The sequence below is a fragment of the Dyadobacter bucti genome, from assembly GCF_005869225.1.
GTDB lineage: Bacteria > Bacteroidota > Bacteroidia > Cytophagales > Spirosomataceae > Dyadobacter > Dyadobacter bucti.
In genome coordinates, this window is sequence record NZ_SWFP01000012.1 from 115,343 (window position 1) to 168,205 (window position 52,863).

At 46.1% G+C, this 52,863-nt stretch carries 60 protein-coding genes (1 of these 60 running past the window's edge); 35 read left to right on the forward strand and 25 right to left on the reverse strand.

The window, feature by feature from the left end:
• A protein-coding gene (locus tag FBF61_RS29980; RefSeq protein WP_138484518.1) for a YsnF/AvaK domain-containing protein crosses the window boundary here: on the forward strand, positions 1-455 show its 3' portion. The gene continues 427 nt to the left of window position 1, outside the view; the window shows 455 of its 882 coding nt (coding positions 428-882); its start codon lies beyond the left edge, outside the window; it ends in the stop codon at positions 453-455.
• A 66-nt stretch (positions 456-521) separates the two neighbouring features.
• Here the strand turns inward: FBF61_RS29980 and FBF61_RS29985 are convergent, their stop codons facing one another.
• Complete coding sequence (locus FBF61_RS29985) at positions 522-992, reverse strand: DUF892 family protein (protein WP_138484520.1); 471 nt, start codon at positions 990-992, stop codon at positions 522-524.
• Positions 993-1,441: 449 nt separating this feature from the next.
• On the opposite strand from FBF61_RS29985, the gene FBF61_RS34775 reads away from it, so the two are divergent.
• From FBF61_RS34775 to FBF61_RS30025, 9 genes are all read left to right on the forward strand, one after another.
• Positions 1,442-1,615 (forward strand): hypothetical protein, encoded by a 174-nt coding sequence (locus FBF61_RS34775; protein WP_166444641.1) that lies wholly within the window; start codon positions 1,442-1,444, stop codon positions 1,613-1,615.
• A gap of 81 nt (positions 1,616-1,696) precedes the next feature.
• Positions 1,697-2,308 carry an OmpA family protein gene (locus FBF61_RS29990; protein WP_138484522.1) on the forward strand — a complete coding sequence of 204 codons (612 nt, stop codon included), beginning with the start codon at positions 1,697-1,699 and terminating at the stop codon, positions 2,306-2,308.
• Between the two features lie 36 nt (positions 2,309-2,344).
• Positions 2,345-3,265 (forward strand): DUF2382 domain-containing protein, encoded by a 921-nt coding sequence (locus tag FBF61_RS29995; RefSeq protein ID WP_138484523.1) that lies wholly within the window; start codon positions 2,345-2,347, stop codon positions 3,263-3,265.
• A gap of 156 nt (positions 3,266-3,421) precedes the next feature.
• The gene (locus FBF61_RS30000; protein WP_138484524.1) at positions 3,422-3,661 is read left to right on the forward strand and encodes a response regulator; all 240 of its coding nucleotides are present in this window, start codon (positions 3,422-3,424) and stop codon (positions 3,659-3,661) included.
• A gap of 20 nt (positions 3,662-3,681) precedes the next feature.
• Positions 3,682-3,816: a response regulator gene (locus FBF61_RS35320; RefSeq protein WP_138484526.1), complete on the forward strand. Its 135-nt coding sequence runs from the start codon at positions 3,682-3,684 to the stop codon at positions 3,814-3,816.
• Between the two features lie 487 nt (positions 3,817-4,303).
• Entirely contained in the window at positions 4,304-4,909 is a 606-nt protein-coding gene (locus FBF61_RS30010; RefSeq protein WP_138484527.1) for a TetR/AcrR family transcriptional regulator, read from the forward strand.
• Between the two features lie 345 nt (positions 4,910-5,254).
• Positions 5,255-5,407, forward strand: a complete 153-nt coding sequence (locus FBF61_RS30015; protein WP_138484529.1) for a recombinase family protein — start codon at positions 5,255-5,257, stop codon at positions 5,405-5,407.
• A 295-nt stretch (positions 5,408-5,702) separates the two neighbouring features.
• Positions 5,703-5,963 (forward strand): YgaP family membrane protein, encoded by a 261-nt coding sequence (locus tag FBF61_RS30020; protein ID WP_166444650.1) that lies wholly within the window; start codon positions 5,703-5,705, stop codon positions 5,961-5,963.
• 236 nt (positions 5,964-6,199) lie between these two features.
• The gene (locus tag FBF61_RS30025; RefSeq protein WP_138484531.1) at positions 6,200-6,565 is read left to right on the forward strand and encodes a DUF6876 family protein; all 366 of its coding nucleotides are present in this window, start codon (positions 6,200-6,202) and stop codon (positions 6,563-6,565) included.
• Positions 6,566-6,666: 101 nt separating this feature from the next.
• Here the strand turns inward: FBF61_RS30025 and FBF61_RS30030 are convergent, their stop codons facing one another.
• Positions 6,667-7,149: a low affinity iron permease family protein gene (locus tag FBF61_RS30030; RefSeq protein ID WP_138484533.1), complete on the reverse strand. Its 483-nt coding sequence runs from the start codon at positions 7,147-7,149 to the stop codon at positions 6,667-6,669.
• Between the two features lie 132 nt (positions 7,150-7,281).
• On the opposite strand from FBF61_RS30030, the gene xth reads away from it, so the two are divergent.
• Together xth and FBF61_RS30040 are read left to right on the forward strand one after the other, a co-directional pair.
• Positions 7,282-8,058 (forward strand): exodeoxyribonuclease III, encoded by a 777-nt coding sequence (gene xth / locus FBF61_RS30035; RefSeq protein WP_138484534.1) that lies wholly within the window; start codon positions 7,282-7,284, stop codon positions 8,056-8,058.
• A 29-nt stretch (positions 8,059-8,087) separates the two neighbouring features.
• Positions 8,088-8,267, forward strand: a complete 180-nt coding sequence (locus FBF61_RS30040) for a DUF2188 domain-containing protein (protein WP_138484536.1) — start codon at positions 8,088-8,090, stop codon at positions 8,265-8,267.
• Between the two features lie 27 nt (positions 8,268-8,294).
• Here the strand turns inward: FBF61_RS30040 and FBF61_RS30045 are convergent, their stop codons facing one another.
• Positions 8,295-8,663, reverse strand: a complete 369-nt coding sequence (locus FBF61_RS30045) for a response regulator (RefSeq protein ID WP_166444651.1) — start codon at positions 8,661-8,663, stop codon at positions 8,295-8,297.
• A 166-nt stretch (positions 8,664-8,829) separates the two neighbouring features.
• Here FBF61_RS30045 and FBF61_RS30050 point away from each other — a divergent pair, with 166 nt between their 5' ends.
• From FBF61_RS30050 to FBF61_RS30060, 3 genes are read left to right on the forward strand one after another with little or no spacing between them, the layout of a single operon-like run.
• Complete coding sequence (locus FBF61_RS30050) at positions 8,830-9,192, forward strand: YtxH domain-containing protein (protein WP_138484539.1); 363 nt, start codon at positions 8,830-8,832, stop codon at positions 9,190-9,192.
• A 4-nt stretch (positions 9,193-9,196) separates the two neighbouring features.
• A complete protein-coding gene (locus tag FBF61_RS30055) occupies positions 9,197-9,622 on the forward strand; it encodes a YsnF/AvaK domain-containing protein (RefSeq protein WP_138484540.1) in 426 nt (141 codons plus the stop codon).
• Between the two features lie 43 nt (positions 9,623-9,665).
• Positions 9,666-10,544, forward strand: coding sequence for a YsnF/AvaK domain-containing protein (locus FBF61_RS30060; protein ID WP_138484542.1), 879 nt, complete (start codon positions 9,666-9,668; stop codon positions 10,542-10,544).
• A gap of 427 nt (positions 10,545-10,971) precedes the next feature.
• Here FBF61_RS30060 and FBF61_RS30065 read toward each other — a convergent pair whose 3' ends face one another.
• Complete coding sequence (locus FBF61_RS30065; protein ID WP_138484543.1) at positions 10,972-11,274, reverse strand: hypothetical protein; 303 nt, start codon at positions 11,272-11,274, stop codon at positions 10,972-10,974.
• 131 nt (positions 11,275-11,405) lie between these two features.
• Between FBF61_RS30065 and FBF61_RS30070 the strand changes: the two genes are divergently transcribed.
• Positions 11,406-11,945, forward strand: a complete 540-nt coding sequence (locus tag FBF61_RS30070) for a YciE/YciF ferroxidase family protein (protein ID WP_166444652.1) — start codon at positions 11,406-11,408, stop codon at positions 11,943-11,945.
• 165 nt (positions 11,946-12,110) lie between these two features.
• Here the strand turns inward: FBF61_RS30070 and FBF61_RS30075 are convergent, their stop codons facing one another.
• The 3 genes from FBF61_RS30075 to FBF61_RS30085 all read right to left on the reverse strand — a co-directional run bounded on the left by FBF61_RS30075 (position 12,111) and on the right by FBF61_RS30085 (position 14,808).
• Positions 12,111-12,374, reverse strand: a complete 264-nt coding sequence (locus FBF61_RS30075; protein WP_138484546.1) for a GlsB/YeaQ/YmgE family stress response membrane protein — start codon at positions 12,372-12,374, stop codon at positions 12,111-12,113.
• 380 nt (positions 12,375-12,754) lie between these two features.
• Positions 12,755-13,909, reverse strand: a complete 1,155-nt coding sequence (locus FBF61_RS30080) for a DUF748 domain-containing protein (RefSeq protein ID WP_138484548.1) — start codon at positions 13,907-13,909, stop codon at positions 12,755-12,757.
• A gap of 179 nt (positions 13,910-14,088) precedes the next feature.
• Positions 14,089-14,808, reverse strand: coding sequence for a DUF3891 family protein (locus FBF61_RS30085; protein ID WP_138484550.1), 720 nt, complete (start codon positions 14,806-14,808; stop codon positions 14,089-14,091).
• A 429-nt stretch (positions 14,809-15,237) separates the two neighbouring features.
• Here FBF61_RS30085 and FBF61_RS30090 point away from each other — a divergent pair, with 429 nt between their 5' ends.
• The 6 genes from FBF61_RS30090 (at position 15,238) to FBF61_RS30115 (ending at position 22,407) form a co-directional block, all read left to right on the forward strand.
• Positions 15,238-15,492: a response regulator transcription factor gene (locus FBF61_RS30090; protein WP_138484552.1), complete on the forward strand. Its 255-nt coding sequence runs from the start codon at positions 15,238-15,240 to the stop codon at positions 15,490-15,492.
• A gap of 658 nt (positions 15,493-16,150) precedes the next feature.
• Complete coding sequence (locus tag FBF61_RS30095; protein ID WP_138484554.1) at positions 16,151-16,540, forward strand: response regulator; 390 nt, start codon at positions 16,151-16,153, stop codon at positions 16,538-16,540.
• Positions 16,541-17,169: 629 nt separating this feature from the next.
• Positions 17,170-17,709, forward strand: a complete 540-nt coding sequence (locus FBF61_RS30100) for a YciE/YciF ferroxidase family protein (RefSeq protein ID WP_138484556.1) — start codon at positions 17,170-17,172, stop codon at positions 17,707-17,709.
• Between the two features lie 178 nt (positions 17,710-17,887).
• Complete coding sequence (locus FBF61_RS30105) at positions 17,888-19,393, forward strand: sensor histidine kinase (RefSeq protein WP_138484558.1); 1,506 nt, start codon at positions 17,888-17,890, stop codon at positions 19,391-19,393.
• Positions 19,287-22,010: an ATP-binding protein gene (locus tag FBF61_RS30110; RefSeq protein WP_138484561.1), complete on the forward strand. Its 2,724-nt coding sequence runs from the start codon at positions 19,287-19,289 to the stop codon at positions 22,008-22,010. Before FBF61_RS30105 ends, FBF61_RS30110 begins: the two co-directional genes overlap by 107 nt.
• Positions 21,991-22,407, forward strand: a complete 417-nt coding sequence (locus FBF61_RS30115; protein WP_138484563.1) for a response regulator — start codon at positions 21,991-21,993, stop codon at positions 22,405-22,407. The genes FBF61_RS30110 and FBF61_RS30115 overlap by 20 nt, the downstream gene beginning before the upstream one ends.
• 16 nt (positions 22,408-22,423) lie before the next feature.
• Here the strand turns inward: FBF61_RS30115 and FBF61_RS30120 are convergent, their stop codons facing one another.
• From FBF61_RS30120 to FBF61_RS30135, 4 genes are all read right to left on the reverse strand, one after another.
• Positions 22,424-23,002, reverse strand: a complete 579-nt coding sequence (locus FBF61_RS30120) for a GlgX family protein (RefSeq protein ID WP_138484565.1) — start codon at positions 23,000-23,002, stop codon at positions 22,424-22,426.
• Positions 23,003-23,093: 91 nt separating this feature from the next.
• Positions 23,094-23,264 carry a hypothetical protein gene (locus FBF61_RS30125; RefSeq protein ID WP_229215283.1) on the reverse strand — a complete coding sequence of 57 codons (171 nt, stop codon included), beginning with the start codon at positions 23,262-23,264 and terminating at the stop codon, positions 23,094-23,096.
• Positions 23,261-23,980 carry a YetF domain-containing protein gene (locus FBF61_RS30130; protein WP_138484567.1) on the reverse strand — a complete coding sequence of 240 codons (720 nt, stop codon included), beginning with the start codon at positions 23,978-23,980 and terminating at the stop codon, positions 23,261-23,263. The genes FBF61_RS30125 and FBF61_RS30130 overlap by 4 nt, the downstream gene beginning before the upstream one ends.
• Positions 23,981-24,138: 158 nt before the next feature.
• A complete protein-coding gene (locus tag FBF61_RS30135) occupies positions 24,139-24,615 on the reverse strand; it encodes a low affinity iron permease family protein (protein ID WP_138484569.1) in 477 nt (158 codons plus the stop codon).
• A gap of 170 nt (positions 24,616-24,785) precedes the next feature.
• Between FBF61_RS30135 and FBF61_RS30140 the strand changes: the two genes are divergently transcribed.
• Positions 24,786-25,430 (forward strand): DsbA family protein, encoded by a 645-nt coding sequence (locus FBF61_RS30140; RefSeq protein WP_138484571.1) that lies wholly within the window; start codon positions 24,786-24,788, stop codon positions 25,428-25,430.
• Here FBF61_RS30140 and FBF61_RS30145 read toward each other — a convergent pair.
• Together FBF61_RS30145 and FBF61_RS30150 are read right to left on the reverse strand one after the other, a co-directional pair.
• The gene (locus tag FBF61_RS30145) at positions 25,392-25,784 is read right to left on the reverse strand and encodes a response regulator (protein ID WP_138484573.1); all 393 of its coding nucleotides are present in this window, start codon (positions 25,782-25,784) and stop codon (positions 25,392-25,394) included. The two genes, FBF61_RS30140 and FBF61_RS30145, sit on opposite strands and share 39 nt — an antisense overlap.
• Positions 25,785-25,884: 100 nt before the next feature.
• Positions 25,885-26,079 carry a hypothetical protein gene (locus FBF61_RS30150; RefSeq protein WP_138484575.1) on the reverse strand — a complete coding sequence of 65 codons (195 nt, stop codon included), beginning with the start codon at positions 26,077-26,079 and terminating at the stop codon, positions 25,885-25,887.
• 272 nt (positions 26,080-26,351) lie between these two features.
• Here FBF61_RS30150 and FBF61_RS30155 point away from each other — a divergent pair, with 272 nt between their 5' ends.
• On the forward strand, positions 26,352-26,609 hold the full coding sequence (locus FBF61_RS30155) for a YgaP-like transmembrane domain (protein WP_138484577.1): 258 nt from the start codon (positions 26,352-26,354) through the stop codon (positions 26,607-26,609).
• Between the two features lie 44 nt (positions 26,610-26,653).
• On the opposite strand, the gene FBF61_RS30160 is transcribed toward FBF61_RS30155, so the two are convergent.
• Positions 26,654-27,052: a response regulator gene (locus FBF61_RS30160; protein ID WP_138484579.1), complete on the reverse strand. Its 399-nt coding sequence runs from the start codon at positions 27,050-27,052 to the stop codon at positions 26,654-26,656.
• Positions 27,053-27,314: 262 nt separating this feature from the next.
• Between FBF61_RS30160 and FBF61_RS30165 the strand changes: the two genes are divergently transcribed.
• The 8 genes from FBF61_RS30165 (at position 27,315) to FBF61_RS35325 (ending at position 36,830) form a co-directional block, all read left to right on the forward strand.
• Positions 27,315-29,222, forward strand: coding sequence for a PAS domain S-box protein (locus FBF61_RS30165; protein ID WP_138484581.1), 1,908 nt, complete (start codon positions 27,315-27,317; stop codon positions 29,220-29,222).
• On the forward strand, positions 29,215-29,619 hold the full coding sequence (locus FBF61_RS30170) for a response regulator (RefSeq protein WP_138484583.1): 405 nt from the start codon (positions 29,215-29,217) through the stop codon (positions 29,617-29,619). Before FBF61_RS30165 ends, FBF61_RS30170 begins: the two co-directional genes overlap by 8 nt.
• Before the next feature lie 638 nt (positions 29,620-30,257).
• Positions 30,258-30,437 carry a hypothetical protein gene (locus FBF61_RS30175; protein WP_138484585.1) on the forward strand — a complete coding sequence of 60 codons (180 nt, stop codon included), beginning with the start codon at positions 30,258-30,260 and terminating at the stop codon, positions 30,435-30,437.
• Positions 30,438-30,689: 252 nt separating this feature from the next.
• Positions 30,690-30,992 carry a hypothetical protein gene (locus tag FBF61_RS35165; protein WP_229215284.1) on the forward strand — a complete coding sequence of 101 codons (303 nt, stop codon included), beginning with the start codon at positions 30,690-30,692 and terminating at the stop codon, positions 30,990-30,992.
• A gap of 27 nt (positions 30,993-31,019) precedes the next feature.
• A complete protein-coding gene (locus FBF61_RS35170) occupies positions 31,020-31,337 on the forward strand; it encodes a hypothetical protein (RefSeq protein WP_229215285.1) in 318 nt (105 codons plus the stop codon).
• A 322-nt stretch (positions 31,338-31,659) separates the two neighbouring features.
• Positions 31,660-35,391: a PAS domain S-box protein gene (locus FBF61_RS30185; RefSeq protein WP_138484587.1), complete on the forward strand. Its 3,732-nt coding sequence runs from the start codon at positions 31,660-31,662 to the stop codon at positions 35,389-35,391.
• Between the two features lie 19 nt (positions 35,392-35,410).
• Positions 35,411-36,586 carry a hybrid sensor histidine kinase/response regulator gene (locus FBF61_RS30190; protein WP_138484589.1) on the forward strand — a complete coding sequence of 392 codons (1,176 nt, stop codon included), beginning with the start codon at positions 35,411-35,413 and terminating at the stop codon, positions 36,584-36,586.
• Between the two features lie 112 nt (positions 36,587-36,698).
• The gene (locus FBF61_RS35325; protein ID WP_262712842.1) at positions 36,699-36,830 is read left to right on the forward strand and encodes a hypothetical protein; all 132 of its coding nucleotides are present in this window, start codon (positions 36,699-36,701) and stop codon (positions 36,828-36,830) included.
• Between the two features lie 184 nt (positions 36,831-37,014).
• On the opposite strand, the gene FBF61_RS30195 is transcribed toward FBF61_RS35325, so the two are convergent.
• Both FBF61_RS30195 and FBF61_RS30200 read right to left on the reverse strand, forming a co-directional pair.
• Positions 37,015-38,073, reverse strand: a complete 1,059-nt coding sequence (locus FBF61_RS30195) for a hypothetical protein (RefSeq protein WP_138484591.1) — start codon at positions 38,071-38,073, stop codon at positions 37,015-37,017.
• A 57-nt stretch (positions 38,074-38,130) separates the two neighbouring features.
• On the reverse strand, positions 38,131-39,573 hold the full coding sequence (locus FBF61_RS30200; protein WP_138484593.1) for a hypothetical protein: 1,443 nt from the start codon (positions 39,571-39,573) through the stop codon (positions 38,131-38,133).
• Between the two features lie 298 nt (positions 39,574-39,871).
• On the opposite strand from FBF61_RS30200, the gene FBF61_RS30205 reads away from it, so the two are divergent.
• Positions 39,872-40,414, forward strand: coding sequence for a hypothetical protein (locus FBF61_RS30205; protein WP_138484595.1), 543 nt, complete (start codon positions 39,872-39,874; stop codon positions 40,412-40,414).
• A gap of 27 nt (positions 40,415-40,441) precedes the next feature.
• Here FBF61_RS30205 and FBF61_RS30210 read toward each other — a convergent pair whose 3' ends face one another.
• From FBF61_RS30210 to FBF61_RS30245, 8 genes are all read right to left on the reverse strand, one after another.
• Entirely contained in the window at positions 40,442-41,995 is a 1,554-nt protein-coding gene (locus FBF61_RS30210) for a Fic family protein (RefSeq protein ID WP_138484597.1), read from the reverse strand.
• Between the two features lie 161 nt (positions 41,996-42,156).
• Positions 42,157-42,882 carry an SH3 domain-containing protein gene (locus tag FBF61_RS30215; RefSeq protein WP_138484599.1) on the reverse strand — a complete coding sequence of 242 codons (726 nt, stop codon included), beginning with the start codon at positions 42,880-42,882 and terminating at the stop codon, positions 42,157-42,159.
• A 214-nt stretch (positions 42,883-43,096) separates the two neighbouring features.
• Positions 43,097-43,555, reverse strand: coding sequence for a hypothetical protein (locus FBF61_RS30220; RefSeq protein ID WP_138484601.1), 459 nt, complete (start codon positions 43,553-43,555; stop codon positions 43,097-43,099).
• 175 nt (positions 43,556-43,730) lie between these two features.
• Complete coding sequence (locus tag FBF61_RS35815; protein WP_138484603.1) at positions 43,731-44,075, reverse strand: four-helix bundle copper-binding protein; 345 nt, start codon at positions 44,073-44,075, stop codon at positions 43,731-43,733.
• Positions 44,076-44,097: 22 nt separating this feature from the next.
• Complete coding sequence (locus tag FBF61_RS30230; RefSeq protein ID WP_138484605.1) at positions 44,098-44,721, reverse strand: DUF305 domain-containing protein; 624 nt, start codon at positions 44,719-44,721, stop codon at positions 44,098-44,100.
• An 89-nt stretch (positions 44,722-44,810) separates the two neighbouring features.
• Positions 44,811-46,877 (reverse strand): heavy metal translocating P-type ATPase, encoded by a 2,067-nt coding sequence (locus FBF61_RS30235; protein WP_138484607.1) that lies wholly within the window; start codon positions 46,875-46,877, stop codon positions 44,811-44,813.
• A gap of 42 nt (positions 46,878-46,919) precedes the next feature.
• On the reverse strand, positions 46,920-49,214 hold the full coding sequence (locus FBF61_RS30240; protein WP_205748333.1) for a multicopper oxidase domain-containing protein: 2,295 nt from the start codon (positions 49,212-49,214) through the stop codon (positions 46,920-46,922).
• Positions 49,215-49,312: 98 nt separating this feature from the next.
• On the reverse strand, positions 49,313-50,173 hold the full coding sequence (locus tag FBF61_RS30245; protein WP_138484609.1) for a DUF3347 domain-containing protein: 861 nt from the start codon (positions 50,171-50,173) through the stop codon (positions 49,313-49,315).
• A gap of 622 nt (positions 50,174-50,795) precedes the next feature.
• On the opposite strand from FBF61_RS30245, the gene FBF61_RS30250 reads away from it, so the two are divergent.
• Positions 50,796-51,326 (forward strand): hypothetical protein, encoded by a 531-nt coding sequence (locus FBF61_RS30250; RefSeq protein ID WP_138484611.1) that lies wholly within the window; start codon positions 50,796-50,798, stop codon positions 51,324-51,326.
• Positions 51,327-51,427: 101 nt separating this feature from the next.
• The gene (locus FBF61_RS30255; protein WP_229215286.1) at positions 51,428-51,877 is read left to right on the forward strand and encodes a hypothetical protein; all 450 of its coding nucleotides are present in this window, start codon (positions 51,428-51,430) and stop codon (positions 51,875-51,877) included.
• Positions 51,878-52,022: 145 nt separating this feature from the next.
• On the opposite strand, the gene FBF61_RS30260 is transcribed toward FBF61_RS30255, so the two are convergent.
• The gene (locus tag FBF61_RS30260) at positions 52,023-52,607 is read right to left on the reverse strand and encodes a recombinase family protein (RefSeq protein WP_138484615.1); all 585 of its coding nucleotides are present in this window, start codon (positions 52,605-52,607) and stop codon (positions 52,023-52,025) included.
• Positions 52,608-52,863: the final 256 nt, after the last annotated feature.

A 52,863-nucleotide genomic window follows, 5' to 3' on the forward strand; every position in this document is an offset into this window, starting at 1 on the left:
ATCCTTATACCAATAAGGCAATTGATATTGATTCAGATCAGTCGTTTGTTTCGGATGCTCAGACAGATTCGCTGCCAGTGATTAAGGAAGAATTGCAGGTTGGAAAGCGTGAGGTCGAAACAGGCGGTGTACGCCTTAAAAGCCGGATTATTGAGCGCCCTGTTCAGGAAAGCATCCGTCTTCGCCAGGAGCAGGTCAATGTTAATAGGACACCTGTTGACAGGGTTGCATCCGAGTCAGATTTCAATACTTTCCAAGAAGGGACTATTGAAATGAAAGAATATGCAGAAGTCCCTGTTGTAAATAAAGAAGCGCGAATAGTTGAAGAGGTAAGTTTAAGCAAAACCGTAGATGAGCGCGAAGAGACGATCAACGAAACCTTGCGCAATACCGAGGTCGAAGTTGAAAACCTCACAGATGAAGAAAAGCTTAGAAGATCAGGTTTGGATCTTTAATAGACACAATCAGCAAGATTAAAAGGCGCCATTACTGGTGCCTTTTTTTTATTCACCTGATCTTAGTTACAAGTTATGCCGGGATAACAGGGCCTTCAAATCCAGGACCGTTTGTTCTTCCTCATTAACAATATCCTGAATCATTCCTTGCGCCTGTTCGTACTGCAATGCGCTGGCAAGCATAAGCATCCCTGAATAAGCCCCGATTTGATAATTAGCGGCTTTAATAACTGCCAAAATAAATGAGATGTCACATGAGTTGTCGTCATCTGTAAAGAATGTGCACGCGTCTTTAAGATCTGATATCAGGCCGGTGAGTGCTGCACTTTCTTTATCTTCCGCAGGCTCATTAATAGAAACGAATATTTGCCTCAAACGGTTGACATGCTCCTGGGTATAAGCCCGCTCATTCTTTAAAGCGCTTCCTAATTCAGGCAGGCAAGTTGACCTGCCGAGCTGGCCTAACATGGACACCCATGCATTTTCAAACCAGTGCATCTGGCGTAGTTCGGAGGTAAATAACTCGTGGGTTGTCATAGATTGTTGAGATTGAGCTTCGGGGCACGTTTGGTTTAAAACTATGCCAGTTAACAGGCCATTATGGTTTCAATTCAGCTTATTGAAGAATGGCCACATCCGGGTTATTTTCAGTCAAATCAAAGGATCGGATAAATGCAAGCCGCCCTTTGGTCTACTGTATCCTGGTGCCCCATTAACGGCAAGGCTGTCCCCATATTTGCAATTGATGCAGGGCCGCTTTTTGAAAACAGGTACCATAGCATGTTATTGGCAATTAATAATTAAGACCTTGCATGGCATGGATGTTTCTTAGTATGCCCCAGGCAAGCTACAAGACTTGTGCTTAGCCAAGCACCAAACTCGGCACATCGCCTATCTTTTCAACATCTATTTTTCACTGACAAACTAAAATCAAATGGAAACCAACATTTTATCTGATCAACACAGCTACGGGCAACGGGGCAGAAGTGAAAGCCCGTCAAGCGGCAGATGATGCGGCATCGGCGGCTTCGAAAGCCGCAATCTTTACATTCTTAGGGCTATTGATCGGTGTCGCTGCTGCTGGTTTTGGCGCTAAAAAAGGAACCGATTCAAAGGATGACTACAACAGGTATGACCGTCCCGTGCACTCGGCCGTCTAATAGATTACATACTAAGCAGAATGAGATAGTCATTTCAGGCACACACTTTTAATTAACCTATAACTAAACTTTAAATCAACTATGGCAGAATTAGATGTCCAACCAAAACAAAGCCGTCCCTGGTGGATATGGCTTCTACTTGCACTTATCGTTATTGGTCTGATTGCGCTTCTGCGCGGCTGCAACAAAGATGATAATTCGGTTACAGGTTCAACCGATAGTACTGCTGATGTAAAAGCAGTTACCCTGCCCGAGTGGGACAATGTCAATTTTAATGCATCCGAAGCGCACTATGAGGAAATTACCGATACATCCATTGCCGTGAAAGGCGATGACAACTACACGATCTACGGATTGGGCGAGAATATCCTTTTTGCTAGCGGTGAAAATCAGGTTCAGCAGAGCGCCGAAAAGCAGTTAAAACAAATAAGCGCTTCACTTGAAAAGCGTTTCAAAGGTGTTGCGCTGGCCGTTTATGGTAACACGGATTCGACGGGCTCAGCTGGGCTCAATAAAGAACTGGGTAAAGAGCGTGCCGAATCAGTAAAACAATGGCTGGTAAAGAACGCAGGCTTTTCTGCTGACATGATTACAGTTATGTCCAAGGGCGAAACTGATCCGGTAGCTACTAACCAAACGGCTTCTGGAAGGCATATGAACCGCAGAGTTGAAATTGTCGCCAAAGCGAAGTAAGTGTTCAGCAAATGATTATTATTTAAAACAAAGATTATGGCAAATTCAAATGATACTGACCGCATGCAAGAGCTTGGCGGCAGCGGTTACGAAATAGTCGATGGGCAGCCTAACATTAAAGGTTGGGATGTAAGGGATACAGCAGGGAACGAACTTGGAGAGGTTGATGAGCTGATCTTTGATACCCAAACCCAAAAAGTGCTGTATATTATTGTAGACCTTGATGATAACAACTTGGGATTGGATTCTAAAAAAGTGCTGGTCCCGATTGGACTAGCCACACTGGATGAGAAAGAAGATGAAGTAATTCTGAGCGAGCTGACCAGCCAAAAACTGGGTTCTTTGCCGGGTTATGAAAAAGGCATGATCACACCTGCAACTGAATCGCAGATCCGCAGTACATTCACAGGACTTGCAGCTGCGGCCGCCGCTGGGGCTGCTACTTATGAAAGCCATCCGGAGGGATTTTACAAGCACGAACATTTTGATGACAAGCAGTTCTATGGTTCCAGGACTGCATCCAGTGACAAAAGCATTTCTGGAAGCAATCAAAGTATTCCTATCATTGAAGAAGATATCAATATATCCAAAAGGCAGGTGCAGACCGGCGGGGTGCGGCTAACCAGCAGCATCAAGGAGCAAGCAGTTCAAGAGAACGTGACCCTTAAAACCGAGCATGTCCATGTAGATCGCACGCCTGTTGACCGCCTGGTCACGCCTGGTGAGCTGGATACATTTAAGGAAGGGAGTGTTGAGCTGATCGAGCATGCAGAAGTGCCGGTCGTATCAAAAACTGCTATTGTAGTCGAAGAAATATCACTGACCAAAGATGTCACTGAACGTGAAGAAGTCATTAAAGACACTGTGCGCAGTACAGAAGTTGAAGTGGAAGAGCTTGCTTTACGAAAGGGCCAGCAACTTAAAACGGATGAAAATCCAGATGATAGCAGCATCTAGTCACAATAGAAAACTCCGATCTGCCTGGCAGTTCGGAGTTTTGATTAAATGGTACAGAAGTTACTTAATAGATGAAAGTGACACCAATTGAAAATAACATGCATACCTTTACCTTGAAATGAGCATCTTACGTGCCATGGATAATCAACTTTTTCTTTGGAGCAGCCTAAGCATGTTTACTTAATTGATGATGATCCTGATGACCGGTACCTGGTCTGTGAGGCCTTTACGTTGGTGCGTCCCCAAGACAATATTATTGAGGCCATCAACGGGCACCACTTCTTTGAGATTCTTGATGTTAACAAAGTTAGCGTCCCCTCGTTGATTATCCTTGATGTTAATATGCCAGGCATGAATGGCTTGGAAACTCTTAACGGATTAGATCGCTTATTTTGATTTCAAGCATTCCCGTTGTTATGTATTCAACCTCTGAGAGCCCCTCACTCATTGAGCAAGCATACCAGGCGGGCGCTTCTACTTTTATTGTCAAGCCTAATTCGTTTGAAGGCCTGCTTGAAATGTGGGGCGCGGTAACATCTAAATATCTTTAAGTTATTGTCAGGCGTAAGTGGCAATTAACGCTTGATATGAAGCTGAACAGCACTGGTTTCAAAACGCTCAAGTATCCAATTGTACTCAGACGTAACACCGTAGCCTTTATCAGGGAGGTCCGTTTTTACTAACCGGCGGAGCGCTATATTAGCCAACCTCTTGTCACTGACATTTTCATAGTTCGCTAAATGCCCAGTACGGTAATGCGGTGTTGTGCAAAGCCGATGTTTGCAAAAAAGAATTTAGATAGACAATGTGCCCGCAGAAGAAAATCAGATTACAACTATAGAAAACGTCTTCAACGTATTTAAGACCGGACTGGAACAAACTACTAAAGTGTCTTTGGTAAGGATTTGGTTTGAACGAAGTAACAAGGTATAAAAGCTTAGGTTGGAACACACAAAGTTGGTAACTTATTATATTTCAGTTCTATAAAATTCTAGACGAAATATTACATTTACTCTGTTAGCCTAAATAAGCACACAGATGAAAACCGACATAGTCAAAAAGCGCGATCGCGACCGCACTAAGAGTAAAATTCTTAAGGCGGTCGGTGACGTGATGGAGCAACACGGAATTGCAAAAGTTGGCGTAAACCTCATTGCTCGTACCGCCGGAGTAAACAAGGTTCTTATCTACCGTTATTTTGAAAGTGTGGAGGGGCTGATGAAACAGTATGTAAAATCTAGAAATTACACATCGACAATCTGTGCGGACTACATCGACAGCATTCCCGCCCCCGGCCCCGATGAAAGAGGGAAAGCGTTAAATAGCTTAATGCACAAATTTATCAACGACCTACGTGAGAGCAAGGCCACCCGCGATTTGATTAGGTGGGAAATAGGTAACGGCAAATCGATGCTTTCTGATACCCAGAACCAGGTTGCAGAACGCATTATGAGTAAGATTGGGGATTTGCCCCGCTACAATGACACCAGTGCACTGGTCGCCTTTCTAACGGCCAGTATTTATTTTGTGACCATCTCGGCCGACTACCGGCAAAAAATGATTGACGTCGACTTGCATTCGGAAGACGGCTGGAAAAGGATCGAAAGATTGATCGAGCGAATTATTACAGACGTAAGAAGCTAATAACAAATCGCTTTAAAAGAGTCTTTCTCAGGTTTAACTGTGAAGGTTTGATTTGAACATTCAGTGGGATTTTCTTGGCTAACTATAAGAAAAAAACTTCTCTGCTCTTACAGGTACATTTTTCTCCAGATTTTGTATTGGCCAGCAGTAAACTAGGGTCCGTATTTCTTTCGCCCATTTGTCATTAACAGGCGTATGCAAAAACGGTCGTATTTCTGTACTCTTCCGACTTTGTTGGAAGTGTTCATTTTTATGCCAAAAACAGCCTAACGAGAGTTCATTTTAGTGGTACATGAAATCTAATTACAGTATATTGCAACCACAGGGGTTAAAATGTAATTTGAGATGATTTTTGGCTACGTAAGAGTTTCGAAGAATGAGCAAAATCAGGACTTACAATTTGATGCACTAAAAAAGGCCGGGTGCGAGAAGATTTTTCATGAGAAAGTATCTGAAGGTAAAAATTCCCGCGCACCAGTGCAGGGTATCTCTTTATAAGGGAGTCCAGATGCTCCAATTGTATAGGCCTTAGCTTTGTCAGGCACAACTCGATGATCTTAACCGCATCCGAGCCCAGGTCAGGGCTTATATTTTCGATCATAATTAACGTCGAGGGGGTTGGTTTACGGTACGGGCCCGACGTTCTGCTAAACGAGTCACGACAGGCGCTTGATATTAAGGTACCAAAATTTCTTGTAAGTTTCAGAGTCACATTAAAATGACCCGCGCGAGGCGAATTGAATTGTATGGTATAATTATTGTTGCCTGGGCAACGGACTTACTACACAATATTATGCAAAGCACAACTGAAAAGATCAAAGAAGAGGCCCAGGCGGCCGCACAGACTGTGAAGGACAATCAAAATGTTGGAATGACCGAGCGCATTATCTCCGGTATCGCAGCGGTAGCAATTGGCGCTTATGCGGTGAAGAAAAAGGATTCGCTGCTCGGAAAAGGACTCACGGCTGTAAGTGGCTTTTTGCTTACCAGGGCGACGACCGGCTTCTGCCCGTTAAATAAGGCGATCGGTCGGAATAGTCTGCTAGTGGGTTGACCGGTAGGAAGGCGCATCCAAAATCCCTAACCATCAATTCAGAGGACTTGCTTTCATATTTTTCCAGCGTAGCCTGCCCCTGAGAGAAACAACGCAAAGTGCACCTGACAGTCTGAACGTCAATCACGCGGCCCGCTCCATTCGCTGCGCTCCCGTGTGGGTGTTGCCTTTTCAGACTTTGCCGGGTGCTGAAGGGCATTGTTCTCCAACGGTGGAGGCGACAAACAGCAAAAAACATGGAAGCCCAGCAATTGACACTCCAAGACCTCGCAGGATTTACCGGCACTGACAATTGGTACCGTCATCCGGTCGTAAAACGCATCTTGTACACCGATGGGATTAGGCACTTGATGCTCAAAGCCGCAGCATACTGGCTTATCGACGAAATAGCTTTCCAGCAGCATCATCCAAGGGTGAAAAATGAAGAATTCCAGGTTTGGACGCTTAAAGTAGACCTCAATGAAACAACCGGGGTACTTACCTGCGATGATGGGAACGGCCGGGTGCTTTGCTCAAAGCAAATTCCCTACACAGATTTTCCACTGGCAGAAATTAAAATCTATTTTACAAACGATGTGATCCTGCTTCCATGTGAAAATTAACCGCTTTTGGCTGCTTTCAAAGTGGGAGCAGCCATTGGCTTTTATGCACGTTTCCGAATTGTATATCCAGTCTGCACTCCAAGACTGGCCGACAACCTACATCAATTCTCTTCATTGTTTTGATCGCTATCCCCCTTCTGCTGCTGAATTCGTTGTTTTTCTTTTTGCATGTGGTCAGCTGCGTCAATCGAGTGTGATTTGTGGATGTCCTGATCCTTCTCGGATTCGTCTGAGAGCTTCTGATAAAATTTATGTAGCACGTTAAGCTCTTCTTCCGTCAGATCTTCAATGTCCACCATCCGGTTACTGGCAAAGCGGCTGGCGGCTATCAATTCATTTAGTTTGAGCTGGATAGCCTTTGATTCTTTATTTTGCGATTTCTGAATGATGAACACCATCAGGAAGGTTACGATTGTGGTGCCGGTGTTGATCACCAGCTGCCAGGTTGCCGAGTAGCCGAACAGCGGCCCTGTCGCGGCCCAGATCAAAACGATGACAAACGCGGTGAGAAACGCGGGTGAGCTTCCGGTCCAAGCGGTGATTTGATTGGCCATGCGCTCAAATAGGCCGTTTAACTTTTTCATATGGTGGAAAGTATTTTGCAGGCTTTCTGTGTCAAATCCGTGCCTGGTGACCTGCTGACTCTCAACTTAGAAGCGATCTAAAAACGTAGGGCATGATTTTAAAGGCCTGCTGTGAGAAATACTACGCTGTAAATGAAGATTGCGACATTCAATATCAACGGTATTAACGGAAGATTTCCAGTGCTTGCGCGTTGGCTTGAAGAGCAGCGGCCGGACATTGTCTGCATTCAAGAGCTGAAAGCGCCGAGTGACAAGTTTCCACAGCGCGAGCTACTAGAACTGGGCTATAACGCCGTCTGGCACGGGCAGAAAATGTGGAATGGGGTAGCGATCCTGGCCAGAGGTTTGGAGCTACAAGAAGTCCGCAACACACTGCCAGGTGACGCGGATGACGACCACAGCCGGTACATCGAAGCGATCGTAAGCCGGATGCTAATCTGTTGCCTTTATCTTCCCAATGGGAACCCTGCGCCGGGGCCGAAGTTCGACTATAAACTGGCCTGGCTTAAAAGGTTAAAGAAGCATGCGAAGTATCTACTTTCAGAACAGGTGCCGGTCGTGCTGGCAGGCGACTATAACGTAATCCCAACAGCGCTGGATGTATACAAGCCCGAGCGTTGGGAGGATAACGCTTTATATTTCCCACAGGCCCGCAAAGCATACAAAGAGCTGGTGGGGCAGGGATGGACGGACGCGATCCGTCACCTTCACCCGGATGAAAGGATTTACACTTTCTGGGATTACCTGCGCAATGCCTATGGCCGCGACGCCGGCCTTCGGCTCGACCACCTTTTGCTAAGTCCGCAGATTACGCCGCGGCTGATCGCCGCCGGCGTTGACCGGCACGTCAGAGGGTGGGAAAGGGCCAGTGACCACGCGCCGGCCTGGATCGAGCTGATGGGCGAATGAAATTAGTTTCAACCTTAACCTGGATTTTTATGCCTTGGAACAACGGGGACTATCCGCCATCCTACAAAAACCAGCCAAAGAAGATCCGCGAAAAAGCGGTCGAAATCGCAAACGCCCTTCTATCGGACGGAGCAGATGAAGGTGTTGCCATCGCAACCGGGCTGAAAAATGCGAGGGAGTACTTCAAACACAAGAAAAGCGAGCAGTAAGCTGCCATTACGCGCGCACGTTCAATCCTAAGGCATCAGCACGACCTGCCGGATTGTTTCTGTGAGCTCTGGGATCGAATCCGTTTTTTGAATCACTTGGCCGATTTCTGAATTAAGTAGTTTCTGCTGCATCTCGTCAGAAATGGACGAAGAGTATATGACCAAGAACGGATGATCAAACTGACGAAGCTGCTGTAACTTTTCGAGGCACTGATCACCTTGTAGCCGGGGCAGTTTCAGGTCCATGAACACGTGCGAGGGAGGTGTTACGCCCGGTTGGGAGAAGTATGCGATTGCAGATTCGCAATCTGTGAAATACAAGCAATCCATTGGTTGGTTTATGTCTTCAATAGCCATATTAAAGATTTCGTGCTCGTCTGTGTCGTCGTCAATCATCACTAGAAGCGTCTTATTTTCCATTGCTGTGAGTAGTAGGTTCAATGGGGGGCATTTAGCAAAAATCTGTGCCTGATTCTGGTGGCCGCGGACATTCATCCTATTGTCAGGGCGAATTGCTGGCACGTTTTTCGAACATAAAAAGTTTCACTTAACAACAACTGATATGAGCTCGAAATACGAAGCATTCGAAAACCAGGGATCAGATAGCAGCTTTTTGCTGGGATTTTTAGCCGGGGCAGCCGTGGGAGCTGTTGCAGCAATCCTTTATGCGCCCAAGTCTGGCGAGCAAACGCGGGGACAACTCAAAGACCTTGCTGATCAGCAGAAGCAAAACCTTTCCAATCAATGGGAGAATACAAAGGAAAAAGCCAGTGATGCAGTTAATGCCGCCAGGGAAAAACTCGGTTCAGTGGCTGAACAAGCAAAAAGTGCCGTCGATAGTGTAACGGGCACGGCGAAAGGGACAGTCGAGGATCTGACCGAACCGGGCAACCAGTCCGTGGACAAATATCAAAGAAGGGTTTGATCTGATGACTGAACCAGAGTCGAAATCCGGTGGGGAGAGCCCCACAGGCAAGCAAAAGCTGATCTTGCCTGTCATCGAAGAAATTCTGGTGACAGGCAAGACGGGAGTTGAGACAGGTAAAGTGATTATTTCGAAGCACGTCACAGAGGAAACTGTGTCGGTGGATGCCGGTGTGACCCACGCAAATGTGTCCGTGGAGCGCAAGCTTATCAACCAATATGTGGAAACGGCTCCCCCAGCCGTAAGACAAGAGGGCGAGGTGACGATCATTTCGGTGATCAAAGAAGTGTTAGTAGTTGAAAAGAAATTGATGCTTGTTGAGGAGCTGCACGTCACCAGGCAGTCGAGCCACTACGAAAATATTGTATCCCATACACTGCGAAAGGAACAAGTGACCGTTAGCAGGGACGTCCCCGGCACGGATATTTAGCAAGGGGCTGCCAATTACACAAAAACCAAATTTGAAAGTAATCATGGCAAATACAGTTGTAGGGATTTTCGAATACGAGAGCGACGCGCAAGAGGCGCAGAATTATTTACTCGCAAATGGCTATGCCGACGGCAATGTTGATATCAAAACAGCATCCTACAAGTCAGAGGACAACCAGGTTTCCGATGATCGCGATGTTTCAGACCGGATAGGTAACTTTTTCAGGGATCTTTTCGACGGAGATGAGAAAGAAACCAGCCGGTATACCGACGCAGGTAGAAGAGGGACGATCGTAACGGTGCATGCACTGGATGCAGCCGAAGCACAGGCAGCGGCTGAAATTCTTGACCAATTCGGTGCAGTGGACGTAAACGATGAGAGCTTTACCGGCTTTCCCACTGGTAACCAACCGTATACCGCAGTCGCAACAGGCTCGGTACCGGTTGCTGATCCGGCACTGACAGAGGATTCAACTGCATTCACCGACCAGGCCCCGTTCGCTGACAATGACTACGATGCTGGCGAGCGGAGTGCATCTCTGCCGGTTATTGAAGAAGAGCTGTTGGTGGGCAAGCAACAAGTCCAAACGGGAGGCGTTCGGCTCAGAAGTAGAATCGTGGAACGCCCCGTCCAAGAGAGTATTCGCCTGCGGCAGGAACAGGTTACCGTTACGCGTACGCCGGTTGACCGTGTAGCAGCCCAGGGAGAACTGGATACTTTCGTAGAAGGAACGATTGAAATGACGGAAACTGCGGAAATCCCGGTAGTCAGCAAGCAGGCGCGGGTAGTTGAAGAGGTCAGTCTAAACAAGACTGTTGAGCAGCACGAAGAGGTTATTCATGATACGCTCAGAAACACTCAGGTCGATGTGCAGGATCTGACAGACGAAGAAAGACTTCGACGGTCAGGACTTGATCTATAAAATAAAAACAGAGCCCTCGCATTTGCGAGGGCTTTTTTATGGCTCTGCGTAGCGTATTTGATCGGAAGCTCGAATGGGAAATATAGTTCATCGAACTTGTAGTTGAAAAACCTTAAATTGTATTAAGTACTATCAACTGGTAACCACTGAACCATATAAACATGACCGCCGAGTTGCTGCTAACAGAATCTCAGAAACTAGAAATCGGAAAAGTGATAAAAAGGCTAAATGCTAACGGTTCCTTTATTACGGCATCAGTGTATGGCGAGATCCTGCGCATAAGTGGGACGAAAAAAGAAATCGAACAGGTTACGGCTGACATCCAAAAATTCAGCTGAAAGGAGAAAAGTGTTTTAGCCTTGGAATCGATGGTCCTTTGGGCGATCGATTTTGATAATTAGGTATGATCGGCCTGGAAAATTGTAGCTCATTTAACGACTTCGATGTTGAAATAACGCATCAGTATTTCTTGTTGACCGAACGTGCGTTCAAGCCTACCTTTCAATGAAGACCAATACGACATGTCCGGATGTTGGACAAGTACTTCATAAATGATCATATCATCGGTTTCTTCCTGGCCGGGAGATGGTTTCCATATACCCTTCACTGGACCGCGGGCGTAAATGGTGACGCCGCCGAAAAAGCCGGTTAGTTCCTGTTTCAAATCCGTGAACGGCTGCTCAGCAAACTTGCTGCCATCCTGGCCTGCGGTCGGAATGAATATTTGCATCAAATACATAAGCGGTTAATTCTGATCGACCATCGACTGGAAAGAAATCGTGCCGGTAACGCTTTCCTTGTGCAGAAATATTGGCACGGTTTTGAAGCATGTTAGCTCCATCATTAAACTTTCATCATATCATGGCAACTGAATCCACAAGAACCAAAAAGCAAATTACCCCCCAGGATGGCGAGAAACTAAAAGAGCTATTTGTCGACGGACTAAAAGATATTTACTGGGCGGAAAAAAACCTGGTTAAAGCACTAAATAAACTTTCAAAGAACGCGACCTCTGAAGAATTGAAATCAGCCTTCGAGCTGCATGCAATCCAAACCGAAGGCCATGTGGCCGCCGTGGAGCAGGTCTTTGAGATTGTCGGAGAGAAAGCGCAGGCCAAGAAATGCGTCGCGATGGAGGGCTTGATCGCCGAGGCAGACGAAATTATCGAAAGCACCGAAAAAGGAACGATGGTACGTGACTGCGGACTGATTATGGCTGCCCAGAAAGTCGAGCACTATGAAATTGGCTCCTACGGTACACTTCGCAATATTGCCAGGACACTTGGCTATGAGCAGGCAGCTACCTTACTGCAACAGACCTTGGATCAGGAAGGTGAAACAGACCATCTTTTGACGGAGCTCGCTGAGACCTACGTCAATGAGCAAGCTGCGAGCGAATAAGTAGTAATGAATTGTGGTGAAGTGAAGAGCTGGTAGGACTCTGCCAGCTCTTTTTATATTTGAATTGTTTCTATTGAGAGGGGAAATTGCTAGAAAGAGTGGACAAAAGCGTCCCCAGCGTAGTGGTGGTGACGCTTTTATTAAAATGGTAGATATGGTAAACTTTTACGACCGATTCTGTCCCGTAGCAAACTTTCTGTAAATGAACAGAAGTAGCACCGAACCTAATACAGCTACAAAAAGACTACCAAAGTTAAAGCCGTCCACAGTTCCATAACCCAGCAATGATGAAATCCAGCCTCCAACGATGGCGCCGACAATTCCGATAATAATTGTAACGATAAACCCTCCTGGATCCTTCCCTGGATGGATTGCCTTGGCGATTGCCCCTGCAATCAGGCCGATAATAATCCACGTGATAATTCCCATGTGTAGTGTTCGATTGTTTCTTGGAAGCAATCAAAAACTATGCCTTGTAATACAAACGGATTTAGAAATATATTCCAGCATCCCAAAGTTGGATGGACAGAAACGCAGATTTTAAGCTTGCGATCGAATTGACAGAGTAGACTAGGTATCAATAATTTCTATTTAACATAAGATAACTTATACAACAAGCGGTATTGCCCTGAAATAGCCTGACATTACTTTATAATGACATGGATTACAGTCTTTTACAAGAATTGGCAATATATTCAAAACCGGTTTGTTAGCATATTACACTAACGAAAGGCAGCGCGGGAACGCTACCATTCTTTCTATGTTGGATTAATCTGGGATCTTAATAGTGTTCGGACAGGCAGCCAATATCACTTTTTGCTTTTTTCATCTTTCTTGTCTTTTGTATCCTTCGAGAAAATTTTCTGTAAAAAGGTTTTCTTTTCCTCTTTGGGATTATCTACAGAGGCAATGCTAATCTCACCATCAATGGTTGGCTGTATGGCATGAATAAATGCATTCTGAAGAATATGGCTTAACGCATACCAGATGTTGGTCTGTGGATCATCAAGCTTGCCTTCGAAGGGGATTTTTGTAGCTACCTGGTCTTTGGGATGGTTTCGAAGCAATTGGCCGACGCCACCGGCGACTGCTTCCCAAAGCTTCTGAAATAGATTGTCCTTCCGGTCTTCTTTGCCTAAGATATCCAGGTCTTTGATCAATGGTTTAACATATCCTGCAAAGCGGTTGTTTTTTGCAGCCACTTCGGTGTAGAGTCCGAAACGGCCTTTGTTAACATCTATCTTTGCGTATGCCTGAAAAAAGTCATTGAGCTTGACAAGGTTTGTGTTTTTTAGTTCTGCACTCATATCGAAGGTAGGGTTGTCGGCGAGCGGATTGAGTTTTGCGTCCAAAGTCAGTGTACCTTCGTAAACCTGAGCAGAAGCATTTACCGTTGCGGGTAGCAAGGTTGTCGAATCATAGCTGTTACGCAAGTTTTGCGCGAGCACGTGCAGGTTATCCATTTGAATATCAACCTTGGGAGTAGTGCTGGTGTCTTTGAAGCGAACTACGCCACCTTTGACCTCACAGCGGTTAATACTTAATGGCATAAAATCGTCAAGGACTTTTTTGAAGTCGGCCGAGTCTTTTGCAATCTGTTTGGGCTCCACCTTGTCTTTTGTAAAAACGACCAATGGTTTCTCAAAAGTAACCTCCCCAACGATCGATCCTTTAAATAAAGCTTTCCATTCGATCGAAAGATCTATCGCTGAACAGGCAAAGAAGGGCGTCTGCTTGCCTGAAACGGTATCGGATTTGTTAAGATAAATACTATCAACCCGGTAAGCGCCTCGGATCAATGCCAGGTCGATGTCCTGGACGTGCCCATAATAACCTTTCATTTCGGCCAAGCTTTTGTTAGCATAGTGTAAGACGATGTAGGGTAATGCTATTCGGAAAGCGATGATCAGCAATAGCAAACCAGTAATGATCCAGATAACTTTTCTTTTCTTCGAAGTAGACATATCAAGGCAGTTCCCGTTTGAATTGCCTTGATACGTCAAAAAGGATGCCAAAGTTAAGTTTCACGCAGCGACTCTGCCTCGTTATGCCGTTTTATGAGTTTGGGTCGTATTCTGCCTTTTATCTATACTGTGTAAGCAGCGCTTGATTTTTTGATTACTGCGCTGCATATATCGAACATTTAATGCTCTTCACAGATGATTAACTGGTGGCCTACGGGCACTGTCTTTTCAAACTTCCGACGAAATGCATCGCTGCTTTTGAAAGTAAGCTCCGGAATTGTCCGGCTTTCGTAATTGACCGCAAAAGATTTCTCTTCAAACGGCCACGGACTGACAATCAGATGGCCGTCATCTGACATGCTGAGCTGGTAGGCGGTGCCGTCCGGCCCATTGCTTATTTCCATGCTCCGCCCTTCGGGCTGGGCCAGCTGCTGACAGATGAGAAGGGAAAATGCGTCACAAAATTCCAGCAGCTCGTAGCTGGCTTTAACTTGGCCTGTGGTCGTATTAGCCTGTTTAATCCAGCTTTGTTCTTGCTTTGCCAGCGAAGAGCAGTAGGCCTTTGCGTGAGGATCTGCACCATAGAGGAACCGGATATGCATTGAGACTAATATCCCGATATAGCGCCCTTTCGCCATGGCCTTGTTCAGTAATTGCTCACAGTACCCCTTATCGAAAGGCTCCATTTTAAAATTCTTTGGGCCGCCGTTTTTATGAATCAGCTCGGGTCGGGCCAGCTCGTCCTTACCGTCGTCATGCTCCGCGGTGGCAATAAGTGTCTCGATCCAGCGCTGTGGCTGGCGGTCTTTTTTCCAACGCCCACAAATCTGTGCAGCCAACAGGCCATGTGACTGCTGGGTGATAATGGACCAGCCATTCTCGGTATAGTTTACAATCATGGTAAAGTAAATTGTTGCCGCTTATTTGCCAGCCCCTTTGTCTGGGCCGTCCCGGGTTCTCATTCCGGGCCCTCTTTCTGCGGTAGAAAGATTGCCAGCAACACATAGCAAAATAATTCTGCCAGTGCAAAGGCTTGGCTTTCCGCTCAATCTTTTCATTGTTAAGTACGATAGCAGGTCTATATGACTTAGCGGACGAGTAACTGGTATGCTAATTGATGCAGTGATGCCAGCAACGCAGCTCAGATGGGAGAGGTATTGATTATCGATGGAAGCACAATTGCGCAAAACACGCTGAGAGCCTTAGTTACAAGGCACTTTGCCAAAGTTAGTGTCCGGGTCGTAGATTCCAGATTTGCAGTTGAATCATTGATTTTGCATCATGCTTCCTTAGTAATCTATGTCAACGTGGATGTAAAAGACATTAACATGGAGCTAATCTCTGACATCCGCTTTGTTTCCGGGCGTACCCCGCTGCTATTGTACGGTCGTTTGCTCCAGATGGAAGACGTAGCCCTTGATTTACTAAAACTAGGTATCAACGGTTTTCTGTCAATAGACGCTTCTGCCGATGAACATTTCGTTGCAATCGACGCTGTCATGCGAGGTGACACTTATATGGACAGCAGATTAAAGGCGCATGTAGTAACAGCGCTTTTGCCGCGTTCGCATAGAACCGGCTAAGCATCGTCTGGGGGCTTACGCACGGTTGTAGAGCTAGAAAGTTTTTCTAAATCATACAGCAAACCGGTTACCGCTACCATGATAGCGATCGTTATCACGTTACCAGTGGCGGTAATGAACAGAGTTTCATTTCTGGCGCGATCAAACAGCCAACATTCGGAAGAGACAAAAGTTGTCATATTGAAATATGCGCTTCCGGCCTGCGAAGCGCGGCCAAGTGGTTTCAACGTGAAGCGCGATATGACTGGTCAACACATATGCCTAAGCTCGGTGCAGCGCCTCAATCAGGGACGCCATAGCTCATCTCTTTGGATATGCCCGCTTATATCCTTGCGCCCTTCTTTGATGATTCACAAAAGCAGAACTTTGGTTTGCTGGTCGGTGAGGTCATCACTGGTCAGGTGATGGAGTCAAAGGGGCCAAGTATACGATCTTGACCATAGCAGAGGCTCGCCTCGAACTGTAAACGGGTTGGCATTATCACTTTAACGAGTAAACAAGATCTCATACCCAGCTTTAGTAGCCTGAAATTCTTATTTTGGCTACATTGGCTTAATCTTTTTAGCTCTGACGGAATATGCGTCTGCACAATCGCGAGTGACAGAAATTACGGACAATTACCACCTATATACAATATTATCATAAACGAATCTCAACGATGGAAAACAGCCCGATAGTAATTGCTGACGATGATCAGGATGATAGTGTGATGATGGCAGAGGCGTTTAGTAAAGTACTTTTTAATCAAAACCCGGTTATTCAGGTGCCGGGCGCGAAAGAATTGTTGAGCCTGATTTCTGAAATAGTGGTAATCCCTAAAATATTTATCGTCGATATGATCATGCCTTGTTTTGATGGAATCGACGTGCTTGCCAGGCTGAAAACAACGAATGATTTAAGTAATGTGCCCGTCGTGCTTTTTTCCAGTAACCGGTTCAACCTGGACCTTGCCTATCAGGCAGGAGCAGACGCATTCTACTCCAAACCAGTTGATCCGGACGGTTTCCTTCTGATTGCTGCCGATATCAAGCGCCTGTTTCTGGAATGAAAAGCGGACTCGCTACTTTCTTCAAGCCGCCAGAATGCCACCAAGTTTGTAAAATCTTGGATATACCACTACATTGTATGATGCGCTGCTGTTTAGTGAAAGCGCATAACGTTGAGTAATTATAATCGATGGCTAAGTTTGGCCATCGATTATTAGGATCTGCTTACCAGATCATCGTCTGTACATTGATCAGAATTTGCTAGACTATTGAGACACTAAAATACCGCATCAAGATCTGCTGCTGCCCGAGCACGTTTTCCAGCCTTGACTTCAACTCATTCCAATAAGACAGGTCGATGTACGGGGTCAAGACTTCATAAATGACTACGTTGTCTGTTTGGACAACTCCGGGGCCAGGCTTCCACAACCCGTGTGCTGGTGCGCGCGCATAGATAGTTACCCCTGTGAACTTGTCAGTCAATTCCTGTTTTAGACTTGTGAATTGCTGCCGGTCATACTGCTGGCGCTGATGATCAGTGGTGGGAATAAATATTTGCATTAAGTACATTTTGCTGGATTTTAATTTGGCCAAGCCCTTCTCAACAATTATACCCGGCCACTATCTTCCTACAACATTAGAGCTGGCACGATTTTGACATAAAAGCGGCCAAAATCAACAATCACATACCATGGCTACAAAAACCACACGTGCAAAAAAGAAAATTACCCCGCAAGACGGAGAGAAACTGAAAGAACTTTTAGTAGATGGGCTTAAAGACATTTACTGGGCTGAGAAGAACCTCGTTAAGGCGTTGACCAAACTATCCAAGAATGCGACCTCGGACGAGCTTAAATCAGCGTTCGAGCTTCACGCCAGCCAAACCGAAGGCCATGTGGCCACTGTCGAGCAGGTCTTTGAGATCATCGGTGAAAAGGCGCAGGCAAAAAAATGCGAAGCAATGGAAGGCCTGATCGCGGAAGCGGAAGAGATATTGGAAAGCACCGAAAAAGGCACGATGGTCCGCGACTGCGGGTTGATCATGGCTGCCCAGAAAGTAGAGCACTATGAAATTGGCTCTTACGGCACGCTCCGCAACATTGCACGGACGCTTGGCTACGAACAGGCCGCGACTTTGCTGCAACAGACATTAGACCAGGAAGGGGAGACAGACCACCTGCTGACAGAGCTTGCCGAGACTTATGTCAACGAGCAGGCAGCGACAGAATAAGTGTTAGTGGTTGTGGAGAGAGCGAAAGCTGGCAGGTAAGTTCTGTCAGCTTTTTTTATTCTCACCAAACGCGTTAGCAAAACATTATTTGCGGATAGCCAACCATTCACTGACACTCATTCGCCTGAGGGTTTGTCTTGGTTTATTTTCTAAATTAGCTTCAAACAAGTAGGTATAAATGGGTAGCGCTTTATCAGATCATACAAATAAGGATTTTGGTTTTCTATCCGGTGGGGCAGAGCTCGGGGAGCTGATCCGAGGATTTGATTGGTCACGCACGCCGCTTGGCGCTGTTGACTGGTGGCCACGAAGTTTACGCTCGGCATTAAGTATTTGCCTGAATTCCAATTTTCCGATTGCCATCTATTGGGGCAAGGACCTTCACCTGCTTTATAATGACGCATGGAAATCTATCCCCGGCCACAAGCATCCGGCGGCCTTGGGGCTTTCTGCCAAAGAAGTTTGGCCGGAAATCTGGAATGAGATCCAGCCCCAATTCGAGAAAGCGTTTTCAGGACAGCCAGGCGGCGCCAAAGACGCCTTACTTCCGATGAGACGGCACGGGTATACCGAAGAATGCTACTTCGACTTTACTTTTACACCCATTTATGGAGAGAAGGGCAGGGTAGAAGGCGTGTTTAATGCCGTGATTGAAACGACTTACCGGGTGATCAGCGAGCGGCGCACCACTTTGTTGAAGGAGCTTCCCATACAACTTGCCCAGGCCGCTAACGCTTCGAATGCTTTTGAACTGGCGGCAGAGTTCATCAAAAAATATCCCCAGGACATTCCGTTCTGCGTGCTCTACAAGCTCGAGGGTAATACAGCACCGGTTGCAGTGGCATCGACCGTTGCGCTTCCGTCACAAGGGCTGCTGCTAAAAGCCCTTCCTGTTTCCGAGTTAACAGCTACTGCTGGCTGCGTTTATCTTACTGAGCCATGCGAATACTTATCTTTTATTCCCCCAGGGTTTTGGCCAGAGCCGGTAACCGAAGCAGTTTTGGTGCCAATCAGAGATAGTGCAGGCATGATCAACGGCTTTATGTTTTGCCTTTTGAGCCCCAGGTTACGCTACGATCAGGATTACAAAATCTTTTTGGAAAGTGTTGCCGGCGCGGTTTCTACGGTAGCCCAAAACATTGAAGCCTTGGAATTTGAGAGAAAAAGATCGGAGGAGCTCATGCAGCTCGATCAGGCAAAGACCACTTTTTTTACCAACATCAGCCATGAATTCAGGACGCCTCTGACTTTGCTGCTCGGACCGGTGGAAGAGCTTATGGCCAACGCTTCGATCAAGGGTTTAGCCGGAAAACAGCTGGAAACGGTCTACCGAAATGCACTCAGGATGCAGAAGCTGGTCAACAACCTGCTCGAATTTTCCCGGATCGAAGCAGGCCGGGTGCAGGCTAACTTCACCCGGGTGGACATTGGCGCCTTGACGCGGGACCTTGCCAGCACCTTTCGATCCGCTATCGAGACTGCTGGATTGGTACTTGATATTTCCATTTCCCCGGTTGAATCGGATGTGTATGTTGATGTTGACATGTGGGAAAAGATAATCCTGAACTTGATCTCCAATGCATTCAAGTTTACCCAACATGGCCGTATCGCCATTCAGGTCAACGCAAGTCGGCAATTCAATCGAAGTAGCGGTGAGCGATACCGGGTGTGGGATACCCCATGATCAACTGGACCGGTTGTTTGAGCGGTTTCATAGAATAGAAGCCAGTGGGCGTAGCCAGGAGGGTACAGGAATCGGGCTGGCATTGGTTAAAGAGCTGGTGCGACTGCACAAAGGGGAAATAAGCGTTACAAGTGAGGCCGGCCAAGGGACTACGTTCTTGGTTTCGTTTCCGGCCGGCAAAGACCACCTGCCCCAGGAGAATATTGTCAGTGAGATTTCAACTGGGATTACGCCATCGGAAAATGCGTATAGCATCGAGGCGCTCGCGCTGGCTGCTGGTGATCAGAGCTCACATGCGAACGCTGTTGCTGTCTCGGCCAAGCAAGCTGGCGACCGGCCAACTGTTCTGATAACAGACGACAACAGCGATATGCTTGAATATATCCAAAGGCTGCTTTCCGAAAAGTTCGAAGTCGTCACCGCCACAGACGGTAACAAGGCGATGTTGCAGATGCTGGACCGAAAGCCCGAGCTGGTGATTTCCGATGTTATGATGCCGGGACTGGACGGGTTTGGCTTTGTTGCGGCTGTTCGTTCGCATGCGGCGCTGCGGTCGGTCCCCATTATCCTGCTTTCGGCCAGGGCAGGGGATGAGGCGAAAGTAGAGGGGCTGAAATCGGGAGCTGATGACTATCTGGTCAAGCCATTCTCTGCCAAGGAGCTGCTGGTGCGGGTAGAAAACCTGATCCGTATCATTAAAATCCGGCTTGACACCGAGAAGCAGTTCTACCAGTTGTTTTTGCAAGCACCTGCAATTATCAACGTCTTCAAAGGGCGCGAGCATGTCTATGAGGTTTTTCACCCACAAAACAGGCTCATTTTCGGAGAAGTGGACTTTACCGGGCAAAAGCTGGTAGATGCGCTCCCTGAGGTGGAGAGCCAGGGTATAATAGAGATGCTTGACAGGGTGTTTCACACCGGTGTAACGATTGCCAAGCAAGAGATGCCTGTCACATTCATCAACAAAGATGGCAAGGAAGAGCGGCACTTTTTCAACCTGACTTATCAGCCCTGGTATGATTTACGAGGTAATATTCAGGGGGTAATCAATTTTGCCGTCGATGTGACCACTCAGGTGCTTGCACAGCACGCCATCAGGGAAAGCGAACAAAGGCTGAGAAGCATCATCACCCAGGCGCCAGTACCGATGTGCATTTTCCGTGGGCAGGAATTTGTGGTCGAAACGGCCAACACCCAAATGCTGGCTTTTTGGGGCAAGACCCAAGATCAGGTCTTGGGCAAATCTATTTTTGAAGGACTGCCGGAAATCAAAGGGCAAGGTTTCGAAGATATATTATTAAATGTTTACACTACCGGGGAGCGGTATGCTGCTTTCGAGCGGCCTATCACCCTTTTGCGAAATGGAAATTTGGAGAAGGCATATGTTAACTTCGTCTATCAAGCTTTAAGGGAAAATGACGGGACGATTTCCGGCATCACCGCGGTAGCCATAGAAATAACAGATCAGGTCAGGGCCCGCCAAAAGATCGAAGATGCCGAAGAGAAAGCCCGCCTGGCTATCGAGTCGGCAGACCTTGGGACCTACGAGATTGATCTGGCCACTGACAAAATGCACACTTCACCACGGTTTAACCAAATTTGGGGAGTGGCAGATGGTGTCAGCCGCGCTGAGCTTGCAGAACGCATCCACGAAAGTGATCGCCAGGTCCGGCAACAAGCACATGCAAAGGCGCAGCAAACCGGAGCGCTCGATTACGAAGCGCGTATCAATGCGGGCGAAGGCACTGTGCGCTGGGTGAAAATCAAGGGTAAGGTTATTTACGATGTCAACAGCAGTCCGCTCACCCTTCTGGGTGTTGTCCAGGATATCACAGAGCAAAAAGAGTTCTCCCAGCAGCTGAGCTTGCAAGTCGATCAGCGGACAATCGAACTGCAAAGGTCTAACCAAGATCTGCAACAGTTCGCCCACGTCACCAGTCATGATTTGAAAGAACCGGTCAGAAAAATCAAACTGTTCAGCGGCCGTCTGCAAACAGAGTACGCCAGTATACTCCCAGAGAAAGCACTAGGTTTTTTGGGCAAGATCCAGCAATCGACCGACCGGATGTTTGCTATGATCGATGGTGTGCTTTTGTACTCCTCGTTGAATGCCAGACAGGACCAGCCGCAACCAGTTGATCTGAATGAGCTGCTCACAGGCATCGAAACAGACCTTGAAATACTGATCAATCAGAAAGAGGCTACAATTTCATCAGCTCGACTTCCCGTTGTTGAGGGCTGGCCTGTGTTGTTATATCAATTGTTTTACAATCTGGTAAATAACTCGCTCAAATTCTCAAAAGCCCAAGTCCCACCCGTTATATTAGTTGACTATTCATCGCTACCGGCCGGTGGTATTCAACTGACGGTAGCCGACAACGGAATAGGGTTTGACCAACAGTATGCCAGCCATATTTTTGAACCATTTGCACGCTTAAACGCCAAAGATGACTATGAAGGTACCGGGCTCGGCCTGTCTCTTTGTAGGAAAATCGTCGAGCGCCACCATGGAAGCATTAAGGTAGAAAGTGCGATTGATGCCGGTACAACCTTCATCATAACCCTTCCTTTAAAACAACCTAGACACTCTCTTACAGATGAAAATTATGCTTATTGATGATGACTCAGATGATCGCGAGATTTTTGGCGAAGCGGTCTATGACATTGGCTCATCAATTATTGTTGAAACTGCTTGGTCGGCGAGCAATGCGCTGGAAAAGCTAAATGCTATGACGACAAGTTTACCAGACATCATATTCCTGGACATCAATATGCCGATCGTCAGCGGATGGGACTGTCTGACGCTGCTCAAACAGGATCCAGCGCTCAGCTCAGTTCCCGTTGTCATGTTTTCGACATCTGCCCATGAAAAGGAAAAGCTAACCGCGCAGCAGATGGGTGCCGCCGGGCTTATGACCAAGCGTTCCAGCTATGAATCTTTGAAAGCGCACTTAAGGGCAATTATCGATTACTTTCATGGTGGCGAGCTGCCCGCCGGCTTTACCGGTAGTTAGGTTGATCAAATATTTTCTAGCGGACATTGTAATACCTTGATAGACCAGGCCGCCACAAGCAGGCTGCTGCCTGGGTCATGTGGGGGATCGCCTGGCGCGTAAGACCAGCCGCGCTGTCAATGACAAGTTGCCAACCTGAGCCGCACTGCTGGGCGGGAAGTTTGAATTCAACGGGCTGATCAGAGGTATTGAAGATGATGTAAAAGCCGTCATCAAAGATTTTTTCGCCTTGCTCTCCCACGCAGCGGATGCCCAGCCCATTCAAAAACACCCCAAAAGATTTCGTGGCAACTGTTTCCCATTGGTCCTGCGGTATTCTCTGGCCGTCTGGTCCCAGCCAGATGATGTCTTCGTCCAAAGAACCATCCACGGGAAGGTCCTGGAACCAGCGTCTGCGCTGAAAGGAAGCGTGGCTTTTGACGAAGCTGATCAAGTGCTTTGTAAATGCCAGGAGCTCTTGATCTTTCTGTGCCCAATCAACCCAGGATACCGGGTTATCCTGGCAGTATGCATTGTTGTTACCCTGTTGGGTGCGGCCCAGTTCGTCCCCTGCCAATAGCATGGGTACTCCTTGGGAAAGAAGTAGGGTGGTCAATAGATTCCGTTTTTGTTTGTCCCGGAATGCGGCGATGACGGGATCATCCGTTGGCCCTTCTACGCCGCAGTTCCATGAGTGGTTACTGTCATCACCGTCGGCTTAGCTGGGAGGCCATCCGTTTTCCTATCAAACGCATGGAGACCATCAATAACAGATAAATAATGGCGATCCTGAGCACAACCTCCCAGTAAAAGCCGGGTGGCACATCCCCGGCAAACATCCGGAGCCAGTCGCCAAAGTGAATATCTTCTTTCTTCATGATGCCCGGTTCTGTTTTTCCTGGATGGCAATACTTGCCTGTCCCCACTGGTGGGCGCCACAGATAGGGCAGCCGCCGGGACCTGGCGTGCGCTCAGCCGTTTTGCCGCAGTTGGCGCAAGCGGACATGCCGGCCGCAGATTGCTGTCCGAAAGTGTTGACGCTTTGATCGGATGGTGGGAATAACAGTAAGCCGGCAGCCGGCTCCGACCGGGTATATACGCTGAACAATCCGCAGGCTTCCAGGTAGAGGCGCTCAACCTGACCAAGATTGTAAATATGTTTGCTGCGTAAGACCGCGAAAATCTGTTGCCTGGATACTTTGGTCTTTTGCATCTGGGCGAGTTGCAGGACACCGTCTTCGATTAGCGTTGTATTCTTTCCCTGGCTTAACTCTTCAAATTTGCGGAAGCGAAATTCTAACCAGTTAGTGCCCCTTTGAAAGATCAAGGCACACAACAGAATTACCAGACACAACAGCAGCCCGGTTTGCGGCATTTGCATGCCAGGTGAAACAATTGCGCCAAGGGTGACCATCACCGCCAGCTCTGAAATTGTCAGCTGGCCACCCATGCGTTTCCCCATTAGTCTGACCACGACCAGAAGAGCCACATACATGAAAAGTGTGCGCAGCAACACTTCCAGTAAAAAGATCTCCGGTGTTTCCCCAAAAAGTATCCTGTAAAAGTCGCCAGCAGCTATATCTTGTTTTCTCATTGAGCAAATTTCTAGTTGGCGCCGCTGCTGTAAAATGCCGTGCCAGGGCCCTGTATTTGCTCTTTGAGATACGAAACCGTTACGGGTGCGCAAACACGCAAAACGCCAAACTTAGGGTTTGGCGTTTTAGTGGTGAATCTCTTTACCGGCACCACCCACTAGCTCGGGTCTGGGTCAATGTTTCTTTGCGCCCTGACCTGTTCTTTTTCTTTTTGAAGGTCTTCGGCCGCGTCAATAGAGTGGGATTTATGAATATCCTGGTCAAGTTCGGACTGGTCTGAAAGCCGCTTATAGAATTTATGCAGCACATTAAGCTCATCTTCAGTCAAATCCTCGATATCAACCATCCGGTTGCTGGCAAAGCGGCTGGCGGCGATCAGCTCATTGAGTTTCAGCTGGATCGCTTTGGATTCTTTATTCTGGGATTTCTGAATGATAAATACCATCAGAAACGTAACGATAGTGGTGCCGGTATTGATCACCAGTTGCCAGGTTTCAGAATAACCGAAGACAGGGCCTGTGGCGGCCCAGATAAGTACAACAATAAACGCGGTCAAAAATGCGGCCGAGCTACCTGCCCAGCATGTCACCAGATTAGCCATTTGCTCGAAGATGCGGTTGAGTTTGTCTTTCATAGTGAAATGGAGAAAAGTCTTTCTTGCGTATGAAGCTAAATTTATGCCCGGGCAATAGGCTTTGGCCTGCGGCAATGGAACCGAATGCAGCAAAGTGCTGCACAGGAACAGTTTTTGAATGTGAGAAAAAGCTTGAAGTATTAAAAATACATTGTTACATCTAAGCCACTATGGACATCTTTTCCCAAAAACCGGTGGGCATCAAGGCGATTTTTTATACGCATCCCTTATGCGCTACAAGCAGGCAAATGCATCAGGATTGGCTTCAATTCTGTGCTGACTACCAAGGCCTGGCCCAATTCAAGATTTGTATAGGACAGCTTCCCGGGGGCGACACATCGGCAAACATTGCCAAATATTCTCAGCTGACGTTGTCGGTTAAAGCGGCGGCTTTACAGTCGGCGCGTGCGGCCGGCGTCTATCTGGCCCGGCTCGGGGAAGCTATTTTCGATGAAGGCAAGGATTTGTCTTCTATGAATCAGATGGTACTGATTGCCCGTAGCCTGGCGCAGAAAAATCCAAGCGTTTTGGATTATAGCCGCTTTGTTACCGGGCTTACCAGCAAAGAAGCAGCCCGTTCGCTTGGCGAAGACCTAAAAAAATGTCACATCAACCGGATTCACACTTTGCCAACAGTTACGTTTACACACCAGGGCAAAGGGATTAAACTGGAAGGGAAAAGAACTTATGATCAACTGGCACAGGCATTGGATCGCTTGATGCCTGGCCTGAAAAATGAGCGTATCAAAAATAGGGTTACGGGGCTATCAGAATGGTCAATTTTGCAAAAATCGCCTGCAAAGCTGGTGCGCTAAACTACACATATCCTCGAACTGGATAGGTTTGTTAAAGCTTCCGTTGGCACCTTGGTTGATCGCGTCATTAGCCAGCTGGCTGGTCAACGATGTTGTCAGCAAGACGACAGGTACAGTAGATTGCAAGAGACGAATCTGCTGGATTGTTTCTATGCCGCCCATGCCGGGCATGTTCATGTCGACTACGATCAAAGAGGGTAGGGGCTTTAAAGACCGGATCATTTCAATGCCATCGTTTCCGGTGGTAGCTTCGGTTATCTGGATATCAAAGCCAGTCAACTTAAATGCTTCACCGATCAGGAAGCGGTCATCATCGTCGTCGTCAATCAGTAAAATTTTATCGGAGAGGTCCATGCAGGGTAAACTTAGTATACAAATATACGGCTCATCGCCGCATTATATACGCTCATAGGTAAGCGGGTAAGCTGGCACTCAGTGTACGAATGCAGGATCATTACGCTCCATTGGATGAGATTCGTTGTACAAGCCTTTTGATGGTATTGACAGACCCGGTAACATCGCGAAAAAGTCCACCTCGCATATAGATCCGCGTGATAGAGTCGGTCACTGAGTCCAGCGCCAGAATTTGCTCTTTGTCGACCAATATTTTCCGGGCTGATTTGCCATGAGTTAAAGTTATGATGTTCATAAGGCTTGAAGGTTAGGTTAAAAAAAGCACACTTGCTACCACTGCTTGGTAGGGGATGGGTCACCACTTCTATGCCACTGAAAAAAGGTTGATTCTAACGATGAATTTAACTTTTTTTCATCCTAAAATAAGCCAATTTGGGGTATAATGCAACGGATCCGGCGATTTTTGATTACCGTTGCCCTGCTTGTATCCGAGCCCCTATGATGCATGCCTGCATCGCCCGGTGGTATGGTTATTGATAAAGCAGCCTAGAACTTTTACAAAACACCATGCAAACTACAACTGAGAAGATCAAAGAGAAAGCGCAAGAGGTAACCCAGCTTGCAGCTAAAAATCAAAATCTGGGCAAGACCGAGCGCATCATTTCGGGCGTTGCCGCGGCGCTGCTGGCCGTTTATGCCGTAAAAAAGAAAAATACGCTGCTTGGTAATGGCCTTACCGCAGCTAGTGGTTTTCTTTTCACCCGGGCCACGACGGGCATTTGCCCTGTCAACAAGGCAATAGGGCGTAATAGCTTGATTGCCTGATAACTTGGAAAGGGCCGGTCTGAGTACGGTTTCAACAGCGGTGACTACGGATTGGCCTTTTCAAACAGGGCTTGCAACGCTTCTGAGAGCAGCTTCACAGAAGGCTGCTTTTGCAGAAACCCCGCTACCTGCAAGCTTTTAATATACTTTTCAGATTCGTCCTGTTGCATCCCTGAGTAGACATAAATTTTGGCAGCTTGAAGCGCTGGCAGTTTAAGCAGGTTAGTGAGGCAGTCCTGGCCGCTGGCATGCGCCAGGAGCAAGTCTACGAAGATGAAATCTGGTGCGGTTACGCCGCGCTGTGTCAAAAAATGAATTGCTTGCTCGCACCAATGAAAATAACGGCAAGATACCTCGTGAGTGGTATCGGCGATGGCCATCCCGAACAGTTCATGTTCATCGGTGTCATCATCAATCAAGATGCAGCATAGCGCTTTTGTCATACCAGGGAAATTATAGTGAGTCTAGTTAGCTTGTTGGCAAAAGAATTAGACCAGAACCAATGACGAATGTCTCGCTGTTGGCAGAAAACCGTTGCTGACCGCGCTTGGGCACAATTCCTACGGTCCGCAGCTATTCCGCAGGGTGCTTCCCGTATTTCAATCTGAAAAATTTTACCAAAATTGTGGTTTGAAATATGCTGACCAGCGTCTTGAACACATAGTCTACAATTGTTACAAATTCACTACACATTAAAATCCTACAATGCCCATAACGCATGAAACCGCTTTCGAGCAGCTTGGCGAAGGTTTTCTAATCCTTGATCCGACCGGTAAAATCCTGAATTGCAATACCGCTGCAAGCAAGATCAGTGGCTACTTGTTTACTGAATTGGAGCACCAGCCGTTCAGCTTGTTGGGCGGAGCGGATTTGGATAGCATCAAATACCAGTACGAGCTCGATCGGGCACTCCAAGAAAAAAAACTAATAGTCGAAGGTTGGAAGAGTAAGAAGGACGGCACTCGCTTTTGGTGTGAGGCCACATATACGGCCATTTTTAATGAAAGCGTGCACTCTGGGTTTCTGGTTTTGCTACGCGATGTGACAGAGCGGAAGCAGATCGAGCTGCAACTGTTGCAAAGCCAGGAGCAGTACCGTTTGATGGTGGAAGCAGTCAGGGACTATTCCATCTTTATGCTTGACCCTGAAGGGCACATTTTGACCTGGAACGAAGGTGGTACATTGATCCAGGGGTACATTGAAAGCGAGGTCCTGGGCCGGCATTTTTCGATGTTTTACACCGCAGATGATTTACTGGATAAAAAACCTGAACGGGGGCTGGAAATTGCCAGAGCCACCGGGACCTACCTTGAAGAGGGGTGGCGTGTTAAAAAAGGGGGATCACTGTTCTGGGCTAGTGTGGTGATGACCGCGCTTTTTAACGAGCAAAACAAGTTTGTAGGATTCTCGAAAGTAACAAGGGATTTAACGGATCGCCTTCAATCAGAAGCCCATCTACGAAATAGCGAGGCACGGTACCGGTCACTCGTCGAGCAGGTTGCCGACTATGGCATTTTTATGCTCGATACAAAAGGGCGGATCGTGAGCTGGAATGAGGGTGCCAAGCGCATCAAAGGATATACTGCCGACGAGGTGATTGGAAAATACTTCTCTATCTTTTACCCGGAAGAAGACATCGTAAGTGGCAAGCCCCCGCGGGAATTGCGGATCGCCCGTGCGACCGGGAAATATGAGGAAGAAGGCTGGCGCCTTCGAAAAGACGGGAGCCCCTTCTGGGCTAGTATCGTCATTACGGCCGTTTATGACCAGGATCACCGGCTTACCGGTTTTTCAAAAGTGACGCGTGATCTGACCGAGCGAAAGATGGCGGAGCAAAAGCTCCAGGAGAGCTCTAATAAATACCGGCAGCTTGTGCAAGACCTTTGGAGTACAAACCGCCAACTGACCGCCGTCAACCGGGAGCTTGAAGAGTTTACCGCCGTTGTCTCACATGATTTGAAGGAACCTGTAAGAACCATTAAAAGCTTTCTACGCCTGGCTGACCAGCAACTTAGACAAAGCAATTTGCAACAGGCCCTTGTAAGTGTGGACAAAGGCATTCGGGGAACGCAGCGCATGCAAGAGCTGATCGACAATTTGCTCAACTATACCCAGGTGAGCAAGACGGACCTCAAATATCAGGCGCTCAGCCTAAGCGGAATTATAGCCCAGGTCCAGCAGAATTTGCAGGAAGCTATCCGGCAAAGCAATGGCACCATACGTACTGAAATCAGTGCCGATGATCTGCTAGCAGATCAGGTCCAGATTATCCAACTGTTTCAAAACCTGATCAGCAACGCGCTCAAATTTAACGAAGCCCCTAGCCCTACTGTAACAATATGCTCTTGGTACGAAGGCGACCAGATCCGCATCCAGGTTGCTGACAACGGGATCGGCATTCCGGAAGGCCAACTTGAAAAAGTGTTTGGTGTATTTCGAAGGCTGCATTTCCCCAGTCAATATCCTGGCACAGGCATCGGCCTTTCGATTTGTAAAAAAGTTGTTGAGCGCCATAAGGGAAAAATATGGGCCGAATCCCAACCCGACCAGGGCGCAAGTTTTCAAATTATCCTACCTTTGAATGGTTCAAGCAATGTTGAATCCCATGAATAAGATTAAAGTGGCGATCGTTGAAAATGACGAGGACGAACGCTTTTTTATGGTACAATCATTTGGCGGTGCAGGCACCTTCGAGCTTATAGGCGAATTCGGCAATGGTGACCAGTTGTTCGACTGGCTGGCAAATGCGCCGCAAGTGCTACCGCAGCTAATCGTTACGGACCTTAATATGCCAGGAAAAAACGGATATGATGTGATCTGCGAAGTGGCGGCACATTACCCGCAAATCCAGGTGATTGCGACTTCAACTTCTTTTATCCCGGCCACGCGCGAGAAATGCCAGCGCATGGGTGCCCGTGAATTCTTGTTGAAGCCCGATGTGTTTATAGACTATGATAGTTTTGTCAGCAGGGTTTACGAGTTGGTAAAGGATGAGCTGGTGAAAGACTAGATCAATCGGTGTTAATGGCAGGTAAGCAATTGCTATCAGTCCTGCGAACGCGGGAATTTGGCGTAATAATGTGAATTTGTAAGGTGAGTTATCCAATCGTATAGAGGATGTATTATCCAACGGCCATCCGGCTTCGGATGGCGGTTCTGCTTGTTCAGCTGGAATTAAATTACCAAAGGGTTAAGACAAACTGAGTGGAGAATCAAAACCAGGAAACTCTACGTGAATCATTCTGGTCACAGGGTCGAGCATGTATTGGACGATTTGATCTACATCACATAGGGTCGCGCTCTGTAACCACTGATTCCAAGTTATTTGTACATCGTTGATTTTGATGCCGCCAAGTTTGTGGCTTACGCAGTCATACATTGCAATCAGATCGTAAATCGAAATTTGTTCCATGATCATCCTGGGCATACCTCTTTTAGCATGCTCTAACCGTTGAGTAATTTGTCTGGTGGTTGAGGATTCGTGGGCAATATGTATAAAATCTTGCTGGAAAGGGAAATGCAGATGTAGAAAGAATTCAATCAGGTCATCTTGTGGCCGGAAGCCATCGCGGTTTAATGCTCGCTAAATTGTGAAATGATGTAGCTGATTGGGCTCGAAATTATAGTTCATAATTAAAATTGCACAGGATGCCTTGGACAAGTAATGGATACCCGTCCTCTTTTTGGAATCAGCCAGAGACAGTCCGCCAAAAGGCTGTGGAGATTGCCAAAGCCCTTTTGCAAGACGGCGAAGATGAAACATATGCGCTGGCTACCGGCCTTAGATATGCGATTGAAGTTTTCAAACGCAAGAAGAACCGAAAGTAAGTTTCGGTTAGCTTGTCGCTGGACTAGTATTTTCCCACAAATTACAATACTCTGCTTACTATATAGATAGTGTAATAAGTTCAGTCCTTTGCCTTGCAAACAAAATTTGCGCAGATAAACTAAACAACTTATTACATAACGTGCTTCGACGATCATACAAATATTACATTCTCTGCTTTGTGGCGATGCTGGTTTCAGGCCATGCAACCGGATTTATCATTTGCGCAGCCAGTGGACACTTTGCGTCGAGAAATGACAATTGATTTTGAAGCCAGGCCACGGGCCGAATATCGGGATAATTTTATGTGGACGCCTGCGGACACGGTGATGCCTGAAATGTATGTCACACAGCGTAACCGGCTTAGCATTACCTACAAAACAGGTTGGCTGCGTTGGCACGGCTCAGCTCAGGAAATCCACGTATGGACAGCGCCTGGGCAGTTTTCGAAAGTATGCGGTGTTAACTTTTTCGAGCTGTACGCGGAGCCCAAAATCACCAAATATATTTCTGCCAGGATAGGCAGGCAGGCTTTATCAGCAAAGCCGCGCGCATGAAGGGATCCGATTCTTGTATAAAGAAAATTGGAAACCGATTTAACGATAACATTTACCCATCCATATGGCAAGGCATTTAACCAGGCCTATTCGCCGGTTGCTTCGCACACCTATAAATACCTGTTTGTCCACCACTTCAAACACAAGCTCACAAATACCATCACACTCACGACCATCACAATGGATGTGTTTCAACGAAGTTCCGAGCAGAACGCGTACTATCACCGCATTACTAACGGTGGCCGGTTGGAATTCGCCCGTAGCTGGTATTTAGCGACTATCAATGCTTATTACCAATACGGAGAAAATGCCGCCTCCAAATCGATACGCGCCTATTACGTTTAGCCGGAAGTAAGTGAGCCCAGTACCTCGGGGAAAAGGAAATAGAAGCACTAATTGGTACCCATATGTCAGGTTTAAATGACTGAACGGCAAAAGCAACTTGGGAACAGCCAGCCCGTAAATTGCTTGGCCACTTTCTTGCAGTTTAGCCACATGTATGGATTGGTGTTTGCTTAGGAAACAATATTATGACATATACAATGGCATCATTTTAGTGATCATTAGCTGCTCTCTATTATTAAGAGCAATATATCATAATAGGAGCCCTTTTTTCATGAGTAATCGTTTATTACTTTGATGATCAATCACTTATACGCTATACAATATGTCGTCCCCTTCAAAGTCCAACAGCGACCCGGAGCACCAGACCAATGAGCTAGAAGCTGCCCGGAACCTGCTCAGGGCGACGCTGGACGCTTCTACGGATATGATCCAGGTTTTTGAAGCGGTACGCGATGACCAGGGCGCCATCACCGATTTTATCTGGAAATTAAATAACCATGCATCTGAAAAAATCTATGGTGATGTAGTGGGTAAGAGGCTGCTGCAATTACAACCCGGTGTGGTGGAAGAAGGTATTTTCGACGCCTTTAAACGAGTGGTGGAAACTGGTGAGGCCCAGCAGTACGAAAAGCATTATGTGCACGAGCAGTTCGACGGCTGGTTTCATCAATCGGTTGTCAAGCTAAATGACGGGGTGACCGCCACAACCGCCGATATCACGAGCCGCAAGAACGCCGAAGCGGAAATCATTCGCCTCAAAGATGAGATTGCACAAAAAACTGAAGACAAATATCGCTCGATTTTTAACGCAATTGAAGAAGGCTATTGTCTGGTTGAAGTGATTCTCAATGACGATGGCAAACCGGTTGATGAGGTATTTCTGGAAATGAACCCTGCCTATGAAAAACATACCGGATTGACAAAAGATATATTGGGCAAACGTACCAGTCAGATCGTGCCAAACCGGGAACCGGAATGGGCTGAATTTTTTGGTAACGTCGCTATATCGGGTGAGCCTGCTTTCATCGAATATCATCTCAACGAAATTGATCGCTGGTTGTCTGCTCATGCTTCCAGAGTGGGCGGCGCGGGCAGTCTCAAAGTGGCAATTGTTTTTCAGGACATCACAGAACGAAAACGGCGTGAAATGCGTCTGGCGTTCCTAGCGGAAGTCACGAACGTTTTTGCCAATCTTTCCAACCCCGACGAAATCATGCAAACGGTTGGAGAAAAGCTGGGCGCCTATTTGCAAATCACCACTGTCAACTTCACCGATGTGAATGAAGCGGAAGACAAGGTAAGAGTGCATTATGGGTGGAGCGATGCGTCCGTTCCGAGCACGGTAGATACTTTCCGGCTGTCGCAATACCTCGATGAAGGGTTTGTACGGACGAGCCATGCAGGCGAAACGGTTGTTATTCGCGACACACAAACAGACCCGAGGACCGATGCTGCCGGGTATGCGGCATTGAGCATGTATTCCTTTGTTACAGTTCCTTTTCATAATCAGGGTAAATGGACCCACTACATTGCGGTTTGCCACTCGCAGGTTCGCGACTGGCGTAAAGACGAAGTAGAGCTGATAGAGGAAATCTCAAACCGCATTTTTCCCCGTCTTGAGAAAGCAAGAGCCGAAGAAGCGTTGCGCGAATCCGAAGAAAAGTTCCGCACGCTGTTCCATTCGATTGACGAAGGATTCTTAATTCACGAGATGATTCGGGATGAGTCTGGGCAGGCGATTGACTTCCGGTTGATGGAAGTCAATCCGGCATTCACCCGCCAGACCGGGCTAGGAAGAGAGATGATCGGCAAGCTCAACAGCGAGTATGCACCGAAGACGGAAAAATTCTGGCTCGAAACCTTCGACCGTGTTGCGCATACCGGCACGCCTGAGAGCGTCGAGAATTACCACCAAGACACCGACCGTTGGTATAGAGTTCACGTTTCCAAAGTCGGCGGGCAAGACAGCCGCATCGCCGCAGTCTTTGAAGACATCACCGAGCGCAAACAGCGCGAAAGGCAGCAGGAATTTCTCCTCAAATTCTCCGATGCTTTGCGCAGTGAACAAGGAGCGCATGCGGTGGCAAACCGTGCCCTGGAAATGCTCGTCGAGGAATTGCGGCTCGATCGCAGCTATATCACGACTTACTATTTGGACGAAGACCGCGCTCGTCTCGATTATCAAATCGGCAACGACACGGTGCTGCCGCTGCCCGAATATTTCGTCTTGTCCGATTATCCCGAAGCCTTTAAGTCCACGTTCGACAAAACGCTCGTTATCGATGACGAATTGGAAAGACAAGGTTTGTCGGAAGCAGAAAGGCGCAACAGCGGAAATCTCGGAATGCGCGCGATGGTGGCGGCAACATTGCATAAAGAAAATAAACCGCTCTGGTCGATGGTCGCCATCAATTCGCGTCCGAGGAGTTGGACAGCGGGCGAAATCGCTCTTGTCGAAGCGGTTGCCGAACGCACCTGGGCGGCTATCGAGCACGCCAAATCAGAAGAAACTTTGCGCCACGCCGACGAGCGGTATCGCGCGATGACGGACAATGTGCCGGTTCTGATCTGGGAAACCGACGAAAGCGGCCTGATCTCCTGCAACCGGCATTACACAGACTTTTTCGGTGTTTCTTTCGAAGAAGTCCGCGGAATGGGCTGGGCGAAGTCTCTGCACCCGGACGATGTTGAAGCTTATACCGCCGCTTACCGAAAAGCGTTCGAGCGCGGGGAGTCATATTCTTACGAATGTCGTCTGCGCCGTGCCGACGGCGAATATCGCTGGCTGCTCACTACGGGACATCCGCTGAATGAAAACCGCTTCGTCGGATTTTGCGCCGACATCACCGAGAAAAAGCGCGCCGAAGAAGCGCTGCGGGAGTCGGAAGAAAAATTCCGGACATTGTTTAATTCCATTGATGAAGGGTTTGCGATACAGGAGGTTGTTACAGATAAAAATGGAAATGTTACTGACGTGATTTGGCGGGAAAGTAACAGAGCTTTTGAAAACCTCTCAGGAATGAAAGATGTAGTTGGGAAGAAGGCAAGCGAGTATCTTCCCAATCTGGAACAAAACTGGCTCAATGCTTTGACACAGGTATTCAAGACAGGCGAGCCGCTGCGCAACGAAGACTTTACAGCTGATCTAAATCGCTGGATTGCATATCAGTATTCACGTATCGGTGAGGCAGGCAGTCCGCTTATTGGTGTAGTCTTCGACGACATCACCGAGCGCAAACGACGCGAATTGAATACCGCTTTGCTGGACGAAATCGGCAAGGATTTATCGATACTGTCCGCGCCGGACGAGATTATGCAGGCCGTTGGAGCGCGGCTTGGTAGGTGCTTGAACCTCGGGGTGGTGGTTTTTGTGGACGTGGACGAGGCACGCGGCGAAGCTGTCGTACATCACGGCTGGGACAAAGAGGGCGAACTAAACTTGCGGAATCAGACGTATCGCCTGGTTGATTATCTGACCGAAGATTTTATGCGCGACATGCGGGCAGGAGAAATATCCGTCGTCCGCGACCCCGCAACCGACAAGCGAGTGAGCGGGGATGCTTACGCTGCTGTGAACGTCGGCGCATGGGTAAGTGTGCCTTTTCACCGCAATGGACAGTGGAAAGCTTTTATTACTATGACTGATGTCGCGCCGCGCAACTGGCGAGCGGATGAAATCGCGCTGGTGAGGAACATCGCCGAGCGCGTTTTCCCGCGCATTGAGCGCGCCCGCGCCGAAGAAGCGCTACTGGAATCTAAAAAGCGCTTCCAATCCATCGCCAACCTAGTCCCCGACCTTCTTTGGGATAGCGAACCAGATGGCGCCACAAACTGGTATAATGACCGGTGGCTGGAATACACCGGACAAACTTTGGAAGAGGCAATCGGCTGGGGTTGGACGGACGCCATTCACCCGGACGACCGGGAAGGTTCGGCTATGCGCTATAACCAGGCTGTGGAAGCGGGCAAGTTATTGCGACAAGAACATCGGATAACGTCGTCGCGATGGCCAGTACCGCTGGTTTGCTGTCAATGTATCGCCCTTACTAGATGAAATAGGCCGGGTAGTAAAAATGTATGGCGTTGCCAGCGACATACACGATCTTAAACGACTAGAAGCAGACCTTCTGCAAGCCAGCAGGCGCAAAGATGAGTTCCTAGCCATGCTAGCCCATGAGCTGCGCAACCCGCTTTCCACTGTCCGAAACGGGCTTTCTATTTTACAAATTACCCAGCAGTCAGATCCACAGGCTTCGGAAATCGTAGCGATGATGGATGCCCAGGCGACGCATTTGGTACGGATGATTGATGACCTTTTGGATGTAAGCCGGGTCACGCAAGGCAAGATCGAGCTAAAAATGGAGCGGCTCGAAATCGACACCCTTATAGGAAATGCGGTCAGGGCGATCCGGCCGCAGTTCGAAAATCGCCGGAAGGCACTTCATACGTCGTCGTTTTCCCATGACCTTTTCGTTCAGGGCGATTCGACGCGGCTTTCGCAGGTTATCACTAACCTTTTGACAAACAGTCTCAGATACACCGGCGATGACGGGCGGGTATGGGTGAGTCTGACGACGAAAGACAATGAAGCAGTGATTTCTGTCAAAGACAACGGGATAGGACTGACGGCAGAGCAGCAAACTTCTGTTTTTGATTTGTTTGTACAGGCAGATAATTCTCTAGCGCGGACGCAGGGCGGACTCGGAATCGGTTTGACGCTTGTCCGGCAGCTTGTTGAAATGCACAGCGGTAGGGCAGTGGCAAAAAGTCCGGGTATCGGGCAGGGCAGCGAGTTTTTGATATACCTACCGCTTTTAGAGTCACCTTCGACCGCCGCAGCTGAACAGAATGCGGTTTTGGAGAAATCCTTAGGCCTTCATGTGCTTTTGATTGATGATATGGAGGATTTGGCCAAGATGACCTCAATGCTTTTGAAGCTGAAAGGTTACCGTGTCGATATCCGTCATAACGGCAGAACGGGAGCCGAAGCAGTGGAAGCATTGAAACCAGAGGTGGTGTTCTGCGATATAGGTATGCCTGTTTTAGACGGATACCAGACAGCAAGGCTGATTCGCGAAGGCAACTGGGGGGCAAGGGTTGCTCTGGTCGCGTTATCAGGTTATGGCCAGCGTGAAGATAAGCAGCGGGCGCAGCAGGCAGGTTTTGACGGGCACCTGGTAAAGCCTGTCAGCATAGAAGATTTGGAAGGCGTAATAGCAGCTATTGCCGATCGCGGTTCGAAGGAGTAATACCCTTAATTCACGGTAAACTTAACGTCTAGTTTCATGCGTGGACTTTTATGGCATTCTTTTTGTACCCGGTGTTAAGAACGATTTAGTCAGAAATTAATATCCAATAGCTATGGGAATAAAGCCAGGCCCGAAAAGAATTGCTGATTCAACAGGCAAGCCGGACAAACGTCAACGCGACAATAAGGAGTCTCCGGGTAACACACCTTCGCTGAAACCGCACAAGCACAAGAAGGGGGACTAAAGCTCCTTGGAGGGAAATAACTCGCCATGCATTGAAAACTGCAAACCTAGGAATTCAGCTCCTAGATTTACAAATTCTATTTAACATAATGAAAGTTATACAACAAACTGTATTACCCTGAAATAGCGTTACATTCATTCGTAATAACTTGAAAATCAGCATAGTGTATTTTTCGCGAAATTGATTAGCCCCATATTTCAGATGTGGCTTCTGGTGGAATGAAAAAGCCGGTAGAATCTATTGCAATAAGGTTTATTTTCTTATCTGTATCAGGAAAAACAGCTTGAAAATAGTCTTTTATTTTTTCCGCGTCGGTGCGATCTTTGCCTTGAAAATACACCTTTTTCAAATTCGTCATGATTTTCAATAAGCGATAATCTAACGAATGGTTTATAGATGGAAACGTATAACCAATTACCACAAGAGTTTCGGTACTGTCAATTTTATAATATTTATCTTTGAAGGCAGTATCTTCATAGTTTGTGCTACTATAATGCTCCCAGCAGAACTTGACATTTTCCGTGTGACTCCTTAGTTTTCCAGTTTCATCAGTAATAATTTCATATAAGAAATTTGCGATTTGTGAATCAGTCATATTATATAGACCCTTCGCTGATGTATTTTTGGAATCAATTAGAAAGCTGCCCGATAACTGTGCGGATCCATTAAGTTTTTTGAAATTTACCCCATTATGCTTAAATATTTGTTTTTCGTTGTCACCGGTATCGTTAAAGATAGGATTTGTGTTTGGAAATACCTGTTTAAATGCTCGCTCTAATTGGCAGTCGTAATTCCAAGAAATAATATTAATGTTTCCTGGATAATCAATAAATGATCGAACATTATCTAATGTGGTACTTAATGATGTGATGGTTGCCCAAAAGTTAAGATAACGGTCATCAATGCCCCTTCTTTCCCAGTAGATGATACTTGCAAATAGAATAGATTTTAGTAGGTTAAGCTTGTATGTATCATTTTGAATCCAATAGATTCTAGCCAACGTATCAATAGATAGTTGGCCCTCTAACTCTATGCAGAATTCATCAATCTTTTTCCTAATTAGTATAAGATCTTTATTTGAATAAATGTTATACTTTTCTTTATTTATATAATATGCACAATCTTCAGTGTTAGCATTTTCAATTATAAAGTTCCCGATTTTACGTATTTCCTTCGAAAGATCCACTACGCAAGGAATTTTCTTTGCGCTGGCTCCGGCACCTAAGTAGTAAGTTACGCTCATTATTTTGGATATTTTATGTCGAGAATCTGTGGGATAGTCCAGCAATCCACGCAATTGCTATTTTACATAGAAGATAGACTGATTTTTTCCGGAATACAAAAGACCATAAAATCCTCCCGAAGTTGATTTATTTGCCCCATTGCCCCACCCTGATAAATACCGGTCTCCAAAATCAATTTTCTTTCTTTGTTCGATATTCCCATCTTTTGAAAATTTGATGAAGTTATCTTGATCTAACTTTCCAATCATCATAAAACCTCCATCTTCCGCCGGTAGTAACGTTGCGTAGGTGCCTTGAATTTCCTTCTCCCATATAGTCGTTCCTTGATTGTCGACTTTTCTAATTCCGATACGATTTATTCCATTGTAGGTCAGTCCAATCATAGAATCATCGGTGGCTATTGAGCTTCCCCATCCGGATGGATAAGAAGTTGACCTGTCCCACTCAATCGTGCCAGTTTTACTAATTTTCACAAACCATAAATCAGATGCTCCGTCCACGTCGTTTGTTTTATCGCCTGAGACCTGAGAGGACGACCAGCCAGATAGCAAATAGCCACCATCCGAGGTTGCTATTATGTTTATTAGGGCTTCTGGGTCTTTTCCTCCAATTGTCTTGTCCCATACTTTGTTGCCCTGTGCATCTACTTTGATGATCCAGTAATCGGTAAGTGTATAATTTCTTGGGGCGTTATCATTCTTTGGAGCATCGGACTTGTCATTTCCTTTTAGTGAGGACGAGTATCCGGCCAATACGTACCCACCATCGGACGCGTTTATCACCTTGGTTAGGCGGTCCCAGGTTTGGCCGCTATAAGGATTGCCTATCCCTGCGAAGGTTTTCGCCCAAACTTTTTCTCCCGAAGGTGAAATTTTCGTTATTCCGTACCTCGCTTCACCGTTATACCATTGACCTCCTAGAATGTACCCACCGTCATCGGCGTTGACGACCGAGTAAATTCGTTCATAACTGTCTTCTCTTAACTCCGTTTTCCAAAGGATATTTCCTTCTTTATTAAGGTTAATTATCGTTGGGTATGATGCGCCACTTCCAACGGCAATGCAGCCTCCATTTGGAGACTCTGCCAGAACCCAAGATGTTGTATCAATAAATGAACCTATATCAGTGGCCCATTGTAGCGAGTATTGTTCAATTTTAATACTTTCACTCCTTGTTAATGTGATCTTTGATTGACATGTAGTAGAGACCACCGCCGTTACCCGAAATTGACCGCTCTTTGAAAAGTTTTGGGTTACCCCGGTTTTTCCGGTAGTTTCTATTTGGATTGTCTTCTCTTCGCTGATTATCGTCCATGATACCTTGCCTACTGATGTGCTGTCTGTGCCCACTAGGGAGAAGCTAACCTCTTGTCCTGAAATATGTTGTATCTTAACCTCAGTTGGAGTGAGGCATTGACTCTGGGGGTCTATTTGGCTGTTTTTTTTCTTGCAGCCAAGGATGAAGGTGGATAGGGTAAGTAATATGAAGAAAATTTTCATAAATGGTCACGGAAAGAGTTGGGTGTAGTCTCAAAAGTAACACTTTCTAAAGAAACACGGAATACATGTCCTTCGCTGCTTTTTTAAGGAATTTTCCTTTGAATGAGCTAACTTCATGTGCTGTGTTAGTGGCCACGGTACCAATAGTTTTACCTGTTGCCGAGTCTAAAGGGCAGGGACTGGAAAGTTGTGATCGAATAAACGCTCCCAGTGTGTACTGGCACACTAGATTAGCCACTTTTTCTAACTCTAGCATGCTTGTAGATATACTATTATCCAATTTCACAATCCTTTGAATATGAGGCTTCTATATTTGTTGGTATTATCAGCGTTGGCTAGCGTTAATGCTGTTGGGCAAACATTTACTTTAAAGCAATTGTCTGAATTTGTATTTACAGAATATGACGATTTTGAAACCGCAGTTTTAAGGGATGGGTTTGAGTTTGACCAAGTTAAAGATGATTCTACGGAGGCTTTGAAAAGTTATTTCTACCATAAGGGGGTTGCAAAAGAATTAGAAGTGATAACTTTTAACGTACAATCCTTCTCAGAGATTGAAGCAATACCGGATTTAGAGATTGAGGCAATACCGGAATTTAGTATAACATCCATTGGTTACACCATGACTAGTCCGGAGAAGTTTTCAAAGATAAAGAATCAAATTTCTAGCTTCGGGTATAAATTGGTCAGAACGGTGGAACGAGGAGCAGGAACTAGAATTTTCAAATTTTATGAAAATCCCGAATTGAACATAGCAGTCTCAACGATTTTTGATACGGACAACTTTCGAAATACCTATGAGATATATTTGTCATTCAGTCCGAAATTGTCGAAGAATTAAAGAGAATATTTAGTTACTTATAGTGGATTAGCTTTTGTCATGAAATACTTCACTAAATTTATTTTGTATTCGTGCGGTTTCTTCGTTTGTTAATGGTGCGAACTCCTTTTTGAGTGCTCTGGCTGATAATATCCCATTACCTTGAACAAGGAATCTTACAAGTAAAGAAACCGTGGAGTCTGGCATTGGAATAAAATCGTCGATGAATTTTTTAAATTGGTCATATTTTTGAAGATAGTTGACTTCTTCTGGAATAGTCACCTCCAAGGCTTGTTTGATGCATGAGTATAAAAACTCTGCTTGTTTTGTTGCATCGAAATATCGGTATAAATCCGCTGTTTCATTTTCAATTTGGATGTTGTGGTCAGCTGCTGGACTCCATTCTATGAATTCAAGTCTGGATTGTGAATATGCTTCTAGTACTATTCTGTATTCATCAAGTCGTTCGAGAATGATTGCTGATATTGGAAAAATTACTCCGGTAGGTACATATTTTTTCCTTGCAAGGACATGGTGAAACAGGTATCTGTGTACCCTTCCGTTCCCATCTACGAATGGATGAATAAAGACAAATCCGAACGCAATAATTGCTGTTGCAATTACTGCATCAAATTGTTCATCGTTTTCTAGCTTCTCAGACGTTTCTAGTAAGCCGGACATTAGTGATCCTACATCTTTCCATCGAGCGGAAATATGTTCTGGAATGGGTGTGCCGATCCTGCGGTCATGTTCTCCTATAAATCCTTCCTGCTGACGATATCCCATTTTTGTAAACTTGCTGTTGTCGAGCACGATTGATTGCAGGCCGGCTAGTTCTTCCTTGGTGATCGGAAATTTCCCTGCTCTCTGAACGGCACGGCCCCAGCGGGCTAGTCGGGTGCTTGGTGCCTGCTCACCTTCGATGGCGTATGATGCTTTGGAATCCTTCAGTAGTAAAAATGCCGCGGCGCGTGCTACGACGTCCGGGTGAATTTTTTCTATGATGCCCTCTATATCTTTGGAAAGATGCTTACTTTCATAGTCAGCTAACAGTTTAGTTTTACGTATCATTGGACAGAAATCTCGGACTCCGGGAAGATTATTTCTGACTCGATGCCTTGTTGAGTTTTCGACGGCGTTGTTACTACTGTATTGAAGCTCGTCGTCCACTAAATTTACGTAATTGCCAAATTGTAAATCTGGTATTTCGAGTTTGCGGCCTGTAAGCCATTCGTACAGAAACCACAAACGTCTGCTGTATTGTCCGTTTGGTTCAGACTCGATTGTCCTAAGTACCGTGCTTTGTTCAAGTTTCTTAAACAGGCGGTTTAGTACTAATAACTCAATCCCTTCGTACTTGAAGGCAAATGTTATATTTCCTAACAGTGTATCCTCTGGAAGATACCTTGGTCCGAAAATTTTCCATTCATTTTCACTCGACCTTTTGTGTTTTTCACTTATGAATGAAAGTACATCAGGCAAGGGCACGATTAGATCATTGGCATGTATGAGCGCTGCATACCCTACCAGTAAACCAGGTTCAGGGAGTCTCCGATCGTGAAAAATAGTTACTTTTTGCGAAAATGGCTTATTATTTTCCATAATCCTGAAAAGTACATACTTTTATGGAAAAGCGCATACTTTTTGGCTATGGACATGAAAAATGCATTTTTCGGCACTTTATTGTCAGTTACGAGTTTGGCTTGTCCTGGGATATGCTCGCAAACACCTTCAATTGATTGACTTATGGTGAAGCCTTTTGCTCATTTCGATTTTTGGTAACTCGTTAGCTTTCCATTCTCAAAGTACAAATACAAATTTTCATAGACCCATTGTTCGTTTTTTCCCCAACTACCGACTGATCGGTTTATGGTAGTTGGCGTTCCCAGGCTAATTTGGGCCATATCCGAGGTCATCCCTATCCAATAAAAGTGGCTAAATAGTTGTTGCGCTGTAATATGACCATATTTTTCAATCACAGCTTCTTTTATTTCCTGTTCAAATTTTTCCTTAATCGCTTGACGCTCTCGATCGGACAGTTCGTAGTCCTTAGGGGTTGCCTTTCTGACGCTATCTCGTTGTGACTCGTACTGTTTTTGAAGCTCTTTTTTTAGAATTTTCGTTTCGTCTGTGTCAGTGATATATAGCTCAGACAGGTATCCAAGAAGATTGTTTTTACTAGTGATCCAGTAACCATCTTGATAACCTGTCAACCTTACAGTATCTCCTTTGTAGACATTTGCCAATATATCAGAAAATGGGTCGTTGGAACTCCTGACCTTACCGTCCATTTTGACTGTGGCAGGGAAAGTTATTTTCCTACCGTGAATCTGTGATTTTGAAATGAAAACTTGATTTTCTAGAAGTTCGATTTGAGCCTTCAATGTTGATATTGTGTCATTTTTGCGTTGGATGTCGGTCTGGATGCGCAATACTTCCCCTTTGATCCGACCAAGCTTCTCCATTGGATTTTCTTGTGCAATCGCCAATATTGGTAATAACAGCAAAAAAGATATAAGTGTAATGTTTCCTTGGTAGGGGTAAACTAAAGAAAGGGAGAAAAACCGTCACGACTTCCGCGTACGGTTTTTCTCCTGGTATAGTACGGTACGTTCAATTGTCAGCCAACACACAACCCAAAATATTTGACAAAATGAATTCAATTTGGTTGTCGCAAATCCTACATCACCGAAATTGCAAAAATCATTTCATTTTCATATCCTTATGCTCGTTTTTCATTTGAAGGCAATGTAGCGCGCAGGCACCGTACTGCTTGTAGTTTTCATGAACTGAAAGAACTGTGTTGCCATTTTTGTCTTTGACTTCACAAGTTCCATTCATAGGATTAGATACCGTTAAGCTATCAGCGGCCCCGCTTTGGACATGGTAAAGGTATGTGCCATTTTTTGCGGCTTTACCCATGGACTTACCGGTGGCGGCATCAACGGCATTTCCCTGATCATCGATGTGGGCAATTTTCACTCCGGCAGCATCTTTGATAGTTCCATCACTGGTAACCCAGCCAATATGCTTTCCTTTCGCATCAGTAACCTTACCCTGGGCATCAATAGCGGGTATTGGCTGTTTGTAGTTTTGGGAATATACATTTCCAACCGCAAATACAAGAAATGCTATGAGGAAGATAAATTGGTGCTTTTTCATTTGACTACCTGTTTTTATAATTTATCAAATTTACCTTCAATAGCGCTGAGCAAACATGATAAGGGTCACATATCCAGGTGCTTGTAATCAGGTAAACCGGGTTTGTTTCAGGTGGCCATTGAAAAAGGGTAACCAAGATGATTACCCTTCAATTGTGTTAACCCGGGATCTTCTATTAAACGGGCGTTGCCATTTCTTCACATATTTTTGCGCAATTACGGCAAGCTTCTGCACATTGGCGGCAATGATCCATACCCATTTCGGCGTGTTTTTCACATTCATCGGCACACGCATTACAAGCGTCTGCACAAACACGGCATATGTGTGCACTGAAACTGCTGCCAAGGCTCATCACTTCGGCAGCACTTCGGCAGATCGCGGCGCACTCTAAATCCAGCTGGATGCACTTTGCCAGATGTCCTACCTTCTCTTCTTTCAAGCATTCAGTTGCGCAGTGGCTGCAAGCGATCGCACATGCCACGCAGGCATCGATACATTCTTTAAATTGTTGATGTGCCATAAAAATTAAGTTAGATTGGTGGTTAGTTATTTCTGTTGGCCAGTAACCAGGTTTGGAAATCGGCTATTTCTTTGTTCTGCTCCTGGATGATCATAGAAGACATTTCTTTCAAACCAGCATCCTTACCCATTACTAAGTGCATTTGTGCCATTTCGGTAGCACTCTGGTGATGCTCGATCATTAGCGTGGCAAAGTCCTGGTCTATGTTCCCATTGATGATTTGAAGATCAGATTGCTTGCCCATCCGGTCCATCCCTTCCATCATTTTCATATGAAAGTCCATGTTCATGGTTGTAGGCTTGGCATTGGCCAGGAAAGAATCAAATTCTGCTATTTCTTTCTGCTGGGCATCAATGATCGCCTGGGCTTTGGCCTTCATTTCGCTATTAGTTCCGGACTTCAATTCCAGCTCTGCCATGTCGATAGCACCCATGTGGTGCATTCTCATCATGCCCGCATAATCGATATCAGGATCCTGTGTCACTTTCATGGTATGCATTTCATCCATCATCTCATGCATAATTGTCATCATTTGATTTTCATCATGAGCTTGAATGGAAATTTGATTGTTATCGTCATCATCCGAACAGGCGGTAGAAAAGGCTATCAATGCAGCGAGTCCTAAAATTTTGTACGTCGGTTTCATGTGGTTGTTGTTTAAATAAGTGGTTTATTTTGCTGAAATTCAGTGGGATGCTTTTAAAATATTTATGCCATTATGTTTTAAAAATCTCCTTAGTTAACTTTTAGCAGCTTGGCGTTAATAGCAACTACAATGGTGGATGCGCTCATCAGGACTGCCCCCATTGCCGGGCTTAACATGAAGGAAGGGTATAAAACACCTGCGGCCAGTGGAATAGCTATTACATTGTAGCCGATAGCCCAAGCCAGGTTCTGAACCATTTTCCGGTATGTAGCCCTGCCGAATGTGATCATTTGCACTACGTCCATTGGATCACTGTTTACCAGGATAATATCGGCTGTTTCAGCTGCTACGTCAGTTCCGGAGCCAACAGCAATACCTACATCTGCTTGCGCAAGCGCAGGCGCATCATTGACCCCGTCGCCCGTCATAGCAACTATTTCTCCTTTATCCTGAAACTCCTTGACCTTATCCTGTTTTTGATGTGGCAGCACGCCCGCCAGGTAACCGTCCATGTCCAGCTTTTTGCAGACTGCTTCTGCAATCTTGGCATTGTCGCCGGTCAAAAGGAACGATTTGATGTTCATCTTTTTCAATTCAGCGATTGCCTGAGCTGCATTTTCCCGGACGGTATCGGCAAAAGTGATCAAGCCAACCAGCTTGCCATCGACCAGGATAAAGTTCACCGTGTCAGTGGCTTGGTCAACCTGGTCGGGAATGGGGGGCACCGGTTTATTTTCCTGTGTGAAATAATTAGGTCCGGCCGCTACTATTTTCTTGCCATCTACGGTACCGGTTACCCCAATGCCTTGCATATAGTTGAAATCGGTGGACTTGTAAAGCTGCAATCCTTTTTCTTTCAATTTCCTGATTACGCCTTGGGCGATATGGTGCTCGGAGTTTTGTTGTACAGCCGCTGCATACTGTAAAATCTGGTCTGGTGACAGCTGCTCGTCAATGGGTATTATCTGTTGGACTTCATGAGAGCCTTTGGTAAGTGTGCCGGTTTTATCGAAAATGATTGTAGTCAATTTTCGCGCATTCTCAAAGGCAGTGCGGTTGCGGATCAACAGCCCATGCGTTGCAGAAATGGTTGTCGAAATGGCAATAACCAAAGGGATAGCGACCCCCAAGGCGTGCGGACATGATGTTACCATAACAGTAACCATTCTTTCTAAGGCAAATGCCAGGCTTTGACCACCAGTGTACCAGATGATGAAAGTCGCAACCCCAACTGTAATGGAAACAATGGTTAGCCATCCGGCTACCTTATCTGCCAGGTTTTGGGTACTGGATTTAGCACCCTGGGCAGTCTTGACCATGTTGATGACCTTTTGCAGGTAGCTATCATTGCCCGCCCCGGTAACCTTGACTTTGAGGACACCATCACCGTTGATAGCACCGGCAATAACCTTATCGTCTTTCTGCTTTTGAACTGGCACACTTTCGCCAGTGAGCATGCTTTCGTTCACATAAGAACGTCCATCTGTGACCAATCCGTCGGCAGGCACCTTTTCACCTGGCTTGACAAGTAACAAATTCCCTGTGCGAAGGTCTTTTAAAGGTATATCGGTTACCTGATTGTCCTTTTCTACATGAACCACGGACGGAAGTAAAGCAACCAGGGATTCCAGGGCTTTTGAGGCGGCCATCTGCGATTTCATTTCCAGCCAATGCCCAATGAGCATAATATCAATCAGGGTAGCAAGCTCCCAAAAGAAGTCCATCCCTTCCAGCCCAAAAACCACGGCCACGCTATACACATACGCAGTAGTAATCGCAACCGCCACCAGGGTCATCATACCCAGGGTTTTGCTTTTTAGCTCCCGGACAAGGCCCGTCAGAAACGGCCAGCCCCCATAGAAGTATATGATCGTGCTTAGTGCCAAAAGCATATATTGATCACCTGGGAAGGTCCAGGTAAAACCAATCCATTGCTGGATCATATGGGATAGCAAAAGGATTGGCAAAGTAATGACCATGCAAATCCAGAAGCGCTTTAAAAAATCCTCGGTATGGTGGCCTGCGTGCTTGTCATGGCTACTGTCTTCATCGGTGTGCCCGCCGTGACCATGATGCTCATGTTCAACGCCTTTCATTCCGTGCACGGCTTCGGGTTGCTTTTCCGGATGATGCCCGTGGTGGTGGTGATTTTCCATTTGTCACTGTTTATGTGGTACTATGTAAGTGAGATCTATTGGCTAGTAATTCAAGGTCAGCCCGACACCAAAACCCATGTCGCTGTCATAATGGGCTGTGGCACCTACATACCTGGTAAAGATATACCGAAGGGCGGCCATGTACTCCTTGTCCGTATTGACCATCAGGTTCATCCGCAGACGTTTGGAAACTGGTATATCCATCCGTTCCAATTGAAAACGCAGGTTGCCATCGGTGAATATTTCAGCTTGCGCCGTAACCAGCATGGGCAACATGTAGTTTACTCCCGCGCTAAACACGGATCTTTGATCCTTGGTGTTTCGCTGGCCAAAAAGATTGCTTTCTACTTCATCCATCCCCATTTTTCGGTACCGCCAGTCAAAGCCAATAAATGGCATCAGCCACTGCATTTTCCCAATGTAACGCCCCAGGTGTGTTTCGACTTCATAACCGTGGTGGTCGTGGTAGCCCAGTCGCCACTCACTGCCAATACTCCACCGTGTATTTTGTATCATCGCTTCACCATCGTTGCCGTTGGTGGCAATATCGTTTTCGGCCATAAAATGAAACTCCCGGTCATCGGCAAACAGTTTGCGTTGTGCTAACCGGGGGTTAGGGATCTCAGGATTTGCCGGGGAATTCTCATAGGAGAAAACTGCGCCCATGCCGCTCATCATATGGTAAAGGATATGGCAATGAAAAAACCAGTCACCACTTTCAGTTGCAGCAAATTCAAGTGTGTCAGTTTCCATGGGCATGATGTCAATGATGTTTTTCAGAGGTGCATTCACTCCCTTTCCATTGAGCACCCGAAAATCGTGGCCATGAAGGTGCATGGGGTGCCGCATCATGGAATTATTGTAAATGACCATACGGACGTTTTCCCCTTTTTTGATCAGGATTTTGTCACGCTCTGAAACCACTTTATTGTCCATGCTCCATACGTACCGGTTCATGTTGCCAGTCAATACAAAACGGAGCTCTTTTACTGGTGCATTTTTAGGTAAAGATGTATTTTCAGGCGATTGAAGCATGGCATAATTTAGCGTCTTAATCGAAGACAATGCATTACTGTTGTACATGTTATGACCAGCATGTCCCCCCGCGTTCTGGGTATCATCCATTTTCATGTTTCCCATCTCCATTGCTTTGCCTGTATCCTTCTTTTTACTTTTTAAAGCGCCGGTAATTTCCGGGTACATGACCACGTTCATATCCATCTGGTTCAGGCTCATATTCATGCCCATATCATCCAAATCACCATTCATTTTCATCATGCCATTCATCATCTTCATCCCCTCAAAATATTTAAGCCTGGGTAGCGGTGATGCCAGTTGTTTAACCCCTTCACCAAGGAACAGGGAAGTAGATTTGGTCCGGTCTTCCGATGTAGCCAAAAACTCATAAGCAGTAGGGGCAGATCCGGGTTTAACAGCTGGAATGGTAACAATTACATCATAGGTTTCTGAAACTGCTATGATCAGCCTGTCTACATCTACGGGCTCTACGTCGTTCCCGTCGTTAGCGACAACAGTCATTTTGCCGCCTGCATAAGTGAGCCAGAAATAAGTAGAAGCCCCGCCATTTGAAATCCTTAGACGGACTTTATCACCCGGTTTAAACTGGGAAAGCTGGCTTTCATTCTTTCCGTTGATCAGGAAGCGGTCGTAATAAACGTCGCTGACATCCATTGCTGTCATCCGCTTCCACTCGTTTCCAACCTTGGTCTTCAAATAGCCCTGGCTGATAGCCTCCGAATAACTTTGGGTTGCGCCTTTTTTAATGGCAAACCAATCACTTGCATTGTGAAGCATCCTGTGGACATTTTTCGGTTTCATATCCGTCCACTCGCTCAATATGATTGGAACAGTAGGAATGTCTGGCTCTTTTTTCTTGTTCAGGATCATCGATCCATACATGCCGATCTGTTCCTGCAACTCGGTATGGCTATGGTACCAGTGCGTGCCATGCTGAATAATTGCAAACCTGTATAGGTGTGTAGTATGAGGCTTAATGGGCATCTGGGTTAGATTGGGTACCCCGTCATATTTATTGGGCAAGAACAGCCCATGCCAGTGCAGGGAAGTTTCTTCGTCCAGCTCATTGTGTACATATATTTCGGCAGTGTCCCCTTCTGTAAAAGTCAGGGTAGGCATGGGGATCTGCCCGTTTACTGCAATGGCACGCTTAGGCGTCCCGGTAAAATTTACGGTTGTATCTTTAACGTATAGATCATACCGTACTATTTTTTGACTATAAGTCTGCCCAGAAATAGAAATGATGATTGCCAGCGCAGCAAGAGCTCTAAATATTGGGATTTTAAGAAAATCCATCATGTGTTATTATTTAAATAAAGAAGAGAACGCTGTCCTGATCAGCATAAGTCATTAACCTGGTTCAGGTAATGTTTACGTTGCCATCAGGACAGTCGTTACTATTTGAGTGTTTCAGTGGTTTTGCCGCAGTTCAGCATTTGCGCGCCATAGTAAGGGTTCTTAATATCCGATATCTGGCTTAGCCAGTTGGCACCTTTCCCTTCTTTGGCCATTGGGCAATGCTGATAATAAACCGCTTGAGAAGGTTTTGCCGACTTGATGAGCTTATACATATTCTCAGAAAGGGAAGAGAAATGATCCCTTTGGTGACCCAGGTCTTTGGTTTCTTCAATGTGTTCGGCATCAAAATTCAAGTCTTTCATGACTTTCATCCAAACCATATGTTGTTCACTTCCCAGCTCGTCCATCTTTACAGCTTTAAGTGCTTTTACCAGGCTGGTTGCTTTTGCAGAAGTGGCATTTCCATCAGAACTAACCAAGGCATCCTTTACTGCATAATAAGCATCCAAAACCGGTTTTAGTGGGTCAGCGTCAGCTGATTCAGCCTTTGCAGCTGTCTGCGTTGTTGCAGCATCGTGCTCATGGCCACTCATTTTCTTTTGGGCCACCACTTCATTTTTTCCTATGCGCTCGTAACGGCAGCATTCTTCCAATTTGGCATAAGCATCGTCGGGCGCCAAGTAGCTTTTGTTATCGTAACCGGCCAATGCAATTTTTTTCAGGATTGCATCCAGAGAGGTCTTTTTACTATCGTAAGTGACTGCGGCAACCCTGGTTTCTTTATCCCAGTCTGCTTTGGAAATGTTTTTCTCGAATGCAGCGGCTTCAATGCCTTGTTTGCATTGGGCGCATGATCCGGCAATTTTTACATTCTCGGTGGTGACATTTTTGATATCCGCATAGGATAAAAGAGTAGATAGCAAGAGCAATGTTGCCATCAATAATTTAATTGATTTCATCGGGATGGAATTTTGGATTTTAAATAAGTTTCGTCCGAAGCAGAGAGCTCCGAGAGGGCATACCTGTGGCTACAGGGAACTTATTAACCTATATTGGGGGGCATCCACAGTGAAAGATACACTGGCTTTGGTGAGGTTTCCCGGAAGAACCAGGAGGGAGAATTATCAACAGCAGCAAGGGCTTTTTGGGTTAACCCTATCGGCTGGACCTTTAACGCAAAAACGGGTAGAGAGTGGGCGCAATCACAGCCAGATTCATTACAGCTATGGCTGCATTTCTTATTACTGTCTGATGATCTATGGTTTCGATGCCTGGCGCAGCAAGCTTTTTTATGGGCAGCCGCATGCTTTACTTCTCTTTTAATTGGAGCGTGCTTGCTACCGCATGCCTGACTTATACCTACTGGCACCAGCAGGCAAATCATTATCAGCAGTAAGAAAACACAACCTTTCATATTAATACGTACGGTTCTACGCAATACAAAGATTGCGTTTTGTTCTAGTTTATTTCTACACAATTACCATGCCGCGTTGCATAATTATGGAATCCCGACATTCCAAAGGTAAATTGTAAGGTTCAGGACTTTTAAAAGTGTGCAGAACCTTTTTTTGAATAAGCTATATGATGTTGTTGAAATTTCTAACCGCCGTCTTCACTTGCTTTATTTTCCTGGCAGGCCATCCTGATAACAATTTTAAATTTGAAAAAAAGCTGGCAGCAGGCAGCCAGCCGGAAATAAGTGTTGACCGGGAAGGCATTATACACATCGTGTACGGTGTCAAGAATGCCAATGAACGTGACTTGTACTATATATTTTCGGGTGACGGGGGCAAGTCATATTCCAAGCCTGCGCTATTAGGCAACTTTTCCCAGATGGGCCTTGGGATGGGAAGGGGGCCGCAATTTACCACAACAAAAGATTACACGGTAGTCACAGTCGGTGATCATCATGGTAACTTGTATGCAATGCGCTCTTCGAATGCAACAAATCAATGGTCTAAGCCTGTACGTGTTAATGACACGGACACTACTGCCAAAGAAGCATTGTCTGGTATTAGCGCTGGCAGGATAACCTGGTCTATACTGCCTGGCTTGATACCCGGCTTGGAAATAATAATCTATATGGCGCGCTCTCGAGGGATGGCGGGCTAACCTGGGGGAAAAATCAATTGATTTACAAAGGAGAGCAAAATGGCATATGCGACTGCTGCAAGCCGTCAGTTTACATCAGTCAAACAGGACAAATTTCTGTCATGTTCCGAAACAAACTGGATGGTGCCCGTAATATGTATCTGATTTCTTCAACAGACAAAGGAGAACATTTTGGGAAAGCTCAAAAACAAGGTACCGGAGATTATATGATCAATGCATGCCCGATGGATGGCGGAGATTTGACGGTTAATTTAAGAGGTGAAGCTTCCACAGTCTGGCGTCGTCAAATGGAAGTTTATCTTGCGCAGCCTGGCAAAACTGAAATGAAATTAGGCAATGGCCGGACACCTGTAATACTTCAAACAGCCAAGGGCAATGCTATTGCCTGGCAGCAGGAAAATTCCATACAATTTAGAAGCCCGGATGGTTTAAAGACGTCATCATTAGGCAATGGTCAATATCCTAAGCTTGCACTGGCGAAAGATCAAAAAGCAGCGATTTGCACTTTTGAGCGAGAGGGGCACGTTATAGTAACATCTGTTACTTTGTAGTGCATTGATAATACAACCTTACAGTCACTTTGCCGGCTCGTTTTTTGCGGTCGCCGCTACCAGATTTTTTAATATTTCCCAAATTGAGAAAAGCGTATTAGCCCGGAGTGTAAGCAGACTATTGTAGATTACAAAAATTCTCGTTTTACCTTTTGCTGCTAATCATGACTCCACGATGTCTTAGGTATTTATACAATGTCATTTTAGAGATTTTCAAATCCGCTGCAATTTCATTTACTCCCAACTTACGCTCATTGTATAATGTTTGGGCGAGCATAGCGGTTTTTTCTGCTTCTTTGGAAAGTCCCCGGCTACGTCCGCCTTTCCGACCACGTGCGCGGGCCGCATCTAAACCGGATTTAGTCCTTTCCCTGATAAGATCTCTTTCAAACTCGGCCAGTGAAGCAAAAATATTAAAGATCAACCTGCCCTGAGCGGTGGTTGTATCAATATGGTCATTGATCGATACCATGCCAATCCCCCGCTTTTCAAAATCAGATGTCATTTCAAGCAGATGTTTTAAAGATCGGCCTAACCGGTCCAGCTTGTAAATGTAAATCACATCCCCTTCACGAAGGATCTGCTGCATGGCAGCAAGCTGGGGCCTGTCTGATTTTATTCCGGAAGCCTTTTCCTGAAATATTTTTTCGCAACCTGCCTTTTGCAGTGCATCAAGCTGCATTTCTAAATTTTGATCCTGAGTGGACACCCGGGCATAGCCTATTTTCACTTTTGTATACTTTATTCCATCTATGAGTGTAAATTAAATATACTTTGATTGGTAGACAAGTTTATTTTACTAATTTGATAAAATATGACCGGATTCTGGTAATTTTTTCAGCTCTAAAATGCTCACCTGGTTTGTACATTCTGAGCAGCGTTTTTTTGTACAACAAAATCTCCTCATGCCAAGAAAAGAATACCTGACCTCAGAAGCTCGGCAACGATTTGACAATCCACCTGTTTTGAGTGTTGACCAGAAAATG

Excerpts from the sequence above, each read along its gene's own strand:
- FBF61_RS30100 (WP_138484556.1), top strand. The coding sequence starts at position 17,170 with ATGGCTACAAAAACCACACGTGCAAAAAAGAAAATTACCCCGCAAGAC.
- FBF61_RS35320 (WP_138484526.1), top strand. The coding sequence starts at position 3,682 with ATGTATTCAACCTCTGAGAGCCCCTCACTCATTGAGCAAGCATACCAG.
- FBF61_RS30015 (WP_138484529.1), top strand. The coding sequence starts at position 5,255 with ATGATTTTTGGCTACGTAAGAGTTTCGAAGAATGAGCAAAATCAGGAC.
- FBF61_RS35815 (WP_138484603.1), bottom strand. The coding sequence starts at position 44,075 with ATGGCACATCAACAATTTAAAGAATGTATCGATGCCTGCGTGGCATGT.
- FBF61_RS30170 (WP_138484583.1), top strand. The coding sequence starts at position 29,215 with ATGAATAAGATTAAAGTGGCGATCGTTGAAAATGACGAGGACGAACGC.
- FBF61_RS30235 (WP_138484607.1), bottom strand. The coding sequence starts at position 46,877 with ATGGAAAATCACCACCACCACGGGCATCATCCGGAAAAGCAACCCGAA.
- FBF61_RS30095 (WP_138484554.1), top strand. The coding sequence starts at position 16,151 with ATGGAAAACAGCCCGATAGTAATTGCTGACGATGATCAGGATGATAGT.
- FBF61_RS30125 (WP_229215283.1), bottom strand. The coding sequence starts at position 23,264 with ATGAAGAAAGAAGATATTCACTTTGGCGACTGGCTCCGGATGTTTGCC.
- FBF61_RS30115 (WP_138484563.1), top strand. The coding sequence starts at position 21,991 with ATGAAAATTATGCTTATTGATGATGACTCAGATGATCGCGAGATTTTT.
- FBF61_RS30110 (WP_138484561.1), top strand. The coding sequence starts at position 19,287 with ATGCATTCAAGTTTACCCAACATGGCCGTATCGCCATTCAGGTCAACG.
- FBF61_RS30190 (WP_138484589.1), top strand. The coding sequence starts at position 35,411 with ATGTATGGCGTTGCCAGCGACATACACGATCTTAAACGACTAGAAGCA.
- FBF61_RS30205 (WP_138484595.1), top strand. The coding sequence starts at position 39,872 with ATGAGGCTTCTATATTTGTTGGTATTATCAGCGTTGGCTAGCGTTAAT.
- FBF61_RS30250 (WP_138484611.1), top strand. The coding sequence starts at position 50,796 with ATGATGTTGTTGAAATTTCTAACCGCCGTCTTCACTTGCTTTATTTTC.
- FBF61_RS30130 (WP_138484567.1), bottom strand. The coding sequence starts at position 23,980 with ATGAGAAAACAAGATATAGCTGCTGGCGACTTTTACAGGATACTTTTT.
- FBF61_RS29995 (WP_138484523.1), top strand. The coding sequence starts at position 2,345 with ATGGCAAATTCAAATGATACTGACCGCATGCAAGAGCTTGGCGGCAGC.
- FBF61_RS29985 (WP_138484520.1), bottom strand. The coding sequence starts at position 992 with ATGACAACCCACGAGTTATTTACCTCCGAACTACGCCAGATGCACTGG.
- FBF61_RS30045 (WP_166444651.1), bottom strand. The coding sequence starts at position 8,663 with ATGATTGACGACGACACAGACGAGCACGAAATCTTTAATATGGCTATT.
- FBF61_RS30055 (WP_138484540.1), top strand. The coding sequence starts at position 9,197 with ATGACTGAACCAGAGTCGAAATCCGGTGGGGAGAGCCCCACAGGCAAG.
- FBF61_RS30210 (WP_138484597.1), bottom strand. The coding sequence starts at position 41,995 with ATGGAAAATAATAAGCCATTTTCGCAAAAAGTAACTATTTTTCACGAT.
- FBF61_RS30185 (WP_138484587.1), top strand. The coding sequence starts at position 31,660 with ATGTCGTCCCCTTCAAAGTCCAACAGCGACCCGGAGCACCAGACCAAT.
- FBF61_RS30245 (WP_138484609.1), bottom strand. The coding sequence starts at position 50,173 with ATGAAATCAATTAAATTATTGATGGCAACATTGCTCTTGCTATCTACT.
- FBF61_RS30030 (WP_138484533.1), bottom strand. The coding sequence starts at position 7,149 with ATGAAAAAGTTAAACGGCCTATTTGAGCGCATGGCCAATCAAATCACC.
- FBF61_RS30085 (WP_138484550.1), bottom strand. The coding sequence starts at position 14,808 with ATGATTGTAAACTATACCGAGAATGGCTGGTCCATTATCACCCAGCAG.
- FBF61_RS30010 (WP_138484527.1), top strand. The coding sequence starts at position 4,304 with ATGAAAACCGACATAGTCAAAAAGCGCGATCGCGACCGCACTAAGAGT.
- FBF61_RS30145 (WP_138484573.1), bottom strand. The coding sequence starts at position 25,784 with ATGGACCTCTCCGATAAAATTTTACTGATTGACGACGACGATGATGAC.
- FBF61_RS30135 (WP_138484569.1), bottom strand. The coding sequence starts at position 24,615 with ATGAAAGACAAACTCAACCGCATCTTCGAGCAAATGGCTAATCTGGTG.
- FBF61_RS30060 (WP_138484542.1), top strand. The coding sequence starts at position 9,666 with ATGGCAAATACAGTTGTAGGGATTTTCGAATACGAGAGCGACGCGCAA.
- FBF61_RS30020 (WP_166444650.1), top strand. The coding sequence starts at position 5,703 with ATGCAAAGCACAACTGAAAAGATCAAAGAAGAGGCCCAGGCGGCCGCA.
- FBF61_RS30070 (WP_166444652.1), top strand. The coding sequence starts at position 11,406 with ATGGCAACTGAATCCACAAGAACCAAAAAGCAAATTACCCCCCAGGAT.
- FBF61_RS30195 (WP_138484591.1), bottom strand. The coding sequence starts at position 38,073 with ATGAGCGTAACTTACTACTTAGGTGCCGGAGCCAGCGCAAAGAAAATT.
- FBF61_RS30240 (WP_205748333.1), bottom strand. The coding sequence starts at position 49,214 with ATGATGGATTTTCTTAAAATCCCAATATTTAGAGCTCTTGCTGCGCTG.
- FBF61_RS35325 (WP_262712842.1), top strand. The coding sequence starts at position 36,699 with ATGGGAATAAAGCCAGGCCCGAAAAGAATTGCTGATTCAACAGGCAAG.
- FBF61_RS30255 (WP_229215286.1), top strand. The coding sequence starts at position 51,428 with ATGTTCCGAAACAAACTGGATGGTGCCCGTAATATGTATCTGATTTCT.
- FBF61_RS35165 (WP_229215284.1), top strand. The coding sequence starts at position 30,690 with ATGACAATTGATTTTGAAGCCAGGCCACGGGCCGAATATCGGGATAAT.
- FBF61_RS30165 (WP_138484581.1), top strand. The coding sequence starts at position 27,315 with ATGCCCATAACGCATGAAACCGCTTTCGAGCAGCTTGGCGAAGGTTTT.
- FBF61_RS30025 (WP_138484531.1), top strand. The coding sequence starts at position 6,200 with ATGGAAGCCCAGCAATTGACACTCCAAGACCTCGCAGGATTTACCGGC.
- FBF61_RS30175 (WP_138484585.1), top strand. The coding sequence starts at position 30,258 with ATGCCTTGGACAAGTAATGGATACCCGTCCTCTTTTTGGAATCAGCCA.
- FBF61_RS30160 (WP_138484579.1), bottom strand. The coding sequence starts at position 27,052 with ATGACAAAAGCGCTATGCTGCATCTTGATTGATGATGACACCGATGAA.
- FBF61_RS30080 (WP_138484548.1), bottom strand. The coding sequence starts at position 13,909 with ATGTCTACTTCGAAGAAAAGAAAAGTTATCTGGATCATTACTGGTTTG.
- FBF61_RS30090 (WP_138484552.1), top strand. The coding sequence starts at position 15,238 with ATGGAGCTAATCTCTGACATCCGCTTTGTTTCCGGGCGTACCCCGCTG.
- xth (WP_138484534.1), top strand. The coding sequence starts at position 7,282 with ATGAAGATTGCGACATTCAATATCAACGGTATTAACGGAAGATTTCCA.
- FBF61_RS30075 (WP_138484546.1), bottom strand. The coding sequence starts at position 12,374 with ATGGGAATTATCACGTGGATTATTATCGGCCTGATTGCAGGGGCAATC.
- FBF61_RS29990 (WP_138484522.1), top strand. The coding sequence starts at position 1,697 with ATGGCAGAATTAGATGTCCAACCAAAACAAAGCCGTCCCTGGTGGATA.
- FBF61_RS30105 (WP_138484558.1), top strand. The coding sequence starts at position 17,888 with ATGGGTAGCGCTTTATCAGATCATACAAATAAGGATTTTGGTTTTCTA.
- FBF61_RS30200 (WP_138484593.1), bottom strand. The coding sequence starts at position 39,573 with ATGAAAATTTTCTTCATATTACTTACCCTATCCACCTTCATCCTTGGC.
- FBF61_RS30220 (WP_138484601.1), bottom strand. The coding sequence starts at position 43,555 with ATGAAAAAGCACCAATTTATCTTCCTCATAGCATTTCTTGTATTTGCG.
- FBF61_RS30155 (WP_138484577.1), top strand. The coding sequence starts at position 26,352 with ATGCAAACTACAACTGAGAAGATCAAAGAGAAAGCGCAAGAGGTAACC.
- FBF61_RS30230 (WP_138484605.1), bottom strand. The coding sequence starts at position 44,721 with ATGAAACCGACGTACAAAATTTTAGGACTCGCTGCATTGATAGCCTTT.
- FBF61_RS30040 (WP_138484536.1), top strand. The coding sequence starts at position 8,088 with ATGCCTTGGAACAACGGGGACTATCCGCCATCCTACAAAAACCAGCCA.
- FBF61_RS30050 (WP_138484539.1), top strand. The coding sequence starts at position 8,830 with ATGAGCTCGAAATACGAAGCATTCGAAAACCAGGGATCAGATAGCAGC.
- FBF61_RS30140 (WP_138484571.1), top strand. The coding sequence starts at position 24,786 with ATGGACATCTTTTCCCAAAAACCGGTGGGCATCAAGGCGATTTTTTAT.
- FBF61_RS30150 (WP_138484575.1), bottom strand. The coding sequence starts at position 26,079 with ATGAACATCATAACTTTAACTCATGGCAAATCAGCCCGGAAAATATTG.
- FBF61_RS30065 (WP_138484543.1), bottom strand. The coding sequence starts at position 11,274 with ATGCAAATATTCATTCCGACCGCAGGCCAGGATGGCAGCAAGTTTGCT.